This window comes from Faecalispora sporosphaeroides DSM 1294 (assembly GCA_000383295.1).
In the GTDB taxonomy this organism is placed as follows: Bacteria; Bacillota; Clostridia; order Oscillospirales; family Acutalibacteraceae; genus Faecalispora; species Faecalispora sporosphaeroides.
Window position 1 is genome coordinate 1 of the sequence record KB911074.1, and the last position, 57223, is coordinate 57223.

The window sequence follows — 57223 nt, forward strand, 5'->3', positions numbered from 1 at the left end:
AGCAACATCAATTCCAACGGCTGTGTTCATGAAAGACCTCCTGATGATTGCTTTGTACTCGGTTTCGCCGTTCTTTCATTGCCGATTCAATCTCCTTGGTTACGCGAACACACCCATTATCGGGCGGGACGACCTGCTCCAATCGAACGGCTGTCAATGAGAGGACGGCTGACAGACTCCCTTACGGACGTGGTTAGTCCTCGGTGAAAGTGGTCAGGCCGAACTTCTCTCATTGTACAGCCTTGGCAACAAAAACGAAACAGACACGGCTGGCTGCCGTGCCTGGTCCGTTATTACTATTGTAGGAGGCGAAAGAATTTTGGTAATCGGTTTTGTACCATTGATATTAAATCACCAAGCGAATATGATTTAAACGTAGAATAAATAGTCTCTCAAACAAATTTATGCAGTATGATTGGAGGTTCGTATGCCGGAAAAGGACACATTTGACTTTAAAAAAGAAGTAAAAGAACAGATTCGCAAGAATTTACGACCAGCCTTGTATGAGCAGGGATTTGTATTAAGCAAGCCCACAACGTATATACGGGAAAAAGACGGCTTATTGCAGCAGTTTTATTTTAAGGTGGAAAAAGGCCGCTTGCGTCCGTGGGCTTCTTATCGTCCTATCTTTGACGCAAGACCTATTGTCAATTTTGGTACAGATGCAATTTATCCGTCCTGCGATTTTCCAAATCCATACAGCGGCTACAAGTGGGTCTTTCTGGATGACTGGACCTGTGAGGATTCTAACCGCTTGAGAAAAAACTACATTGAAAAATTTCTGCCGGAATTTGAAAGGCTAAGGCTGGCCATTGTCAATGGAATCATCCCGGAATTCAACAAAATCAATTCATTGGATCAATTTATTACAATCTATCATGAGAATGGTCTTATCTTTCATCAGAAGGCAAAAAGCTATTGGGGATCCAGCGGCAGAAACCCCTATTTTAATTTTATTTTTAATGTGCATTCCAGCCGTGGTATGAAGCGAATGGCTTTGATTTTTGACGAAATGGAAAACTGGAGCTTGCCCAAGGGCGTGAAGGCGCTGCTTGAGGAAGTCACGAATAAAAAGCTTACGGATTTCGAAGCAGATGAAATCTTCGAGGCGTACTGCAACGAAATAAGGGTTGCAAATAAGCTATTAAAAATATAGATGTATGGAGAGATGTATTTGAAGAAACTTTTAACAGAAGTTCACGCTTCACTAAAAGTATTAGGCTATTTAAAAAAGAGAAAAAGTTTCTATCGTAACTATAATGGCTTTTATCATTTAATAAATTTTCAAAGTGGCGCGCATGGTAATTACTACTTTGTTAATATTGCGTTGCATCCTATTGGTTGCCCTAATTTAATTAGTGATCAGCTTATCCTTCATGAAAATCCCCCCGAATCATCTTGTGCTATTCGATGCAGAATTGATAAATTTATGAGCGAAAGTGAATTGGATGTATGTCGTAGTTTCAATTTGCCAGGGTTGCCGCTTGAAAATGGTGCTGTAAAAAAAATAGTTGTTGAATTGCTGCAAACTAAAGTGCAAGCATGGCTTTTAAGCTGGAGTTCTTATGAAAAATATATAAATGTGGAATGCCACCAAATATCCAGCCAACTCAACGTGTCGCCACTTGCCAAGGAAAAATATTTTGCTTTGATTCAGTGGTTTTGTAGCTATAAAAGCCGTCACTTAGATATTCAAAAATACTTAGAGAAATATTTGCAAATTACAATTGATGGTTTAGAATTTAAAAAAGTTGATACATATGTTCTGGCTAAATCGGACGTATGCAACAAATGAATCTTTGCGTTTATTTGGTAAAGTGAAAAGGGGACAATCATGAATACATATTACAAAGAATGGCTTGATTCCGGGGCAGCATGGATGAAAGTATATCGAAAGCAAGTATTGAGAAAAAACATATATTTTATATTACCCGCAGTTATCGTTCTTCTGGCTGCCATTGCTGCCGGGGCAACGGCGGTAAATGATGGCTCTGCCGAAGATATTGCAGGCTCTGCGTTTGCGGGGGTACTGATGGGTGGTGCGCTGTGTCTCGTGTTTCTGCTTTGCTTGCTGCCGGGACTCAGTCCGCAAAGAATGCGTCGAAATATCAATCGTGCCGTTAAGCTGCTGCAGATGAGCGAAACCGAGCAGGAACAGCTTGGGCGTGAAATGCTGGAGGCGCAGAAAAATCCTAACCGCGTGTTGGATTATCAGGTCATCGGCCCAAACTCCAAGAAGACACCAGCAAGATTTCTTCTTTCCAACGGCTATACCTGCCTGTGGGGCGGCTACCCTCTGGTCATTTTAGTGCGCCTTTCGGATGTTGCAGAAATCCGTGCCGAAAAGGAGCGTAAAACAGCGGTTACACATGGAGCAAAAACAAACACCTATCACAGCTTTCACCTGCATACCATCATCTTTTACTACAAGAACTCCAAACAAGATGGGGACAATGGCATGGGCTTCTTTGATGAAACGATTCGGGACAAGGTGTTCGAGATGCTTCAAAAACAGTGTGTTGGTGCAATTATTCCATTGAAACGAGATTCTGCTGACCAGTAATTGTTGTTGGCAGTATTTCGAACCCTGCCATACAAAATATATATCATAAAGAATAGGACATACAGACCGTCGAAAAAGTCGTACAACCGCAAAATGGCACCTCCATTTTACTTTCTGCGTTGGCTGCGCTTGCAAATTTCAGTCACATACCAAACGTATGCTCCTTTATTTGCGTCGCTTGCCGCCTTGACTTGCAGGATTTTCAACGGACTACCAGTTCTTTGATAAGCTCAGACATAATCAATTTGTATAAGGAGTTTTCATATGAAAAATAATCGAATTCTTTCCCCGGGCAGCGAGGATCCTGAAAACAGTTCCTCAGTGTTTTTTCTGAATCCTCAACTGATAGCCAGTGCCGCAGCCTCTGTAAGACAGCGGCAGGAGAATTTTCAGGCACTAACAGAGCGCGCGGAAGGCAATGATTTGCAGGCGCAGCATGAACTGGCTTTGTGCTATTATACCGGTGACGGTACAAATCAAAATTATGAAAGAGCTGCCCATTGGTTTTCCTGTGCTGCCAATATGGGGCATGTGATTGCGCAATACCATCTCGGAGTCTGCTATGAAAACGGTTTTGGAGTAGAGCAGGACGATGAAAAAGCGTTGGAGTGGTACCGTGAAGCGGCTCAACAGGAATTTCCGCCGGCTCAATGTGCCTGCGGTTGGTTTCTGGAATTGGGCAAAGGTGTAGAGGTGGATAAGCAACAGGCCAAGCAGTTCTACCGCTTATCTGCAGAACAAAGCTATGCTCCTGCTCAGTGCAACTTAGGCTTTTTCTATTATCATGGTATCGTTGTAGAAGAAAACGATACCCAAGCGTTCAATTGGTTTGCAAAAGCGGCGAATCAAGGATATCCCCGTGCTCAATTTTTATTGGGTGAATGCTATGAGAATGGTTACGGAGTGGAACAGGATATAGAAAAAGCAATCACGCTTTATCGAAGCGCCGCTACGAACGATTATGCTCCGGCGCAAAGTAGGCTTGGCTTATTGTACCTGCGAGGAGACGGAATCGAACAAAGCGATGCGGAGGCATTCCACTGGTTTTCCCGCGGCGCGGAGCAGGAGGAGGCTTCCGCGCAGTGCCTTTTAGGCGAGTGCTTTGAATTCGGCTACAGTGTGGAAAAGGATTTCAACAAAGCGCGTGAGCTGTACTGGCTGTCCGCCGGGCAAGGCTATTCTCCCGCCCAGTGTAATCTGGGCTACTTATATTATCGGGGGATTGGCGTAGAGGAAAACAACGAGGAGGCCGTGCGCTGGTTTTCAGCGGCGGCGGAACAGGGCAACGTTCGCGCACTGTTTCTGATGGGTGCATGCTATGAAAATGGCTTTGGTGTAGAGAAAAATACAAACAAAGCGGTTGACTGTTATGCAAAAGCCGCCCAGCATTCCTACCCCGATGCGCAGTATGCGTTAGGCGTTTGCCACGAGCTTGGCAACGGCGTGGAACAGGATACGGAAAAAGCTTGCGAATGCTACCGTTCTGCCGCCGAACACGGTCAGCCTGCCGCACAATGCAGGCTGGGCTTTTTCTATTATCATGGTATCGCTGTGGAGGAAAACAACGAAGAAGCGTTTCGATGGTTTTCTAAATCTGCAGAACAAGGCTATGCGCCCGCGCGGTTTCAGCTGGGGCAGTGCTATGAAAATGGTTGCGGCGTGAAGCGGGATTTTGAACAGGCGGGGCACTTTTACCGGCTTGCCGCCGATCAGAACGAGCTACGTGCGGTTACGGCACTGGGATACTGTTATGAATCCGGGCAGGGTGTTACTGAAGACAAGGCGCGTGCAATGGAACTTTATCAGCAGGCGGCCGAACAAGGCTATGCGCCGGCACAGTGCAATTTGGGCTTTTTTCACTACCACGGAATTGCCGTGGAGGAAAACAACAAGCAGGCGGTGAAGTGGTTTAAAAAGTCTGCGGAACAAGGGTACCCCCGCGCGCAGTATTTTTTGGGACAATGCTATGAATACGGCTATGGTATCAAACGAAGCTTAACAAAAGCTGTGGAGCAATATCAGCTTGCGGCAGAAAAGGGCGACGCCGCCGCGCAAACCGCGCTTGGCTTTTGCTATGAAACGGGTAGAGGCACAAAAGCGGACGGGGAAAAAGCGCGTCAGCAGTATCTGCTTGCGGTACGACAGAATTACGCTCCCGCACAATGCGCTTTGGGTGAACTTTATTTTCAGGCTGAGATTTACTATCAGGCCCTCGACCTTGAACGGGATGTTCGAGAGGCAGCGCGCTGGTTTGCCATGGCGGCAGAGCAGAAGCATGCCCGCGCCCAGTATTTTCTCGGGCAATGCTATGAGCAAGGCCTTGGTGTGGAGCAGGACCCCGAAAAAGCGGTAGAGTTGTATCGCAGCGCCGCCGATCAGGGCAGCGCTGCCGCGCAGACCGCCCTTGGCCTTTGCTATGAGATGGGCATTGGCGTGGAGGAGGATAAGGAAACCGCGGCGGGGTGGTATCGGCTTGCCGCAGAACAGGAACATGCCCCGGCGCAGTTTAATTTGGGCTTTTTCTATTATCATGGCATCGGCGTTCCGGAAAACAATGAAGAGGCGGTTCGTTGGTTTTCGGCGGCGGCGGAACAGAGCAACTCCCGCGCGGAGTATTTTCTCGGGGAATGCCACCGGTTCGGCTACGGTGTGAAAAAAGACCCCGGGCAGGCTTTCTCGCTTTACAAAAAAGCGGCGGGCAAAGGGCATCTGGGCGCACAGTATATGCTGGGCGTATGCCATCAGCATGGGATTGGCACCGCGCAGGACAAAGCCAAAGCCGTTGCGGCTTACCGCACTGGGGCGGACAGGGGCGACGCCGCATGCCAGTACGGTCTTGGCATGCTGTTTTGCAACGGTGAAGATGAAGAGGTGCGCTATGCAGTAAGCTGCTTGGAACAAGCGGCGAAGCAGGGACACCGTCTGGCGCAATACGAGCTGGCAAGCCTTTACTGGTACGGAAGAAGTGTGAAAAAAGACCGGCGCAGGGCGATGGAGCTGTACCGGCATTCGGCGGAGCAGGGCTACGGACTTTCCATGTGTGCGCTGGGAGAGGCCTATCTGGAAGAACAGGATTATGCGCAAGCGGTTTTGTGGCTGGAGAAGGCTGTTGAAAAGAAGGAACCCAAGGTTTACTATCTGTTGGGCAACTGTTATGAAAACGGGTATGGCGTGGAGCGGGATGTGCGCCGGGCCTGCGAGTTTTACAGTCTTGCCGGCAACGATGCGCAAGCCAGAAAAGCAATGCTTCGTCTGGCGGAAAGCGGGAACGCCTTTGCACAGCTGAAGCTGGGAATTTCTCTTTTCCACAGCGATGCGCAAGGCGAAGAAGAGGAGCAGGAAAACCGGCAAGCCGCTGTGTGGCTGCAAAAGGCGGCGGAGCAGGGAGATGCGGAAGCACAGTACCGGCTGGGCCGTCTGCATTACGAAACAGGCAGGGAGCCTGACAGTCTACAAACGGCGGTACAGTGGTTTGAAAAATCCGCCGAACAGAATTACTTAGATGGGCTTCGGAATCTGGCCTTTTGTTATGCATTTGGGGATGGAGTGAAAAGCAGCAAAAGCAAATCACAGGAGCTTTATCGCCGTGCATTCCCCATTTGCTTGGAACTGGCCGAACAAGGCAACTCGTCAGCAATTGCTTTGATGGCAAAATCTTATTGGCTGGGCCAAGGTGTAAAACGCGATTTCACCTTGGCTGCACACTGGTATCAAAAATCCGCCGAATTCGGTGATTTAGAGGCGATGTGCCGTCTGGGCGAGTTTTATGAAAGAGGGCAGGGCGTGCCTAAGGACGCTGCGGCGGCCGCAGAGTGGTACCGCAAAGCCTCCAATCACGGCAGTCCATACGGACTATACAAGCTTGCATTTTTCTACGAAAAGGGCTGCGGCGTTGAACAAGATATGGAAAAGGCCTATGCTCTCTATTGCACTGCTGCCGATTGGGGCAGCGGTGATGCGAGGGAAGCGCTGGGACGACGGTTCGGGCACAAGCCGCGGTGGAAGATACTGGCGGAGAAACAGGGAAAAGGTTCGCGTCTGTTGTCCGACGAGGAGGAGTACCGGGAGTACAGCCGCCGGCTGGAGCGCTACAACTGGGACGATGGCTTTGCCTTTCCCCAGTCGTTGCTGGATGATTCCGGCTGTGACCTTGCGCTTGCGCTGAAGATTTTCTATCTTGCGGACGGCTACGGTTATTTGCATCGGTTTTTGGGCCGGGAGCCGACCGGCTCCGAGCAATGGATGGTATTTATGAAAGACCTGTACACGAAAATTTCAGAGCACCATTTTCAGGACACAGAAACCCTCTTTCCTGGAAAAGTACATTCGTTTGCAATTCCCCTTTCTAAGGTTCAATGTTTCCGTTTGCGTAAGGCAGGTGTTCCTGCAGTGTTTCTGGAAGATTTATAACAGGCAGGAATTTTATGCATAGAGATATGCGATACCACTTTAAAGGCAGTAACGCCAAATGCAAGAATTTTTATGAATCGGAATATTTTTCGGCAGATGATTTTCTTTATTGCAGATGTGTTACGTTAATCAATGGCAGAGCTTATTATAATGCAGTATTGAATAAAAAGAAGAAACTTCGTAAGAATATGGCGTTTGAATCTTTGCTGTATGTTCCTGCGAAAGCATGGGCAAGAAAGCATAAAAAGGATCCCAGTCAGTATCCAGATTTTCCAGAGCCAAGCTTCGAAACCGGCAGCAATAGGGAGCTTTGGAAGGATTGATGAAAAAGAAAATCCCCGAGCACTTTTTATAATGCTTGGGGATTTTGGGATTATAAACTCTCAACCGGATTTGTCTGATCGGTATGATTTGCTTGCTTTCTGCAACTTCCTTATGAAGCCCAGCTTTAACTGGTTTTTTCTTCCTCCTCGCCGATTCGTGCAGGAAAAGAGAGGACGGCACACCGAATTCTCATTATACTTTAGGACAAGGAGAGAGAATGACATGGAATGGATCAACCGGTTAAACAAGACCATCCGTTATATGGAAGAGCATTTGACAGAGGAAATCGATTATGAGCAGCTCGCCCAAATCGCCTGCTGCTCGCCGTATCACTTTCAGAGGATGTTCGCCTACATGGCGGAGGTTCCGCTATCCGAATACATCCGCAGAAGACGAATGTCGCTGGCAGCGGTCGATCTGCAGGACAAGGAAGCAAAAATCATAGACATCGCGATGAAATACGGCTATACTTCCCCCACCGCGTTCAACCGGGCTTTTCAGAGCGTTCATGGAATCGCCCCTTCCCTGATCCGGGAGCGGGGCGCAGAGATCAAGTCATTCCCTCCGATCAGCTTTACCATCACGATCAAAGGAGTGGAAGAAATGAACTACCGAATTGAACAAAAAGAGGCGTTCCGCATTGTAGGGGTCTCACAGCCGCTGTACAGTGAAATTGAGAAAAACTTTGAGATCGTACCGCAGATGTGGCAAAAAGCCGCCACAGACGGCACAGTACAACGCCTGGCATCTATGATGGACAGCGAGCCAAAAGGCATCCTGGGGATCAGCGTATGCGGCTGCACAGACGAGTGGAGATATTGGATTGCGGTCGCAAGCACGCAGGCTGCCGGCGACACACTGGAGGAATACACCGTACCGTCGTTTACCTGGGCGATCTTTTCCGGCGCAGGGCAATGCCCGCAGGCGATCCAGGAGCTTGAACAGCGAATTATGACGGAGTGGCTCCCTACCTCGGGATATGAGTATGACAACGGGCCGGACATTGAAGTGTATTTCAACCCCGATCCGCAGAACGCTCAGTATGAGGTATGGATTCCCGTTGTGAAAAAATAAAGAACAGTGTCGCTTCCGTTGCTGAGACAAAATAGAGAGGCCAACCCGTTCGAGGTTGGCCTCTCTGTTTGCATGGTGCAGAAAGCAGCTCTTCTGCGCTTTCTCCTTACAGCTTATCCTCTCGCGCGGGTTCGCTTGATCCCCTCGCATTCAAATCCATCTTTCTCAATGAAAATGCAGCAATATTTGTTCGCTGGCAATATTACCCGCAACAACAGTCGCGTTAAAAACGGCGGAGAGAGATTTTTCCTTCAATTTCAGCAGCAGATCTCCCGCATGGTTTACAAAAAGGTGCTCCCGTTTCAAATCGTTCATAAAAACCAGTCCCTTTTACCGGATTTGTGAATGGAATCAAGACTGTTTCATCAAAGACGGCTCAAAGGCGGCAAGAGGGCTGGCATCCAGAATGTTCTGCACTTCTTCGTAGCCCTCAGGGAAAGCATAGTTGTACCGGGCGGGCAACGCAAAAACATATTTGGAGTTCTGGCCCAGCTCGGTGGGATTGACCGGCGCCGCTCCGATGGAGAATTCTCCGTTCTGAAGCTGGTTCCACTGCTCCGCCGTTAAAATCATGATCGGAATATCCTGCCGCGGAACCTCGCTGGTCCACCGCGGATCGCGGATGGTAATCTGCGGGCCCTGAAACACCCGCGCCTTACTGCCGGTATTTTGGATGTCGGTACCCTCCCACTCCCCCTTCAGGATGGTGTATCCCTCAAAATCCTGTGGAAGAGCAAAGGTAAAGCCATATTCGTCATTGGTGTAAACCAGCGCGTTCATCACTGTGGAAGACGCGCTCACCGAACTTGCGGCGGCAGACGACTCCGGAGCAAAAGAAATCCCCGCGGCGGCTCCCTCCTGAGAGTCAGCCGGTTCGCTCCCCGCCTGAGATGCCCCCGGGGCCAGCGGAAAACGCCCCTGCGTCACCCAAAAGTATGCGACCGTCCCCACGGCCAGAGCCAGCACGACGCAGATTAAAATCCAAAGACCACTCACTCTTGTTGATCTCTTCATATACCTGGCCGACATGGCGTCACTCCCTTTGCAATCATTTTTTGGTGCTGTATTCTCCACACTCCGGCAGTTTTAAAACAGAGACCATCCTGAAAGCACCGACGAAGTTTCTCCCCTTACCCTATCAGGCCGTCCCGTTATTGTCAACCATTTTGTAAAACTTTTCCTGGCCGACGCGAAGCGGATAATCGCCGCATATCAGAAAAAAGGGTGCCGCGGAAATCCACGGCACCCTTTTGATTGTGAAAAAACTTATTTCACTTCGACTTCCGCGCCAGCCTCGGCGAGCTTCGCTCTAATAGCCTCGGCGTCGTCCTTGGAAGCGCCTTCCTTGACAGCCTTGGGAGCGTTGTCTACAACTTCCTTCGCTTCTTTCAGGCCCAGGCCGGTGATCTCGCGAACAACCTTGATAACCTGAATCTTGTTGGCGCCGGCAGCCTTCAGCACAACGTCAAACTCGGTCTTCTCTTCTGCAGCAGGAGCAGCGGCAGCAGCGGGAGCAGCGGCAACAGCAACCGGAGCCGCAGCGGAAACGCCGAACTCCTCTTCCAGAGCCTTAACGAGCTCGGACAGCTCAAGAACGGTCAGAGCCTTAACATCTTCAATCAACTTAACAACTTTATCAGACATGATGAAACCTCCAAATCAAAATTTAAATAATTTTTCAAAATCAGGCGTTTGCAGCCTGCTTCTCGGCGATCGCGTTGAGCGCGACGACGAGGCCTTTCAGGGTTCCGTTCAGCACAGTGACAAAACCGGTGATGGGCGCATTCAAGCCGCCCAGAGCCTTCGCAACCAGAACCTCTTTCGAGGGCAGCTCCGCCAGCTCCTTGACCGCAGCAGCATCAACGGCGGCGCCGTCAACAAAACCCGCTTTGATCTCAAAAGTCTTGTTCTTCTCTGCAAACGCAGACAGAATCTTTGCACCGGATACATAGTTGTCGCTGCTGTAAGCAATTGCGGTGGTGCCTTCCAGTACATGATCCAGGCCCTCAATCCCTGCGTCTTTCAGCGCACGGGAGAGCAGGGTGTTCTTTACCACGCGGTAGGTATCGCCGGCCTCGCGCAAATCTTTTCTGAGCTTGGTGTCCTCCGCCACTGTGATGCCCTTATAGCTGACGATCACACCGACGCAAGCGGACTCGAGGCTTTCCTTCAGTTCAGCAACATACTGCTGCTTTTCCGCTAAAATCTTCTCACTTGGCAAATGTATTCACCTCCATCGATCCAAAGGAATCGTGCGTATTGTATCTGAATGATAAGGCAATGCTGCTTTGGCAGCACTTTCTAGCACAAACAAAAAAGCCTTTCCTGCAGGCGCAGGAAAGGCGTCACTTGACTAATCAGCAGACAAATAAAGTGAACGGCTCTTTCCTCGGCAGGCCGAAACCGAAGCACGGTTTCATTAAGCATACGCACCTGCTGTCTTTGGATAAAGAACAGCTTTACATATTATATCATTTTGGGGAAAGCTTGTCAAGAAAAAACCGTTCCGGCAGGCACGGCAGAAAATTACATTCCGCCAACCTTGCTGGGGTTGATTCTGACGCCGGGGCCCATGGTGGAAGCCACAACGCAGGATTTCACATACTGGCCCTTGGAAGCGGCGGGCTTTGCCTTTACAATGGCGCCGAGCAGAGCGGAGAAGTTCTCCTGCAGCTTTTCGGTACCGAAAGAAACCTTGCCGATGGGGCAGTGAATGATGTTGGTTTTATCAAGACGGTACTCAATCTTACCGGCCTTTGCCTCTTTTACCGCTTTCGCGATATCGGGGGTTACGGTGCCGGCCTTCGGGTTCGGCATCAGGCCGCGCGGGCCCAAAATCTTACCAAGGCGGCCAACCAGACCCATCATGTCGGGTGTGGTGATCAGCACGTCAAAATCCATCCAGTTTTCAGCCTGAATCTTCTGAACCATGTCCTCCGCGCCGACAAACTCAGCACCGGCCTCCTCGGCCAGCTTCTGGTTGTCTCCCTTGCAGATCGCCAGAACGCGAACCTGCTTGCCGGTGCCGTTCGGCAGAACGATCGCGCCGCGAACCTGCTGATCCGCATGACGGCCGTCTACGCCCAACTTGACATGGATTTCGACTGTTTCGTCAAACTTTGCGGTGCCGGTCTTTACGCACAGCTCCAGAGCTTCCTGGGGATCATACAGCTTTGCGCGGTCAATCAGTTTGGCGCCGTCTACATATTTCTTACCGTGTTTCATTGGTTTTCCTCCCTATTGAGTGGTAAAATCGGATTATTCCTCCCACCCGGGTGATCAATCTACGACTTCAATGCCCATGCTGCGAGCGGTTCCCGCTACCATGCTCATGGCAGACTCTACGCTGGAAGCATTCAGATCGGGCATCTTCTGTTCCGCAATCTTCTTGACCTGCTCACGGGTAATCTTTGCAACCTTGGTTTTGTTCGGAACGCCCGAACCACTCTCGATCCCGCAGGCCTTCTTGATGAGAATCGCGGCGGGCGGAGTTTTGGTAATGAACGAGAAAGAACGGTCTGCGTAAACCGTAATCACCACAGGGATGATCAGACCAACGTCGTTCTTTGTGCGCTCATTGAATTCCTTTGTAAATGCCATGATGTTGACACCATGCTGACCAAGAGCCGGGCCTACCGGGGGAGCCGGGGTCGCCTTGCCAGCGGGTATCTGGAGCTTAATAAAGCCCGTTACCTTTTGAGCCATTTGTTGCACCTCCAAAATTCGTGGTAGATGGCGGAACAGCAGCGATTGCGCCGTCCCTCCCACAGGGGCAAAGCCCCTCATAATGAGCGGGGATTCCGCTGATTATACCAATTGTTTACTCAGACACCAGCTCCGCCTGATCCAGTTCAAGCTCCACCGGGGTCTCACGTCCGAACATCGACACCGTAACACGAACACGGTTTTTGTCCAGATCCACTTCTTCGACTGTACCGACAAATCCTTCCAGAGGGCCGTCCACAATATGGACGGAGTCGCCCACCTGATACGATACCTCCACGGTTTTCTTCTCTACGCCCATGCGCGCCACTTCCTCATCGGTAAGCGGGATCGGCTTGGACGTAGGGCCTACAAAACCGGTACAGCCGCGGATATTGCGAACTACATACCAGGATTCATCGGTCAGGGCCATCTTCACCAAAACATAGCTGGGGTAAATCTTACGCTCCACTTCGCGTTTTTTCCCGTCCTTGATCTCTGTAACGACCTCGGTCGGAACGCGGATTTCCTGAATCAAATCCTGAAGCTGACGATTCTCCACCGTTTTTTCCAGGTTGGATGCCACTTTGTTCTCATACCCGGAATAGGTATGAATCACGTACCACCTGACGTCTTCCGGCATAGTTATTTCCTCCGCATACTCACTTCGCAATATTCATAAACAGTCCCAGCAGATTCATAAAAACGGTATCCAGGCCGAAAATGAACAGGCCGATAATCAGAATCATCGCCAGAACCACGCCGGTATTTTTAAACACCGACTTCGGGGTAGGCCAGACAATCTTCTTGAGTTCGTTCTTGCAGTCGCGGAAAAACTTTGCCGCGCCCTGGCCAAATCTGACGAGAGCGTTCGGTTTCTTCTCAGCCATCTGTTTTCTCCCTCCGACCTACTTCGTTTCCTTATGAACAGTATGCTTCCTGCAGAATCTGCAGTACTTGTTCATCTCAAGCCTGTCCGGGTCGTTCTTCTTGTTTTTCATTGTGTCATAGTTGCGCTGTTTGCACTCTGTGCAGGCTAATGTAACTTTTACTCTCATGACGGCACCTCCCGTTTCACGGAATATGATTGGATCCGTAAAGGACCACGGCCTCCCTCTAAAAGGGCGCAAAAAAATAACCCCTTATTGAGGTATTATACATTGTAACATAGATTCCTCCGGCGGTCAACTGTTTTTTTTTTCGCACGCCGAAAGAGGAGCGCGCCCGGCCGCCGGCAGGGCTCACCCGGTTTTAACGCTTACCTGCGATCCTCCAGCGTCTGGATCATTTCACCGTTGTACTTCGGCATCTTTTTCTTCTTTTCCGGCCGGACTTTTTTGCCCTTGAGCCCCTTTGCCTTGTCGTACACCTTGGAAAGATCCTCGCTGAAGTTTTTGCTTAGATTTTCGAGTGCCTGCCGGTCATTGATCCCGTTGAGCAGAACAATGGTAATGATTGAGCGAACATCCATATCGCCGTTCTTGTACATATCATTGAGAACATTGCACAGGCGCTTAAAGGGCTCGCTGTCCGGATAGGTTTTGGCAAGCTGCTCTACGCGGCCCACCACATGCTCGCGCGTAAAGGTGACGCCGCGCACCGTGCCGTAGGTTCCCTTTTCCTGTGCGAGCTCGCCGCGCAGCTCCGGAAAAATGCCGGCCAGTCGGTTGAAGAGGAACTGCGGGTCAATCGCCGCGTCCTCGTCCTTTTTCTTTTTCTTTTTCTGCTGGCGCACCAGCGCCTTGCGGTCGCTGCCGCCCAGTGTTTCCGCAAAATCCTGCGCAATGCTCGACGCGTAGGCCGCATTGTCGGCTTCGGGGTCAAACGCCCATGTGGAAAGCTTCTTCCACTGGTTGTCCGGCTTGCCGTCGGCTACCCCACAGGTGCGCAGATGAAACAGCCCTGCTTTGCGCTCATACAGCACGCTGTACGCCGCATCTTCACTGAGGTAGACCGCAGCTTGTCCCAGTTCCTCCCGCACGTCCTCCTTTCTTTCAAAGCCCTGCTCCAAAAGAACGGAACGCACCTTTTCGGCAATCAGGTCAAATGCATTTTGTTCCAACTGTCATCACTCCTGCTATTGTAATCAACCAAAGACGTCATATCGTGTTTAAAAGCCTGTTTTGTCTCTCTGCCTTCTGCGGGGAGGCCGGCATCCTGTCAGGTTTCTTTAGGAATGCTGGCGTTCCTCGGGACGCAGCCCGCGGATGGTTCTGTTTTGAAAATACATAGCTTAGTATACACTACTTTTCACAGATTGTCACTAGGGCATGCCTGTAAATTTCAACATTGGCGCCAAACGCCGTTTCACCCGAACGGATGGACGGCGCAGACCATCCGTGATAGAATGAGCGGGAAGAAAGCAGCCGATCGCGCGGCGCTGCATACGGTCTTTGCCGCGTCTCGCATTCCCAAAATTCTGAGCGGCGAATCTCTGGAGTGATCCGCTCCTGAAGCCCGCGAATTTCGCATTGCGCCCGCACCCCACTTGTGCTATGATATATATTTGAAATATTGTATCTTACCGCAGTGCATGAACCGCGCTTCCGCCGGCGTATCCTATTATCATACGCGCCGAATCGGAGCGCCACGCGATTTTGCAAGGATACGGAGGGAATATCATGTCAAAAACAACTGTCGCCATACTGTTCGGCGGCTGCTCTACCGAGCATGAGGTTTCGCGTGTTTCGGCGGCCTCTGTGATTCAAAATATCCCGCAGGACAAATACGACGTCGTTCCCGTCGGCATTACCAAAGAAGGCCGATGGCTGCTGTTCGCCGGAGACACCGCCGAGCTGCCCGACGGCAGCTGGGAGCAAAACCCCGCAAACCGCCCCGCTTTCATTTCGCCCGACCGCACGGTTCACGGCATTCTGGCCCAAACCGAAACCGGCTTTGAAACCATTCCCTTGGATGTGGTGTTCCCGGTGCTGCACGGCAAAAACGGCGAGGACGGCACTTTGCAGGGCCTGCTGCAAATGGCGGGCATTCCGTTCGTCGGCTGCTCGTCGCTCGTTTCCGCGGTATGCATGGATAAGGCGATCACCAACAGCCTGCTCGAAACCGCCGGAATCCCTCAGGCACATTACCTGTGGTTCTTCACCGACAACTACCTCACCGGCGCGGAGAAGATTCGGGGGAAGATCGAGGCGCGCCTCGGTTACCCTGTATTCGTAAAGCCCGCGAACTCCGGCTCCTCCGTCGGGGTCAGCAAGGTCACCCGCCCCGAGGACTTGGACGCCGCCATTCAGCGCGCGGCCCGCGAGGACATCAAGGTCGTTGTGGAAGAAGCCATCGACGGGCAGGAGGTCGAGTGCGCCGTTCTGGGCCTTTCGCGGCCCGAAGCTTCGATTGTGGGCGAGATTGCTTCCGGCGCGGAATTCTACGATTACGACGACAAATATAAAAACGGCGCGGCAAAGCTGTTCATCCCGGCTCACATTCCGGAGGAAACCGCCGAAGAGGTACGGGAAAACGCGATGCGGGCTTATCGCATGCTCGGCTGCAGCGGCCTTGCGCGCGTAGACTTCTTCATTCGGAAGAGCGACGGCGCCGTTTTGCTCAACGAGCTGAACACCCTGCCGGGCTTTACCAGCATCAGCATGTACCCGAAGCTCTGGGAGGCCTCCGGCCTTTCTTACCCAGATCTGCTCGACCGCCTGATTCAGCTGGCGTTTGAAAAAGTGTATTTCTAACCGCGGTGCTTCCGGTTTGCCGGAGGACACCGGAAGGAGAGGACGTTCCATGAGGGAAAATTATTGGATCAATATCGTCGGCCGGCAGAAGATTGACGACGACGTGGGCGAAGTGACGCTCACAACGCTCGGCTCTTACGTAACCAAGGGCGATACCCGCTTTATCGTCTATAAGGAATACGACCCGGACCGCAACAACGCGGCCACCACCTCCGTGCTGAAGGTAGACGGCGGCAATACCGTTACCCTGATGCGCGGCGGCGGAAACACCCGGCTGATCCTCGAAAAGGGAAAGCGCCACCAGTGCCAGTACGACACCGGCTTTGGCGCGCTGCTGGTTGGCGTATTCACCAGCGAAGTGGATTCCCGCCTGCACGACAAGGGCGGGGAGCTGGCCGTGAATTATACGCTGGACATCAATGCGGATTTGTCCAGCATCAATGAAATTCTGATAACCGTCAAGGAGGCAGAACAGAAAGATGTCGAAACTAGTACAGCAAGCCACTGATGAGCTGAGAGAAGCCATTCTGAGCGCCGTAGGGCGCGCGGTCGCTGCGGGGGAGCTGCCCGCAGAACCGATGCCCGCCTTTACGCTCGAAGTCCCGGCCGACCGCGCCCACGGGGACTGGTCCGCCAACGCCGCGCTGGTCTCAGCCCGCGCGTTTCGTCTGCCCCCGCGCAAAATCGCCGAGCGGATCACAAAGCAGCTGGTGCTCGACGGCACCTATTTCGACCGCTTTGAAATCGCCGGCCCGGGCTTTTTGAATTTCTTCTTCTCTTCCCGCTTTTATGTGGATGTGCTGAAGGACGTCATCGCGCTGGGCGGCGACTATGGCCGCAGCGATTACGGCAAGCACCGGCGCGTGATGGTGGAATTTGTTTCCGCCAACCCCACCGGTCCCATGCACATGGGCAACGCCCGCGGCGGCGCGCTCGGCGACTGCCTTGCCGCTGTTCTGGATAGGGCGGGCTTTGAGGTATGGCGCGAATTCTACGTCAACGACGCCGGCAATCAGATTGAAAAATTCGGTTCCTCTCTTTCCGCGCGCTACCAACAGCTGTTTTTGGGCGAGGACGCCGTGGAATTCCCGGAGGACGGCTACCAGGGCGAGGATATTAAGGATAACGCGAAAGCCTATGCGGACGCATTCGGCGACAGGCTGATGCCGTGCGACGAAGAAACCCGCCGCCGTGAGCTGGTGGAATACGTGCTGCCCCGCAACATTCAGAAGATGAAGGACGATCTCAAAAAATACCGGATCGAATACGATCAGTGGTTTTTGGAAAGCACGCTGCACAACAACGGCGAGCTTAAGGAAGCGCTCGACCTGCTGACCCGGCGCGGCGTAACCTATGAAAAGGACGGCGCGCTGTGGTATCGCGCCACCGATTTCGGTGCGGAAAAGGACGAGGTGCTCGTCCGCCAGAACGGAAACCCCACCTATTTTGCGGCGGATATCGCGTACCACCGCAACAAGATCGAAAAGCGCGGCTATGACCTGTGCATCGACGTATGGGGCGCCGACCACCACGGCCACGTGGCCCGTTTGAAGGGTGCTCTCGACGCCATCGGCCTTTCGGGCAATCAGCTCGACGTTGTGCTGATGCAGCTCGTCAGGCTCACCCGCGACGGCCAGGTGGTGCGCATGAGCAAGCGCACCGGCAAAGCGATTCAGCTGGCCGACCTGCTCGACGAGGTGCCTGTGGACGCGGCGCGCTTCCTCTTTAATATGCGCGAGCCGAATTCGCAGATGGAATTCGATCTCGATCTGGCCGTGCAGCAGGATTCCCAGAACCCCGTATACTATGTGCAGTACGCCAACGCCAGAATCTGCAGCATCCTGCGCAATCTGGAGGGCGACGGCATTGCCCCGCGCGCCTGCACCGACGGCGAGCTGGCCTTGCTGACCGCGCCCGAGGAGCTGGAGCTGATCCGGCATCTGTCGTCGTTCACCGACGAGATCGTGCAGGCGGCCAAGGACTACGACCCGGCGCGCATCAACCGCTATGTAATCGCACTGGCGACGCTGTTCCACAAATTTTACAACACCTGCCGTGTGCGCGGTGAGCAAGAAAGCCTGACGGCGGCGCGGCTGGCCCTGTGCACGGCGGTATCCACCGTGATTCGCAATGTGCTTTCCATGTTTAAGATTTCGGCGCCCGAATCGATGTAACACTGAAAAATCGTTATTTCTTATTAAATTTATTTTTTACGGGAAAGCGCCCCGACCAAACAGCAATTCGTTCCTCTGGGGAAGACAGAGGAGGCGAATCAGCAGGCGGGGAAACCGCTTTGCCGTAAAACTTTGGATCAATTTCAGGAGGATGTCATCATGAATGTTCCTTGGAGGCTGCCCTTCCTTTTGGGCGGCCCTGCCGCGGAAGATTTTCACGTTTCTTCCGCCGGCGACGATCTGAGCGCAGAGCAATGGCTGCTTCAGAACGGTGAGCTTCTGCGGAAAAAGCAGGAGGAGTGGCTCGCCGCCGGAATTGGCGGCCTGTGCGCCCCCACCGCCTTTTCTCACGCCTTTTCCCCCGACCACCGCGAGGCCCTGCGCGAGCAGGTGCGCCTGCTGAACGCGGGGCTTCTGGAGATCACCCGCGGGGCCGCGCAGCGTTTTGCGGTTCCCGTGGGCGCCAGAATCGGCAGCAGCGGGCTGTTTGTGCCCCCCCATGGTCAAGCGGACTTTGATGACATTTACAACGGTTACCGCGATCAGATCCGCGTGCTGGAGCAAAACGGCGCCGAGTTTGTGCTGATCGAGAACCAGTTCTCCATGGCAGACATGCGGGCGGCGGTACTCGCTTCGCGCACCTCCGATTTTCCGGTCTTTGTCACGCTTTCGGTGGATGAAAGCGGAAAAACGCTCACCGGCGGTTCGCTTTTGTCCGCTGTGATCACCCTGCAGGCCATGGGCGTGGAGGCGATCGGCCTCGGCGGTTTGATGTCTCCGCCCGAGATGCTCCCGCTGCTGAAGGAGGTAATGCCCCACGCATCGATTCCGCTGTGTGCCATTCCCTCTGCCGACGGGCTCTCGCCCGAGGAATTCGCGGAGCAGGCGTGTGCCCTGCTGCGCGCGGGGATTCCGGTGCTCGGGATCGGCGGCGACCAGACCCCCGCGCACTGGCGCGCGCTGCACAAGCGTGCGCAGGAGCCGTTTTCTTTTGAATCGGATTATGCCGACGCAGACTGCTATGCGGCAGCAACAGAGGCCGAAGCCTTTTTCCTCGGCAGCGACATCACCCTGAGCGAGCCGATCGAGTGCTCTCTCGCTCTGGAGGAGGATTTGATCGATCTGGACGACGAACAGGTGAACGCCGCGCTGATCGAGCTGAACACACTGGACGACGTAATGCTTCTCTCTCAGTTTGCCAGCGTCACCCGCCTGCCGCTGGCCGTGCACACAGACAGCCGCACGATTCTGGAGGCGGCCCTGCGCTATGTGCAGGGCCGGCTGATTGTAGACACGAACTGCCAGATCGACCTGGAGCTGATCGAGCGCACCGCCGCCAAATACGGCGCAATTGTATATTGACGGTAATGGTTCAAAAGGGGCCGCGAAGAAATTCTTCGCGGCCTCTTTCATTTAAAAAAGGATGAACTTGTTCTTTGCTTTCCCAGGCGAACCGTGCCGGGTTCGGCCGGTTCTGATCCGTCATCGAGGCTTTGGCGAAATCAGCCGATGAACTCCTGAGTCCAATAGCTGCCATCGGAAACATAGCCCACACCGATCTCGGTATAAGAGCTGTTCAGAATGTTGGCTTTGTGTCCGGGGGAATTCATCCAGCCCTCCATGACGGCTTCGGGAGTACGGTAGCCCATGGCGATGTTCTCGCCCGCGGTGCGGTAGGTGATCCCGAACTGCTTCATCATGTCAAACGGAGAACCGTAGGTGGGGCTGGTGTGCGAGAAGTAGTTTTTGTCGTGCATGTCCTGAGATTTGGCCCTTGCGACGTCAGACAGCTTCAGGTTCATGGTCAGGGGCTTCAGGCCAACCTTGGCACGCTCCTGATTGACCAGCTCGACAACGCGCTCCTCATAGGTCAGCGTGTCGGAGGGCTTTGCGGAGGAAGCCGCGCTGGAGCTCGGCTGGCTGGAGGAAGGTGTGCTGGAGGAGGGCTTGCTGGAGGCCGGAGCGCTCGAAGCAGGCTGGCTTGAAGCGGGCTGACTGCTGGTAGAAGGCTTGCTGCTGGAAGAAGAACCCGAGTTACCGCAGTTCTTCTGAGAAGTCAGGCTGTCGGGCACCGAAATACCGCAGCGCTCCAGCAGCTGGCGGAAGCAGTCGGGCACGTTGACCGTGCTGCCGGAATTGGCGGCTTTTGCGGCCTCTGCCCGCTTGGAGGAAACCTGATTCAAAACAGCGGTGAGATCCGGAATTGCGGAAGAGGTCGGGCAGGTGCCGGCGATCTGTGCCTTCACCGCGGTGTTGCTGCAATTGGAGGAACCGGACGATGCCTTGGCGGCAGTCTTAGCGGCTGCGGCGCTGACCGTGGTCTGCAGGCAGGATTTGCTCTTTTGGGCAGATGCAAGCGCCTGGCTGACCGCCTTTTCCACTGCGCCGGAAGGTGCGTTTGTATTCTTTGCAACCGTGCTGGTGGGGCAGGATTTTACCCCCGCCGAGCTTGGTACGGCTTGCTGCTGAAAAGCAACCGCAGATACCGTAGCGGTGGAACCAATTGCAACCGCTAATACGGCGACGTATAATTTACGTAGTCTCATACTATGTACCTCCTTGAAATGCTTGTAATAAGTTGTCATAATTGTAACACTTTTGTAACTCATTGCAAGCTGTAAATTCTGGAAGCTTTCTTTCCGCAATGGCACGATCCCAAAAACGGCTCTGAAAAAGCGGCGTCGTCCCGATCGATTTTAACCCTGATAAAACTGCCGGAACGCGCCCCGGAGCCGGAAAACGGGGCTTTGGCTTGTAAATAATGCTAAAAGCTGTATCTTCTGGCATTTCGCTTTTCTCGGCCGCCTGTTTCCGCTATAATGAAAGAATCAACCGTAGGAGGGACTTTCGTTCATGCAGGAACCTTATTTTATATTTGATCTGGATTCAACCGTCACTCAGGAAGAGCTGCTGCCGCTGTTGGCAAGGCAGATCGGAATGGAAGAAAAATCGACCGAGATTACCGAGCAGGCCAGACGCGGCCTTCTCCCCTTTGAAGAAAGCTTTCGGCTGCAGATTGAACTGCTTCGTCAAATCCCCGTGGAGGAAGCCCAAAAGACGGCTGGAGAGATCGCTTTGAACGACCGCCTGGCCGCCTGGATCCGCACCCACCGCGAACGCTGCTTTCTGGCGACGGAACACCCCGACGTATGGACGCCGACGCTGCTGCGGCGTCTTCAAATGGAGGGGCGCTGCTTTTCCTCCAAGACCATTACGCGAAACGGATACATAGATCGGATTTCGTATTATCTGAATAAAAAAGAGATTGTCGGCCATTTTCCCGCTCCTCTTGTGGCCGTCGGCGACGGCGCCAGCGACGCCGAAATGCTTCGTCTGGCCAGTGTCGGGATCGCCTATGGCGGGTCGAAGCCGATTGCGCCCGCCGCGCGCGACAACGCCGATTACTGCGTTTTTGACGAGCAGCAGCTCTGCGCTCTGCTCGATCATCTGGCCTGCCCGCAGCCGATTGCTTCCGCAGCGATCCCCACCTTTCTGCGGCCTTAAATTCAGTGCAGAGCAAAAGAATCATCAAAAAGCAGAGCCGTGTAGAAAATGCAATTCTACACGGCTTTGTTTTTATGATATAAACGAAAACTTCAAAATGAAACCGGTTGAAAGCGCAAGGGAAAGCGCTGCCAGCACAACCGGCGGTTTGCCGGCGTTCCTCATCCATCGGCGCCGGAACGGTGCGCCGCGGGGATCGCGGCTGAAAAGCCGGACGGTTTTTCAATGTATTGGAGATTCAACCCGCACCGATAAATTCTGGAATTTTCTCCCCAGGGATGATACCCCTGCGCAAGGTACTCGAACCCGTAACGCTCATAGTTGCCCACATGGCCGGTGCAAAGATATAAATACGGAAACCCCAAAAGCGCGGCTTCCGTTTTGATTTGCTCCATGAGCAGGGCGCCGTAGGAGTGGCCGCGGTGCTCTTTCTCAATGAATAAGGCGCATAGCCACGGGTACAGATCCATTCTGCTGATAAAATCGTTCGGGATCATGCCCGCACCGCCGACCAGCTCTTCTCCATCGCGCAGCAAATACCACTGCGGTAAGGGGGATTCCGAATGGAGACAATTTAAAATGCAGTCCTCATACACCATTTTGCTCTCTTCGCTCGCCCAATGCTTTTGAAAAAAAGCGATGGCCGTTTGCCAGCCTCAGGTTCTTTTCTGACTGAGACAATGGTCATTGCCTCTCCCCTTTCGCGCCCGGCAAAATCATTCGGAGGCCTGCTCCTGCCCGGCCTTTTCCTGCTGCTCCTGCAGCTGGCGGCGGATGGACTCGCGCTCGCGGGTCAGTTCATGCAAAAGCTCCCCGAACGCCCAGGTGCGGTTTGTTTCTGTCACCACCGCTTTCATCGCCTGATTCCGCGGATCGACCGAATGCAGGCGGTTAAGCACCTGATCCAGCCGGTTGGAGGTAAAGCCCGAAAACACCATTGCGCTGCGCTCGGGAACCTCTCCGTCATAGCTTTTCCCTTCCGGAGACGCAGACGCAAGCGCGCCGACGGTTTCGCCCAGCTGCTCCTGCGCCACATGCCGGCAGGGGATTCCCGCCCGGGAAAAGGCCTCCACCGCATTTTTTCCCAATTCCGTATCTTCCGCGAGACGGTACAGTAAGACCACCTCTTGTGCTACTCTCGCTTTCATCCTTCTCGTTTCGGCGCGGCAGGCGCGCCACTCCTTTCTGCGTGGTTTGATTTCGGCCCTTGCTTTCTCTTCTGCAAATGATAAGAAATTCGCAGCAAAAGCGCATCCGGTATTGCCCGCATCAATATCTTTGCGGCTTTCATCGTGCCGCCGGGAATGATCACCGGCTGGCGGGAAAACATCTGCTGAATCGCGGTCGCCGCCACGCGCTGGCTCGACATGCTGCGAACGCTGAAGCGCACATCCGCCACCTGGTCAAACTCCGTGTTCACCGGGCCGGGGCAGAGCGCCCCGATATACACACGGCTGCCCCGGCGGCGCAGCTCCTCTCCCACGGCTTGCGTCAGCCGCAGCACATACGCCTTGGAGGCGTAATAGGAGGAAAGCAGCGGGCCCGGCAGAAACGCCGCACTCGACGACACATTGAGGATATACCCCGAATCCCGCTCGAGGAAATCGCGCAAAAACAGCTTTGTCAGAATATGCACCGCGCGGACGTTGACGTCCAGCAGCTCCAGTTCCCGGTGCAGATCCGTTTCCGCAAAAGAGCCGAACAGGCCGAAGCCTGCGTTGTTGATCAGAATATCGATGTTCTCCCCTTTGGTCTGCTCGTACAGCTCAAAGCAGGCCTGCTCCTGTGCCAGATCGGCACAGATGATCTTCACCTGCGAGGGGAGCTGATGCCGCAGCACCTCCAGCCGCTCTCTGCGGCGGGCCACCAGAATCAAATCGTAGCCCCGGCGGCTCAGAATTCTGGCCATATCGCGGCCGATTCCCGAGCTGGCGCCGGTAATCAAGGCTTTCATCGCTTTTACTCCTTTCCAAGGCGGGCAAATCGAATCATTTCCATTCTATCCTAAGGCTTGGTTTTGCTTTTCAAAAAAGAGCGCCATAACCTCAGCCACCCAGCAGATCATGAGTCAGCCCTATCAAACGCGGCTCAAATGGCCGGAATCATAAAGCGGATGATCCTAAGTGCTTTCAGCTGCCCCAAGATTCACTCATCCCACAGAGGAATCCATCAAGAGGCCTCGTAGAAAAGCCGTTTTCGTTTTCAGCCATTCTGCAGTGCGCGTCAGCCCCGCCTGCTGAAGTTATTATATAGCATATTTTTCCTTACGCCAACCAATTTATTGAAAGAATACTTTAAAAAATTTTATTCTTTTCATTTTCTTTCTCCGCCTTTTGGATGGGCGAAAAAGGACCCGCTCCCATAAGGGTCAAAGCCACACGTTCAATCGGCAGTATACAGCAGCCCGAAAAAGGACATATTCCCGCCGCAGCTGCTCAGGCCGTTAAAGCCGAGCCTTTCGTCTGCAATAAGCCAATTGATTGTCCTCCGCTTCGCTCAGTGCCCAAACAAAAGCAAACGGAGAAACCTTCACGAAAAAAGAAGCCGGACTCCATTGGGAATCCGGCTTCTTGATAAATTGCAGCAAAAGAATCTGTTTAATCCTTTTTGAACGCGTGCTGAATTGCCTTGATGATTTCCACTGCTACCAGCGGTACAAAGGCCAGACCGATCACGATCGACCACGCCTGCGCATGCATAAAGTCAACGTTGAAAACACCGTTGAGGGACGGAACCAGCAGAACAACCAGCATCAAAGCCAAAGACGCCAGGAACGCGCCATTCATGTATTTGTTGCTGAAGAAACCAACCTTAAACAGAGAATGGCTGGAACGGATGTTGAACGCGTGGATCAGCTGAGAGATTGCCAGTACGGCAAACGCCATGCTCTCGCCCAGCACGATATCGATTCCCTGTGCGTTGGGGGCGATCGGGGTGATAACGCGGCTGCCGAGATAGTACGCAATCAGCGTGATCGTACCGATAATCAGGCCCTGAATAATTGCCATAACGCCTACGCCGTGGGCAAAAATGCTCTCGGACTTGGAACGCGGCTTACGGTTCATAACGTCGAACTCAACAGGCTCCATGCCCAGCGCAAGCGCAGGCAGGCTATCTGTTACAAGGTTGATCCACAGCAGCTGAACGGGCATCAGCGGGGATTCCTTCCACAGCAGCATCGCCACGAACACGGTCACAACCTCGCCGAGGTTGCACGACAGCAGGAAGTGAACCGCCTTGCGGATATTGTCATAAATACCGCGGCCCTCTTTAACAGCCGTAACGATCGTGGAGAAGTTATCGTCGGTCAGGGTCATGGCGGCAGCGCCCTTCGCCACGTCGGTACCGGTAATTCCCATCGCGCAGCCGATATCCGCCGCCTTCAGGGCGGGGGCGTCGTTTACGCCGTCACCGGTCATGGCGACAACCTGATCTTCATTCTGCCACGCCTTAACAATGCGGATCTTATCCGACGGAGTAACGCGGGCGTAGACCTTGTAGTTCTTGATGTTCTTCGACAGCTCTTCGTCGCTCATCGCCTGCAGCTGCGCGCCGGTGATGGCCTGATCGCCCTCGCGCAGGATGCCCAGATCCTTCGCAATGGCGGAAGCGGTCGCCACATGGTCGCCGGTGATCATGATGGTCTGGATGCCGGCCTCGTAGCATTCCGCGATGGAGGACTTTACTTCCTGTCTGGGCGGGTCGATCATACCGACCAGGCCGACGAGGGACAAATCCTTCTCAAGCTCGGCGGCGGTGTACTCGCGGGGCTCTTCATCGATCACCTTGCTGCCGATTGCCAGAACACGCAGCGCTTCCTGCGCCATCTGTTCGTTGGCCTGGGTGGCCTTCTCAATATCGCCGGAGGTGCAGCGGCCGAACAGAATGTCCGGAGCGCCCTTGACGATGACGATGATCTTGCCGTCCGTCTTTACGACGGTCGTCATCAGCTTGCGGTCGGAATCAAACGGAACCTCGCCGATTCTGGGCGCGGTGCTGTCCAGTTCCGCGCGGTGGATGTTGTTGCGCATGGCGCAGGCCACGATGGCCGTTTCGGTCGGGTCACCCAGGTGCTTCTCCGTGCCGTCCTCCTCAATGCGCACAATACCGTCCGTACACAGAGTGCCGAGGCGCAGCAGAGAAAGGGTTTCCTCCGAGAGCTCGCCGTCCAGCGGGACGACGCCCTGCTTTTCGGTATACGCCTTTACCAGAGTCATGCGGTTCTGGGTGAGGGTGCCTGTTTTATCGGAGCAAATAACCGAGGTGCAGCCCAGCGTCTCAACCGCGGGCAGCTGGCGGACAATCGCGTTTTTCTCAACCATGCGCTGCACGCCAAGAGCGAGCACGATGGTAACGATTGCCGGCAGACCTTCGGGGATTGCCGCAACGGCCAGAGAAACAGCCGTCATAAACATTTCAAGAATTCCGGTTACCGCGTCTTCGCCGTCCATCGGGCCGACTACGTCGACCAGGCCGACAACGAACACGATCGCGCAGATCACCAGAGTGAGAACGCCGAGGTATTTGCCAAGCTGCGCCAGCTTTTGCTGCAGCGGGGTCATGCCCTTCTCTTCTTCGTCCAGCAGGGCGGCGATTTTGCCCATTTCGGTTTCCATTCCGGTGCCGATGACGAGCGCCTTCGCCGTACCATAAGAAACCGCGCAGCCGGAATGTACCATATTAAAGCGGTCGCCCAGCGGAGCATCCTCTTTTATGTCGTCCGTCGCCGCCTTATCCGCGGGAACGGATTCGCCGGTAAGCGCCGCTTCGTCGCACTTGAGGCTGGAGCTGCGAATCAAACGGCAGTCAGCGGGAACGAAATCGCCCGCCTCCAGTTCGATCACATCGCCGGGAACCAGATGAGCAGAAGGAATGGACTGCATCTTACCATCACGGAGCACCTTCGCATTGGGGGCCGTCATGTTTTTCAGCGCTTCCAGAGCAGCTTCCGCCTTACTTTCCTGAACGACGCCCATCACGCCGTTGAGCACGACGATCAGCACGATAACGATAGGCTCGATCCACTCGGCCTCATGGCCGTTCATTGTGTTGTAAATACTCAAAACAACAGAGATGAGCGCCGCGATCATCAGGATGATAATCATAACATCCTTCATCTGATCCATAAAACGCTGGAAGAAAGTACGGGGCGGCTTTTCGTTGAGCTTATTTAGACCATATTTCTGCAGGCGGGAATCCGCTTCCGCAGTGGTCAGACCAAGCTTGAAGTCCGTTTTCAGGGTTTCCTGAACTTTTTCTAGAGCTTCAGCGTGCCAATTCATTCCTAGATGTCAACCTCCAATAATTTTGATTTTGACCGCAGTCAATCAGGTCAGCCGGTTCGTGCCTTCCCGGAAATTGCAGGACAGCATCACCCTTCCGTCAAAAAAGCGATCGTCTTTGTTTGAAAAATAACAGCGTTCTTCCCCCCGAAAAAAGCGTCATATCAAACAAAAAGACGGGAGCGCCAGGCAGCAATCCCGAAAAAAAATGTGGCTGGAGCCCATATTGCGCAGTCATTCCCCACAATATGAATCCAATTTCTGTTACAATATCTATTATCCCTCATTAGACATTATTTGTCCAGTGCTTTTTCAAAATTTTCATTCTAATTTTGAATTTTTTTCTGCTGCGTCCAGCATTTTTGAATATTTTTATCTTTTTTGGGCATAAAAAGACGCACCAGAAGCCCTGTTCCGGGGTTCTTCCGGCGCTTTTGTGAGGGAAACCGACACAAAAAAGGGATTTTCCCGCGCTACTTTGTTTAAAAAAAGACGCTGCAATGTTACTATTATAGTAGAGAAATTCCTTTCTGTCTAGAATTTTTATGCAAATATGAACCCGGCATGTGTGTTTTTTCTGCTCTTACATCCAAATCTCCCTCCAATCGACTGCTCCGCCGCCAAGGCCCGTCTCTCTTTTTTTGCCCGCTCCGTGATTCTGAAAGAGAAAAATGAACGGGAATCTGGAACTTCCCGGGAAGAAAATTTCAATTGCCACAGAATGCTGTTTTATTATCCACCCACATGCCGCAGGCGAAAGCAAAGCATTTGGCGGCCGCAAGAGCATAGAAGCCCCTTCTGACGGTATCGGCGGCTGAAATTTACATTTTCGTCAGCCTGTTCTCAGCCTGTTCCATGACTGATGGTATTTATGATATAATAACCTCACGCCGCAAACCAAAGCAAAGCTTCGGGCGGCTGAGAGAGCATGGAATCATTCAGTCCGAAGAAAAACAAAAATCTGGCGGACCGCTTTGAAAAAAGCCGGAAACAAGATGACATAGTGAAAGTACGATTTCTTTCAAAACAGCGTTTCTCCGACCTGAACCGGAAAACAAACACCGTTGATTGTTTCCCCACTCCACAACTGCCTTGTGCGGAAAGGAACCTGACTATGCGCCAATGGAACATTGGAATTCTAGGCACCGGCGGCATCGCTGAAAAAATGGCCCTGACCCTGAGCCGTATGCCGGAGGTCCGCCTGCTCGCAGCGGCGGCGCGGGACGAGGAACGGGCCCGCGCCTTTGCGCAGCGGCACGGCGCGCCGAGGGGCTACGGCTCTTACCTTGCTCTGGCCGAGGACCCGGATATCGACCTGATCTACATCGCCACTCCGAACAATTGTCACCGGGAACACGCTCTGCTTTGTCTGGAACACGGGAAGCACGTGCTGTGCGAAAAGCCCTTCACCGTCAACGAGGCCGAAGCCGCCGAGGTGTTCGCCAGGGCGGCGGAGAAAAAGCGCCTCGTCACCGAGGCGCTCTGGACGCGGTACATGCCGCTTTCCTTGCAGCTTGGCGAATTGCTCCGGGACGGCGCCATCGGCGAGCCGTTTTTAATGCAGGCCAGCATGAGCGCGCTGGCTCCCCTCCCCCGGCTGAAAGACCCCGCCCTCGGCGGCGGCGCGCTGCTCGACATCGGCGTATACCTTCTCACGATCGACGCGCTGGTATTCGGCACCGAGGTGGAACACGTTTCGACCAGCGTCATCCGCTCTGCCGACGGGGTCGACATTCAAAACTGCCTGTCGCTGATTCACCCCGGGCAGAAGCTCGCGGTACTCAGCGGCACCATGCTGGCCGTCAGCGACCGCAGAGCATATGTATACGGCAGCAAGGGCTTTCTGACCGTCGACAACCTGAACAACCCCGAGCAGATCGAGGTGTTTGACGAAAAGCGCCGCTCTGCTTCCATTTATCGCCGCCCCGAGCAGATCAGCGGCATGGAATATGAGGTGCGCTCATGCCTGAGTGCCATAGGGCACGGGCAGATGGAGTGCCCTGAAATGCCCCACGCGGAAACGCTCCGCGTTCTGCGCCTGATGGACTCCATCCGGGCCGACTGGGGAATTCGCTACCCCTGTGAGCGGTAAAGCCGATCCGCACCGTATTTTTTCATGCTGTTTTCCACTTTTTTCTTGACATCCCGCTGATGTGAGCGGTATAATAGCCGTATTCTAAATGCAAGTGAATTTCATTTGCGATTGATTTTAGCAGGAGGTACCTCATGAAAAGAAGGATGCTTGGGTTCGTAAGCGCAGCGCTTTGCGCAGCGCTGCTGGCCGGTTGTACCGGCGGAACGGGCTCTGTAAGCTCTGCGGTTGAAAGCGCACCCGGTGCGGAGGAAGGTCAAAAGCTTTCGGTCTACACCAGCTTTTACACCATGCAGGATTTCGCCGAAAAAATCGGCGGAGATAAAGTGACAGTGACAAATCTGGTTCCCCCGGGGACGGAGCCGCACGACTGGGAACCCCAGCCCAACGACATTGTCGGGCTGGAAAACGCGAATGTTTTTATTTATAACGGCGCAGGAATGGAGCACTGGGTCAGCAGTGTGCTGGATTCCCTGCAGAACGACAGGCTTGTTGCGGTAGAGGCTTCCTCCGGGATCTCTCTGCTCGAGGGGGCAGGCGAGCATGAGAATGGGGACAGCCACGCCGGCGAGAGCGCCGAAGAGGAGAAATCTTCCACCGATCCGCACGTGTGGCTCAGCCCGCTGAACGCAAAGAAAGAGATGGAGAACATCAAAAACGCGTTCGCGCAGGCCGACCCCGCCAACAAGGAAACCTACGAGGCGAATTACAGCAAATATGCGGCACAGGCCGATGCGCTGGACAGCAAGTTCCGCAAAATGACAGGCGGACTGAAAAGCAAGGAGCTGATCGTCGCGCACCAGGCCTTCGGCTACCTTTGCAGGGAGTACGGCCTGAATCAGGTTGCGATCGAGGGGCTCTCCGCCGATTCCGAGCCGGATGCCGCCAGAATGGCGGAAATCATCCGCTTCGCCAAAGAGCACAAGATCACCACCATATTCTTTGAAGAGCTGGTAAACCCGAAGGTGGCGGAAACCATCGCGAAAGCGACCGGCGCCAAAACCGCCGTGCTGGACCCCGTGGAGGGGCTCAGCGATGAAAACAAGGCCATGGGGCTGGAATATTTCTCGATTATGGAGAAAAACCTCGAAGCCATCCGCGAGGCGAACGGCGGCTGATTTACCGCCTGACCCGGCAGGAAGCCAACAGAAAAGAGCGAACAGAATGGAATCAATTCTTGAAGTCAATCATCTCAGCTTTGCCTACGGCTCGCAGCCAATTCTATCCGACGTCAGCTTTTCCTTGAAGCGCGGCGATTTCGCGGCGATCATCGGCGTAAACGGCGCGGGCAAGAGCACGCTGATGAAGCTGCTGTTAGCCGAGCTTTCTCCCCAGCAAGGGGAAATCAAGCTGTTCGGGCGGGAAATTTCACACTTCCGCGACTGGCCGAAGATCGGTTATGTGCCGCAGAACGGCGCGGCGGCCAGCGAGAATTTTCCCGCCACCGCGGAGGAAATTGTGCGCGCGAACCTGTATTCTCAAACCGGGTTTCTGCGCCTTGGCGGAAAGCGCCAGCGCGAGCAGGCCCGCCGGGCGCTGGAATCGGTGAATATGCTGCCGTACGCCAAACGGATGCTCAGCGAGCTTTCGGGCGGGCAGCAGCAGCGGGTGATGCTGGCCAGAGTGCTGGCGGCAAGCCCGCGGATGATGCTTTTGGATGAGCCGACCACCGGGGTAGACGCCCAGAGCGTGCAGTCGCTGTATGAGCTGCTGGGGCGCCTGAACCGCGAAACCGGCCTGACCATCATCATGATCACGCACGACATTGCCGGAGCGATGGATACCGTCAGCCGCGTTCTGTGCCTGGAGGACGGCTCTTTGGTCGAGCTGAATCACGCTCAGCTGCTGGACGAGATGAAGCATCGGCACAAGCACCCCATTTCCCCGAAGAAACCCGATCGAACGTACTCTGTTTAAGCGACAATTTTCCTCTTCTTCCCGCTCCGGCCGGACCTTATCCAGCCGGAGCGGGCATCCTGCGTTTTGCGACTTTCCCATTGAAAGGAATGGTTTTGGTGTCCATTTTGGACTATGAGTTTATGCGGCGGGCCTTTCTGGTCGGCATCCTGCTGGCGGCCACTGTCCCCTGCATCGGCATTGTTGTGGTGCTAAAGCGCCTTTCGATGATGGGCGACGCGCTGTCCCACACCAGCCTTGCGGGTGTCGCCGCCGGTCTGGTGCTGGGGATCAACCCGATTCTGGGCGCGGTTGCGGCGTGCATCGCCGCCGCGCTGAGCATTGAGGCCATCCGCAAAAAAATCCCCAAATACTCCGAGCTCTCCATCGCCATCATCCTGTCCGCCGGGGTCGGGCTGGCCGGTGTTTTATCGAGCTTTGTCAAGAGCGCCGCGAACTTCAACAGCTTTCTGTTCGGCAGCATCGTCGCCATCAGCGACTTTGAGCTGATCCTCGTCTGCTGCATCAGCGCGGCGGTGCTGGTGTGCTTTGTGGTGCTGTACCGGGAGCTGTTTTTGATCACTCTGGATGAGCGCACCGCCCGGCTGGCCGGCGTTCCGGTAAAAACCGTCAACTTTATTTTCACGATCCTGACCGCCGTTACCGTCTCGGTGGCGGCCCGCACCGTCGGCGCGCTGATCATCTCTTCCCTGATGGTGATCCCCGTCACCTGCGCAATGCAGATCGCCAGAAGCTACCGGCAGACGGTGCTTTGGTCGATCGTATTCGCGCTTTTGTTCACCGTTTCGGGCCTGTTTCTGTCGTACTATGCCCGGCTGCGGCCCGGCGCGACGATCGTTCTGATCGGCGTTGTCGTGCTGGTGGTCATTCTGCTCGCAAAAAGTCTGTTTGGAGCCAGGGGGCGCGCCGGCGCGTGACCCCACATAAGGAGAATCCAATGAAAACTGACATCTACATCATTTCCGGCTTTTTGGGCGCCGGAAAAACCACACTGATCGACCGTTTGCTGCGGGAGAGATTCGACCCGCGGGAAACCGTGGTGATTGAAAACGACTTTGGCGAGGTCAGCCTCGACACCTCGCTGATCCGCTCCGGCGGCTTTGCCGTGAAGGAGCTGAGCGCCGGGTGCATCTGCTGCAGTTTGAGCGGTGATTTTCAGGCGGCGATTCTGGAGGTGCTGCGGGAATTTTCCCCAAAGCAGATTCTCATTGAGCCCTCCGGCGTGGGGAAGCTTTCGGACATTGAAAGCGCCTGCCGCTCCCCAAAAATTGCGGATACGGCGCGGATACGGCGCAGGATCACCGTGGCGGACGTTGTGCGCTGCCGCATGTACTTAGACAATTTCGGGGAATTTTACGAGGATCAGATTCAGCACGCGGACGCGATTCTGCTCAGCCGCACCGAACAGAACCCCGATCAGGTCGAACGCGCCAAAACGCTTTTGACCGCTATGGCCCCCAAGGCGCAGCTTTTCGCCCAAGCCTGGGAATCCCTCGATCTCTCCGCTCTGCTGGGCGGCTCCGCCGCACCCGCGGCGGATTGCCACGAAGAGTGCTGCCGCCACAGGCATCCCCACGACGGGGAATGCGGCCACGACCATTCGGCCCAAGAGGCGTTTGATACCGTTACCCTTTCTCTCTCCCGCACGGTCACCCGGCAGGAGCTGGAGGCGGCGTTCCGGGCCGCCGAAGCAGACAGACCGGGCAGTATCCTGCGTGCCAAGGGCGTTGTCAGCACACCGAAGGGCCCTGCCATGGTACAGTACCTGCCCGGCGAACTGAATCTGACCCCGTGCAATTTGCAGCCCGGTTCCCTGTGCCTGATCGGCAGCGGCCTGCGCGAACAGGAGCTCAAAAGGATTTTCGGGAAGGAGTGATCGCGTGGCAATACCCGTTTATGTACTCACGGGCTTTCTGGAGTCCGGCAAAACGACCTTACTGAACCATCTGTTCCAGCAGGAACCCAAAATGCGCCGCCTGATCGTTCAGTTTGAGTCGGGGGTGGAGGAGATCTCGAACAAAACCGGCTGCGACGTGATGATCGTGCCCAAGCGCGTGCTGGAGGACTCCCCGGAAAAGGCCGCCATGAGCATCGGCCATTACGTAGCGGAAACCCCACCGGAGGAAATCTGGGTGGAATGGAACGGCGTAACGCCGCTTACGGAGCTGTACGCGCTGTTTTCGCATCCGGAGCTTTCCGGCTGCCGGATTCAACGAATGGTCCATCTGGCGGACGCGCAAACACTCGACCAGTTGTTGGGCCGAACCGGCTCCGCTTTGCCCGAACAGATTGCCGCGTGCGATTTTGCGGTGCTGCGGGGCGCTTTTACAGATGCCGAATTCCGCAAGGCGCGGCGGCTCCTGCGCGAGATAAACCCCGGTGTGCGCGTTGTGGACGACGAGTCCCGTGAAGAAATTCTGGCGCGGGCTACCCGCAGGAAAACAAACCCCGCCGCGGTGTTTGCCACATCGATTCTCGCCTTTGCAACGCTGTATCTTGTCGCGGAGGCGGCGTTTCATCTGTCGCAGACCCGTGTGAACACGGTGATCAACATCTTTCTCGGCATCATGCTGCAGGCCATCCCCTTTTTGCTGATCGGCGTGCTGATCTCCTCGGCGATTCAGGTGCTGATCCCACAGCGGGCCATTGAGCGGCTCTTCCCCAAAAATCTGGCGGGCGGAATGCTGGTCGCAATTCTGGCGGGCTTCTGCCTGCCGGTATGCGACTGCGCTTCCATCCCGATCTTCCGCAGTCTGGTGCGAAAGGGCGTACCGCTGCCCGCAGCAGTCACCTTTATGACCGCCACCCCGGTGATCAACCCCGTGGTGATGCTCTCAACCTATGCGGCCTTTAACGGAAACCTTTCGGTCATGCTGGGCCGGGTGGGCATGGGGATTCTCTCGGCGGTGCTGATCGGCTGCTGGTTCGCGCTGCGCCCCGGCAGGCTGCCCGCCCTTTCCGCCGGATACGACCGCATCATGTGTTCGTGCGGCTGCTACGGAGGGGCCGGGGACGCCTCCACCCCGGGAGAAAAGCTTTCGCTTTTGCTGCGGCATTCGCAGGCCGAGTTCTTCAGCGTGGCAAAGTACCTGACCGTGGGCGCGTTTCTCGCCGCGGTTTTCCAGGTGACGATGACGAATTCTCTGCTGCTGCAAACCCCTACGGATTTTGCCCTCTCTCTGCTGCTGATGATGGCGCTGGCGTTTTTGCTGTCGCTGTGCTCCTCCTCCGACGCCGTTGTCGCGAAGAGCTTTGCGTCCCGCTTCCCGCTGGCGCCGGTGATGGGCTTTCTCGTATTCGGCCCGATGATGGATATCAAGAACGTTCTGATGCTGTCCGGCGGATTTTCCCGCCGTTTCGTGGCAAAGCTGCTGTTTGTCTGCTTTGCCGTCTGCTTTGTGGTCGTGTACACCACCGCACGCTTTTTTGTAGGAGGCTGATTGGCTATGGAAAAAAGAACACCCAGCCCGCAGGCCCTGCTGGAGGCCGCCTGCTGCTTATCCTTTGCCGCCATGATTCTCTACCTGGCAGTCACCGGCGGCTACTTGCAGTATGTCACGCCCAAAACGCTGCCGTACCTGTACTTTACCGTTGGAGTGATGGCGATATGGGGCATATTCGGCCTGCTGCGCCGCACCCGCTCCGTACAAAGAATGCGCACGGCGCATTGCCTGACCCTCGCCATTCCGATTCTGCTCCTGCTGCTTCCGCACAGCGCGGTGACATCCTCTTCGCTTTCCTCCGGCTACGTGGGGGCGACCAATCCCGGAACCACCACCCAGCAGGCACAGCAGCTTCCAAGCCAGTCTGAGCCCGCCTACGGCTCCTTGACGGGGCTGGACGAAGCGAACAAAACCATCACGGTGAGCGACAGCGAATTTTACCTGTGGATTTCCGCCCTGTACGAGAATCCACAGAAATACGACGGCTATCACATTCGCATGACCGGTTATGTCTTCCGCGATTCCACGCAGATGAAGGACAACGAATTTGTTCCGGCCCGACTGATGATGACCTGCTGTGTCGCAGATTTGACGCCGGTAGGCCTGCTGTGCCAATACGACAAAACCGGCGAGCTGAAAGCCGACAGCTGGGTCACGGCGGAGGGCACCCTCCACTATGAGGATTACCAGGGCTCGCCGGAGCCGCAGATCACCGTTACCGCAATTACGCCGGCGAAAGAGGTCGTGGGGTATTTGTACCCCGTGTAAGCGGCGGGCGAACCGGTTTGATGGTTATTGCACAAATAAAAAGGGGCTGTCGCAAAACTTTGGTTTTGCGACAGCCCCTTTTTTTGATCGGGATAAATTGTATTTTGAGGGAATGGTTCAGCCAACAATGATTCGGGCCTCCGGCATTACACAGCCCGGCTTGCCCACATGGCGGGCAGAAACGGAAAGCCCGAACGACACCAGCCCGACACGGCCGATGAACATCGCCACGGAAAGCGCGATCAGAGAGGGGTCGTCCAAAAGCGGCGTCAGGCTGGGACTGATCCCGATGGTACTGCACGCCGCAACGGCCTCCTGCAAGGCGACCATCGCGCCGACATGCTTTTCGGAATTGCACAGAAGCACCACGCCGGCCGTAACCAGCACCGTCACCACGTTCCCGATAAAAATCGTCAGCGCGCGGTACACCGCCGTGTGGCTGATCAAATGGCGGCAGACGACCGTTTTCTCGCGCCCGCGCAGCACACTGATCACCGTAGCGCCAAGCACAACCAGAGTGGTGGTACGAATACCGCCGCCGGTGGAGCAGGGCGCGGTTCCGATAAAGCTCAGCACCAGCGAGATCAGCGTGGTCACGTCCCGCTGCTGTGTCACATCCACCGCCGTAAAGCCGGCGGTGCGCACGGTGTTCGACTGAAACCACGCGGTAATGATCTTATCTCCCCAGTTCATGCCGCGCAGTGTGTTGTCATATTCCAAAGACAAAAAGGCCAGCATGCCAAAGGCGAGCAGAACCAGCTCGCTGATAAGAACCACCGCGGAGTGAAAGCTCAGCGGCGAGGGCTTTTGCCCCCTGACGCGGCGATAGATTTTGTTGTAGTACACATCGTTGATCACCACAAAGCCGAGGCCACCCACTAGCATGAGCAAATAGGTCGGAATCATCACAAGAGGGTCGCCCGCGTACGGCACAAGACTGCCGTACGGCTTCAGAAACCCCATGATATCAAACCCGGCGTTGCAGTAGGCCGAAACGGCATGAAATATCGAGAGCCAAATTCCGTAAGGCCCGAACTGCGGCACAAAGCGCAGGGCCATCAAAAGAACGCCCGCGCCCTCCGCCACAAACGTGACGGTGAGAATCATGCGCAGCAGCTGGGAAATATTCAGGTTTTCTCCCTGCAGGTTTTCACGCGCGGCAAGAGAAAGCTCGCGCAGCCCCAGCTTCTGCCGGAACAGAAGCGTAAAGCCCGTGGTAAGGGTGATAATTCCGAGGCCGCCAAGCTGAATCAGCAGCAAGATCACCACCTGGCCGAACGCACTCCAGTGCACCCAGGTATCAAACTTGCTCAGGCCCGTAACGCACACCGCAGACACGGAAGTGAACAGGGCATCCGGCAGACGCGTGCCCTGCCCGCTACGGGAACAAATGGGCAGCGCTAACACCAGCCCGCCGATCAAAATCAGGATCAAAAAGCTGATCACTACAAAGCGAACCGGCGGAGTGGTTCTCATTTTTTTGCTTAGAACTGTGCCAAGGCCCATGGATTCCCTTACTCCCTCAAAGATTCAATCAGTATCCCGTCTGGCCAAACAGCTTTTGCGCCGTTCCGGATTTTTCAAGGATCGCCGCCAGTGGCAGCCCCAGTACCGCAAGCACGACCAGCTCGCCCGCGCCAACGGAGACCCCCGCCGCGAAAAACCCGGCTATCGTAAAGCCGGACGGCAAAAAGAAGGCCAGCTCCGCACCGATAACCAGCGCATTGCACACAATGGGCGGCAAAGCGGACAAAACCGGAAGGCCGTGCAGGCGGAAGCGGCGCAGCTGATAAGAAACGACCGCTGCCAGCAAGGTGGCGCCGGTGCCACACACAATGTCCACCACGCCGTACGGGCTGCCCAGATTTGAAAGCAGGCACCCGATCGCAAGGCCGGGAATCGCCGCCGGCGTGAATGCCGGCAGAATCGTGAGCGCTTCGGACAGCCGGAACTGAACCGGCCCGTAGGCAAGCCCCATGGCCGACGACAGGAACGTCAGCACCACGTAAAGGGCGGCGGTCATAGCGCCCTGCACTAAAAATGCGGTGCGCCGGGATACAGATGTTTTCATTTTTCATTCCTCCGTAGTTTTATTTTAAGTCAGGATCTTGCGACTGACTATGCCCTTTGGGCACGGAATATAGAATACTCCTTTTCTTCAAAAAATGCAATTCACTTTTCCCATTTTTATACTCGGCTAACAGCGCTTTAAAATTGCTGCAAAATGTGCAGCGCCGAAAACCGCAGAGCGGCCGTCGCCGCAAATAAAAAAGCAGGCGCGTGTTATACCGGCCGAAATCCGCCGGTAAAAGTCTCCGCGGGCACACGGCAGTACGGCGAGCGAATTGGGTAGGAGCCCCTTTCGGGCTGCGATGCTTCGGGGACTCAGGCGGTACGGCCCCTTCAGTGAATCCGCTCGCCGAGAATATGGAGCAGCTTCTTCTGGCTTTTATTTTCGCACACCGCCACCACCTGGTCGCCCGCGTGGAGCACCGAGCGGCCATTGGGGATGATCATCTGCCCGCCGCGCATCACGGAAATGATCAGCGTATTTTCCGGCAGAGAAACGTCCATCAGGCGCACGCCGTGCAAAGAGGTATCGGGCGGCAGCACCATGCTGCAAATGCCCGCGCGGCCCTTATTCAGGGTAGCCAGCAGATGCATTTCGGCCAGGTCGACCTCCTGCTCGATCATATTGGTGATGATCTCTGTGCTGGACACGGCAATATCCGGCCCCATGGTGCGCAAAACCTCCAGATTGCGGGGATTGTTCGCGCGCACAATCACCTTTTTGGCGCCAAACTCCATTTTGGCGAGCTGGGCCGCCACCAGATTATCCTGGTCGCTGCCGGTCACCGCGATAAACGCGTCGGCATCCTTTGTGGAGGCATTTTCCAGAATGGAGAGCTCGGTGCCGTCGCCGCAGGTCACCTCAACGCCCAGATCATTCGCGATCTTGACGCACTTGGCGTATTCCTTTTCGATCAGGTGCACCTGATATTTGCGGTCGAGCATATTGCGGGCCACGTTGTATCCCAGCTTGCCGCCCCCCATGATGACTATCTTCATTGTATTTCTCCCTTTATACCGGTCTTTCCTTTCGTGTATCGAACCAATCCCCCGCAGTGCCGGGGGAAAGAACTCCGTTTCGCTTTAAAGCATCGATTCCGTATCAGTCGCTGACATGCGCCTGCATCAGCTTTTCGCCCGCGCGCAGCAGAATATCGTTGCGGTGGTCGTACAGTTCGGATTCAAAGTTGGAATGAATCACGCCGAACGGCACCCAGCCGTCTTCCATCGGAATGGCGGAAATGCTTTTTCCAACATACTGTTCGTCCACTTCTTTCACGCGGAAGGTGACCGAAGCCGTTTCAAACGTCATCTGCACCGGCTCCCAGGGCGAGGTGAGCACCGTGTTCATGGCGTCCGCCGCAAGATTGGTCGGGCAGACGGTGCGCAGCCCAAACCGGTGGAACACGCTTTCCCGCCGGGGGTCTGAAATCCGGGCCACCACGTTTTCTACCCCAAAAAAATTCTTGACGATCTGCGCGACCGTTATATTCAGATTGTCGTCCGGGGTGACGACCGCAACCGCGTCGCAGTTTTCGACCCCAGCCGCCTGCAGCACACTCTGATCCATGGGCATGCCTGTCACCTTGACGCCGCTGAAGGTTTCGGACAGGCGCAGCAGGTTTTCCTCCTGCCCGTCCACCACGGCTACGTCGTGGCCCTCCCGGTCAAGCTGTTCGGCCAGCGCGGAGCCAAGGCGCCCGCAGCCCACCACCAAAATATTCAATGACTTTCCCTCCGGTTCTTTGAATGACCAAAACAAATAACCGCCCCGAGGCAGCCCGCAAAACCGCGCGGCGCCCGGGGCTTTCCGCCTGATAACAGCACCATCATATCATCTTTGCCGTGTTCTGTCCAGCGTCTGTTCCGTTTTGTTTTTTTTGCGGATAAGACGGGGCATTCCCGACGCGGAATAATTGCATTTTTCCCTTTCTTATTGTAATATATATGGTATGATTTGGTCTAAGTTTGGCGAACACAGAAGAAGCGGAGGTCTTTTTTCATGCAAGAAGAAAACCAGGCGGGTCTGCCGGCCACGGATACCGGAGAGAAAATCCCGCCGGAAAACTATGTGTTTGCGCTGGATATCGGCACCCGCAGCGTGATCGGCATTGTGGGGCTGCCCCGGGGCGAGCGGCTTGAGGTTTGCGCCGTGGAAATTGCGGAGCACGAAAAGCGCGCGATGATTGACGGGCAGATTGAAGACATTGAGCAGGTGAGCCGCGTGGCCGGGCTGGTCAAAAACCGGCTGGAGGCTCGGGTGGGGTACCCGTTGAAACGGGTCTGCGTGGCGGCGGCCGGCCGCGCCCTGCGCACCTGCGAGGTGCATTTTGAGCTGGAGCTGCAAAGCCCGCAGGTAATCACCCCCGAAATCCTGTGCCGGCTCGAGGCGGGGGCGGTGCAGCAGGCGGAGCAGGAGTTTTCGCCCTCTTTGGAGGAGGACAGCCGCTCCGTGTTTTATCTGGTGGGGTATTCCGTGTCGCGCTACCTGCTGGACAACTACCCCCTGGCAAGCCTGCTCGACCACCGCGGCCAGCAGCTCGCGGCGGACGTGATCGCCACGTTCCTGCCGCGCGAGGTGGTGGACAGCCTGTACTCCGCCATGCAGAAGTGCGGTCTTGAGGTTGCTAGCCTGACGCTGGAGCCGATCGCCGCCATGAACGCGGCGATTCCGCAGAGCCTTCGTCTTTTAAACCTCGCTCTGGTCGACATTGGCGCGGGTACCTCGGATATTGCCGTGTCAAAGGACGGCGGCGTGGTGGGCTACACCATGGCCACCATCGCGGGAGACGAGGTTACCGAAGCTCTGATGCGCGAATACCTGGTGGATTTCCCCACAGCGGAGAAAATCAAGATGAAGCTGGGGCAGGAGGAGGACGTTTCGTTTCAGGACATTCTGGGGTTGGAGCAGCAGATTTCGGCGGCGGAGCTGAAAGAAAAGATTACTCCCGTACTGCGGCGCCTGGCGGAAGAAATCAGCGGGCAGATTCTGAAAGCGAACGGCGCAGCGCCCAGCGCCGTGTTTCTGGTGGGCGGCGGCAGCAAGCTGCCGGGGCTGTGCGCCTGTGTGGCGGAGCTTTTGGAGCTCCCCCCTACCCGCGTCGCGCTGGGCGGGCGAAATTTTTCCACTTACCTGACCAAGGCCGACCCGTCGCTGACTACCCCCGAATTCGCTACGCCGCTGGGAATCGCCGTTTCCTCCGCGCTGAACCTGATCAGCGACAGCTTTACGATTCTGCTCAACGGCGCGAGGGCCAAGCTGTTCCGCAGCAACAGCCTTTCGGTGCTGGATGTTCTGCTCATGAACGGCTGGCGGCACGACCAGATGATGGGGCGCTCCGGCAAAAGCCTGGTATTCGAGCTCGACGGAGAAAACAAAGTGATCTACGGGGGACACCCCACACTGGCCAAAATTCAGCTCAACGGAAGGGATGCGTCTCTCTCCGACACAGTGCGGGCGGGCGATTCCATTCTTTTTGAGCCGGCGCAGAACGGCAGGGACGCCGCGCTGACGCTGGGCGATGTGATCGACCTGCACTCCCCCGGAACGGTTTTTCTGGGCGGCCAAGAGGTTGCCCTCGGCCTGCGCGCCGTGATCAACGGCCAGCCCGGCACGCCGGAGCAGGCCATCCACGCCCGCGACCGGGTGCGCACCCGGCCCGTCAGCACGCTGGAGCAGCTGTTATCCTTTGCCGGTGTGCCGGAGGGAACGCCTTTTCTGGTGAACGGCGACGCGGTTCCCCCGCACACGCTGCTGCGGCCCGGCGACCGGGTGGAGCCCGTGAACTGGGAGAAATCCGAAGCGCCGTTCCCGGAAAAAGGAAAAGCTCCGCACGAGGATCTGCGGGCCGCTCCTGCCGAACCGGCGCAGCCGAAGGCAGCCGCCATGCAGCCGGATCTTTCGGATCTGCTCGCGCAGGAGGCGGCGGGCCTTGCACGGGAAGAAGGCCCGAAACCACAGACACCGGGCACCGCCGTGCTGTTCCCGGAGCCGCAGAGCGGCCTTTTTGCCGCACAGGCTGCGGAACAAGCCTCTGCCACGCAGCAGGAACAGGCACCTCAGCTCCCTACGCCGCCCGTCTTTGTGATTTTAAATGGGCGAGCCGTCCGGCTGGATGGGAAAACGGATCGTTCCCCCTACTGCCTGATTGATACGCTGAATCTGGTGGATGTCGACCTCACCACGCCGCAGGGAGCGATCGTCCTGCGCGTCAATGGGCACGAAGCCAGCTACCTGGAGCCGCTCAAGGACGGAGACGAGGTGGAAATCTACTGGGACGGCCAAATCAGGAAGCCCTGAACTCGTTGCTTCCCGCCGCATGCTGCTGCGGCGGGAATTTTTGCGTCGATTTTTTTGATTCTCCCATACACCAGACACAGGAGCGCCCCATACCTTTTAAAGAAGCTCTCATTTTTCGCGTTTCGGCACACCTATCGTTTTTCTCTATGAGCTCTTATGATTTTTTATATTTCACTAAAAGCACTCTTCTATTGTAGTCCCCGGCGAATTCCGCTATAATAACCTCACGCCGCAAGCCGAAGCGGAGTTTTGGGCGACTGAGAGAGCATTGAATCATCCGCTTAGCGGTCTCGGAAACAAGCCAGATTCAGAACGTTTGTATCTGATTGGATGATATAATCACCTCACGCCGCAAGCCGAAACGGAGCTTTCTTATTGAACAGTTCAGGCAGTTTTTGGGGACTGCATCGTTATTTATCTTTAATCTGAATCAAATGCCAAAGGCCATGCAGAACGGCCAAAAGGAGCGAAATTCATGGATGACTTACTGCTGCAAATAATCGTTGTGTGCACCTGCACGTTTCTGGGGGGATTTGTTGATTCCATCTCCGGCGGCGGCGGGCTGATCACACTGCCCGCATATCTGGCCATCGGCCTGTCCCCTCACCTCGCGATGGGAACAAACAAACTTTCTTCCACCGCCGGCACACTCGTGGCGACCCTCCGTTACCTGCGGGGCGGAAAAATCCACCTGCGCACGGCGGGGATTGCGGGCGCAATGGCGCTGGTCGGCGCGGCGCTGGGGGCGCGGCTGAACATGGTGCTAAACGAAGAATATCTGCGCTACCTGCTGCTTGGCGTTCTGCCTGTCATCGCCTTTATTACCTTGAAAAAGAAGAAAAATCGGGGAGAAGCAGACGAACACGCTTTTCTCAAGCCGTCGCTGCTGACGGTGCTTTCTTTGGGCATCGGCTTTGTCATCGGCACCTACGACGGATTTTTCGGCCCCGGCACCGGCACGTTCCTGATCTTTCTGTTCACCGGACTCACCCGCTTTGATTCCACCACAGCCTCCGGGAACGCGAAGGTGGTCAACCTGATGTCCAACATTTCTTCGCTGCTCACCTTTGCGCTGGCCGGCAAGGTCATGTTTGTTCTGGGCCTGCCGGGCGCGGTGTTCGGTATTCTGGGCAACTACATCGGCTCCGGATTGGCTCTGCGCTACAACACAAAGGTCATTCGGCCCATGCTGATCGTTTCTTTGATTCTTCTGTTCTGCAAGGTGGCATACGACATTGTTCTGCCTGCATAATTCGACAAAGTAAGATTAATTGTATCCATACAGTTTAATTTTCTGCAAAATATACTAATTGTATGGTCCAAGATGTCTTTTTAAGACTTTACAGAGCTCGCAAAACATACGCTACTGCCGGATGGCGAAAGAAAGCAGTGCAAGTTGCGTCTTTTCTGAAAATACAGCCGCAGATTTCTCTGCTTTTCGTCCTTTCTCCGCAAAACCGGGTAATCTATTTACCGATTGGATCATTATTTAGTCAATATACATATTGTATTCTACTTCTTTCATAACCGGCAAATTCCGTCCTTCTATCTTTCTGTTTTCCTGTTGTGCTTGTATTCTTCGGACAATTTCGACCGAATACAGGCAGAATCCCGTTCCCAAAAGCAGGTGTTTTTTACGCTTCCCGTGCCGGAGCCACTCCGGTATGGTTCGTTGAATTTCGGTATAAGCTTTCAAAAAAGCAGTGAAATTTATTACAGGAGGGAAAAACATGTCAAAAAAATACCATTTGTATCAGGTTGATGCCTTCACCGAACAGCAGTTTCGGGGGAATCCCGCCGGTGTAGTGCTGGGCGCGGATGGTCTGACAGAGATTCAAATGCAGGAGATTGCAAGGGAACTGAACAATTCGGAAACAGCCTTCGTTTTTTCTTCCGATTCCCCGGAGTATGACGTAGAGGTGCGCTTTTTCACACCGGTACGCGAGGTGCCCATGTGCGGCCACGCCACGGTGGCGGCCCACTATGTGCGCGCGCTGGAGCAGAACCTGCCCTCCGGCAGAATCATGCAGAAAATCGGCGCGGGAATCCTGCCCGTGGATATTGTGCGGGAGAACGATTCCATCCGCATTACGATGACACAAGGGCTTTTCCGCCTGGGGCACCCGTTTGACGAGGCGCAAAAGCAGGAGCTTTGTACCGCGCTGCGCCTTTCGCCCGACCAGCTGCGCGAGGGCTGGCCGATTCAGGAGGTTTCTACCGGGTTCGGCAAAATCATGGTTCCGATTCTGAGCGAGGAGGTTCTCGACAATCTGGAGCCGGATTGGGACGCGCTCTGCCGCCTGAGCGAAAAAATAGGCTGCAACGGCTACTATGTATTCGCACCGGCCCCGCAAAATGCCGACTACCTGTTCTGCGGCAGAATGTTCGCACCCATCAGCGGCGTGCGCGAGGATCCCGTTACAGGCAACGCGAACGGGCCGCTGGGCGGGTACCTGGCCCACTACGGGTTTCTGCAGCCGGTGGACGGGCGGCTGCGCTTTTCCGCTTTGCAGGGCAAGGCGATGGACCGCGCCGGAATCATTGCGGTAGAGGTCGGCCTGCAAAACAAAGAACCGGTGGAAATCCGGATTTCGGGAAGCGCCGTGATCGTGTTCCGCGCACAGCTCGAGCTGTAATGAGCAATCCTCAAGAGGGAATCTGCCGCCGGCAGATTCCCTCTTTTGCTGATCCGATAGATTTTAGAAGCCGAAACCGGCAGAAAGCGGAAAAACAGGCCGTTTCCCACTGAAAAGCATTTCCGCTTTACAGCGAAAAGGCATTTGACTTTGCTCCCCTCGCCGGGATTTTGCGATTCGGCCCGGCAAAAATGCCGCGGCGCTTTCCCGAGAAAAGGGATTCCCTTTACAGCAAAAAAACTCCCTGCTTGAGCAAAAGAGCATACTCCTCTTGAAAGCAGGGTAAAAAAATGCCTTCGGAACCAGCCGAAGGCGTTTTCATCAATAGTATCAATCGTATTTATTGCGGTAGTATTTATCATTGAGCAGCCGCTTTTTCTTCGTCGGAAACGGATGGCGGCGATAGCGCTTGCGGCCCGGCCCACCCGGAGGCGGCCTGCGAAGAGTGCTGAGCAATACGATCACGACGATCAGAATTCCAAGGCCGATCAATGCCCAGGAGAGAACGCCCCACCAGTTCATGGTTTTCGGCGTTTGTACCTCCACGCCCGAGCCGATCAAATTCTCCACCTCGCTGACTGAGCCGACCGGCGGCAGAGAAATGCCGGAAGAGGGAACCTCCGAAACGCCCCAGAACTCCCCCGCCTCGCTGCTGGAGATTTCAGAAGAAGAGGCCCGCGACGGCGGCACAACCTTTTTCTTTGTCGGTTTGGAGGAAGCGCTGCGGGACGACGACGCCTTGGAGGACACCGGAGTGGAAGACGAGCTCGCCGGTTTGCTTGCGGCGGAAGACGATACCTGCGGCGGCGCGCTGCTGACCGGCGCCGAAGAGCTTTGCTGCCCCGGCGTGCTGACCGGCGCGGAGGCCGTGTCGCCCGGGTTTGTTTGAGACTGGCCCTGCACGGCCGGTTCGGCCGAGGTTGCCAGAACCGGTGTGCAAATGAGGGAAAAGCCCAGTACCAGTGTCAGCATAGACACCATTACCCGTTTTCTTCTGAACATGTGCGATTCCTCCATCGATTATTCCTGCACTGGTTCCACATTTCAAAGCCTGCTGTCTTTCTCACACAAACAAGTATAACAAAAAACGTCGTAAAAAGCAATCTTTGAACCTATTTGTAAGCTTTTTGTAACGGAATCTGCTCCAGGAGCTTTCGGCCTTCCTCCACAGCCGTTACCGCCACGTTTTCCGCGTTCTGAACCCACTGGTCCAACGCGGTAATATCCCATTCTCCGCCCGCTCCCATAATATGGATGCTCAGGCTGGTTTTTTCCTCGCTCACCAATATCCGAATCAGCGGCTGGCTCTGCCCAAAGCCGACCCGCGCGCTCTGGTAATCCACGGTGATCATTCCGCACACCAGCATGATCAGGCAGAGTGTTGTAAAAAACGACGCCCAAAAGCAGCGCCTTTCTTTCACGTCCTTCACGATTGCGTCTCCTTTTGCTTTGAAATATCACTTGAAAAGGCACCCTTTCTCCCCCGCCCAGCACGAGGAAGAAAGGACCGGCCATACACGAAAACAAAGGGTTACTTCAGCGCCAAAAGCGTTTTTGCAAGGGCCGCGCCGAACAGCTCGCCGGAATAAACCGCTTCGTCCAGCGTGTTGACCTCGGTGCCGACTTCGACCAGCAAAGACCCTTTCGTCATATTCAGATTGTATTGGCGCGGGCAGAAATTGAGGGGGCGCGCCAACCCGGGGTACAAATCCGACAGCTGCTTCTGAATCCGCACGCCCAGGCGGAGGTTATACTCCCAGTTCGGGAACCCGAGGGTGCCGTCGTCGTCACAGCCCGATAAAATCATGATCTGCGCCGCCTTCTTCCCGTTGATCACCGCCGTGGGCTTATACCGCGTTCCGTTCGAGGCCGTCATGGAATCGCGGTGAATATCTAAAGTGACCTGAATGCCGGGGTACTGCTTCAAGTACTTTGCCATGGTCTGCTTCGAGCGGTTATAGGAGCCGTTGTACGCCGGGGAATCGTGAATGGTCGTGTCGTGCACCACGCCGATTCCCACCGCCTTGAGCTGCGCCGCGATCGCGTTGCCCACCATCACCACGCTGCGGGTGGTGTCTGTGCTTCTGCTTTCGGAACCGGCCGGAACCGAAGCGGCCTCCTGCAACAGATAGGCCTCCGTCGTGTGCGTGTGGTAAATCAGCACCTGCGGCTTGCTGTCTGCTTGTATTTTGACCGCAGGTGGCTTTTCCAATTCCGCTTTGATGTCAATTTTGTGATTTTGATTGGTATTTTTTACAAAGATATTCTGATACTGCACGCCGGAGTTTTGAATTGCCAGCTCCTGAATCGGCGCGCCGGAGCCGCTGGCCGCAGGCGCCTGGCTTGGTGCCGGCGGGGCCTGCGAGCTGCCTGCCTGCGCCGAAGAGGAAGAAGGAGTGCTTTGAACCTCCGCCGGGTCGCGCACCGCTTTGGAGGATTCCTCCGGCTGGTTGTGCTCCGTTTCGGGATTTTCATCGATGTCCTCTTCCGTAAGGCCTGTACGCAAAAGCTCCGCCGCTCCGTCGGGCATAATAAATCCGGCGGCGGCCAGCGCCGCTGCTTCCCTTTGGGCCAGCACCTGCGGCCCAAGGCGCGCGGCAAAACAGGCGACGGAAACAACGGCGACCGCCAAAGCCGCCGCGCTGCGCAGCGGCGAGTTTCCGCCTCTCTTTTTGTTTTTATAATTGATAATTTTCATATGCTTCTCCCCAAACAGACTGCTACCTATTGGTATGCGTCAACGCTTGGGGATATACCTTCCGCTTACGGTGCGGTCAGCATGGTCAGATCCTCTACAGAAAGGCTGGGATTCAGCGCGCGGTTGATTCCCATGGCCAGCATTTGGGCCGCTCTGGATACCAGCAGATCGATCTCTCTGGGCGTGACCACCATGCGCGCGCCGCGCGGCGCCAGGCGCTCCTCGCTCCGCTCCGTGCGGGTGCGGTCGCCCCCAAACAAATCGAGCGCCAGCGTCTCCACATCCACCACGGTAGGAACGCCGATGCCGATCACCGGCACGCCCATCGTGTGCTGGTCGATGCGCGGGCGCAGGTTGCCCACTCCCTCGCCGGGGGAAATGCCGGTGTCGCTCAGCTGCACGGTGCAGCCAAGCCTGGCCAGGCTGCGCGCGGCCAGAGCGTCGATCACCACAACGGCGCACGGGTTCAGCTGCCTGCAAATACCCTGCAAAAACTCCACCGTTTCAAGGCCGGTGTCGCCCAGAACGCCGGGAGTGATCACCGCCGCGCCGCGCAGGCCGGTCAGCCCCGTCACCCGCGCAAGCTCGCCCTTGATATGTCGTGTGGCAAGCACCCGTGCCGTCGTTTGCGGGCCGAGCGCGTCCGGCGTAATCTGCCGGTTGCCGAGCCCCGCCACCAGCACAAGTCCCTCCTGCGGCAGCAGCGCCGCAATTTCCTTTCGCAAAAGCTCCTGGCACTCGTCCTCCAGATCTACTGTGTCTGAAATCGGGGGCATTTCGAGCGTGACATAATTCCCCATTTCTTTATTGAGCTGCTTTGCTCCCTCCGGCCCCTCTACGCGGATGCGCGTGATTTTGCAGCTGCCGTGCTGTTCCTCGGTCTGCGAAATATCGGGGAACGGATGCGTAATCGTTTCGGTGGCTTCAATCGCCAAATCCGTGCGAAAAATCATTGCATTTTCTCCTCTCTTGTGATATACTTACTGAGTTATTAAGGCCTTGCGAAAAGGTAGAAAAAATTCTTGCATTTTTTCTTTTTTTGTGCTAAGATTTTTGTTATATGACAGATGCGACAAAGGAGGTGTGACTATGCCGAATATTAAATCAGCCAAGAAGCGCGTTAAGGTAATCGCTACCAAAACTCTTCAGAACAAAGCGATCAATTCTGCTTTGAAAACAGAGATTAAGAAGGCCAACCTTGCTCTTGAGGCTCAGGCTGAGGACAAGGCGGAGGCTGTTCGTATTGCGATAAAGAAGATTGACCAAGCTGCTGCTAAGGGAATCCTTCACAAAAAAACCGCCGCCAGAAGGAAGTCTGCCCTTGCCCGCAAGCTGAACACAACCAGTGCGTCCTGATCCGGTTGTTTTCAAAATCTTTGTATTGAAAAGCAGAGCGTTGTGCTCTGCTTTTTTTACTTTTGCAATACCGCTTGGTTGCAGCTTTTCGCGTTCGTCCGCTTCCCTTGGCGCCTGAATTCTTTCCAGACGGTGAAAAAGGGTTGATTCATTTCACCTGCGGCGGGGATGAGCGTGGTATTTTTTACTTTTTCATCACAAACCGCATGTGAATTGACTTTTGCATCATTTTTGGGTATCATAAAGACAAACAGATGAATGGAATGAACACTGGGAAGCTTAATTTGTTTTTGGAGGCGTTTTGTAATGAGGAAAAACAATACGTTGGCACTGATCCTTGGAATTGTTTCCGCTGCCGTTGCGGTAGCCGCTATCGTCACGACCACGCTTCTGTTCCTTGAAAAGAAGAAAAAGGATGAAGAAGAGCTGGAGCATTATTTGGATTACTCCATCCAGTAAGTGAAAGCAAAAAAACCGGGCAGGGTAACAGGAGCTTTTGTTCCCGTTCCTGCCCGTTTTGTTTTGTTACGACTTATCACCCGGCTTTGCAATGAGCGCCGCAAGGTAGCCGAAGAATACCGCCGCCGCGATCCCCGCCGCGCTGGAGGTAACGCCGCCCATCAGCGCGCCGAGCAGGCCATGCTCGCGCACCGCTTCTTGCGTCCCCTTGGCCATGGTGTAGCCAAAGCCGGACAGCGGCACCGTGGCCCCGGCTCCGGCAAACTGCACCAGCGGCTCATACAGGCCGACCGCCGTTAAAACGACGCCGAGCGTGACAAACATCACCAAAATCCGGGCAGGGGTCAGCTTTGTTCTGTCGATCAGTATCTGACCGACCACGCAGATCAGACCGCCTACCACAAAAGCCTTGATATATTCCATGGATTCAGATCCTTTCCGTTTTTTCAAGGTCTATTGTTTCCGCCTCGCCCTGCAATTATGTATCGCAGAGCGGACGAACCGGCGCTCTGCCCAAACCGGCGGTTTTGCCGCCCGTTCTGCGCGGAGCAGCCGGCGCGTTTCTCCCGCGGTATTCTGGCACAGCAACATTCACCGTAAGGAGTGATTCCACTGAAAAAAATGATTTTCTTTGACATAGACGGAACCCTGCTCGCCTCCGGCAAAGAGGGGTATTTTGTGCCGGACGGCACGCTGCAGGCCATCCGCCTGGCAAGGCAAAACGGGCATGGAGTGGCCATCTGCTCCGGCCGTCAGGAGCCGTTCATCCAAAAGATGTTCGGGGACTTTTTTACAAGCTACATTGCGATGAACGGTACGCACGTAGTATATGAGGGGAAAACCATTCTGCAAAAATTCTTTTCCCCCGAGCGTGTGCTCGAAATCATGGAACATTTTGATTCGTTCGGCGTTTCCTATAACTTTGTCGGCATGCGCCACGGCTGGGGCCGCAATTTAACCCCTGAAATGACCGCACTTTTGAACCGGGTTTACAATCTGGGGGATTACATCGTCACCAACTGGGAACCGGAGCAGGTGCAGGCCGGCGCGGTAGACTGCATCTTTGCCGACCGGGGCCACTACGAGAGATGCCGCCCTGCGTTCACCGGTTCGATGGTGCTGAATCTGCACCCGGGCGGCCACTCGGGCGATTTGTCCTTCCCGAATCAGGACAAGGCCGAGGCCATCCGCTTTTTCTGCCGGCACGCCGGAATCGACCTGAAAGACACCGTGGCCTTCGGCGACGGAACGAACGACGTGACCATGCTGAAAGCCGTGGGGGTGGGCGTGGCCATGGAAAACGGCGTGCCCGAAGCCAAAGCTGCCGCGGATTATGTCACGGATTCCATGCTCTGCGGCGGAATTGAAAAGGGCCTGCGGCATTTGGGCCTGATCTGACCAGGAACGCGCTGCGCGAATCAAACGATTTTGCGGCCGCGCGGCTTTTGAGATGCCCGGGGAAGGAACACGCTTTCAAAGCAAACGCATCACAACAGGCGATGAGACGGGTGCGCCGTCTGCGCCGAGGGGGAAACAATATGCCAACCGCACTTTTGCTTGTGTTTGAAGTCGTCGGCACGGTGGCTTTCGCGATTTCGGGTGCTATTATCGCTATGCAGCACAAGCTGGATTATTTCGGAATTTTTCTGCTGGCCGTCACCACTTCCATCGGCGGCGGCGTTTTGCGAGACGTCATTCTGGGGGTGTCTCCCCCCGTGGGACTGGTGAACCCCATGTATCTGATCGTCGCGTCGATCACCACGTTCCTTCTGCTGGCGCTTGGCCGCTTCCGCCGGTTTGTGAACGGCGGAAGCCCCGTCTACACGTGGAGCTACTATATTTCCGACGCCCTGGGCCTTGGGGTGTTCACCGTAATCGGTGTGGACGCCGCGATTTCCGCCGGGTATGAAAAGCAAGGCTTTCTGTGCATCTTTGTCGCCATGCTCACCGGCGTGGGCGGCGGCATGATCCGCGACATTCTGGTACAGCGGATTCCCGTGATTCTGCGGCGCGAAATTTACGCTCTGGCCTCTGTGGCGGGCGCGCTGCTGTATTACCTGGCCCGCATGTACATTCCGCATTCCATTGCCGTGCTGCTCAGCGTAGTCCTCACCGTGAGCATCCGGATGCTCAGCCTGTACTTCAATATACACGTTCCCTCCATTGCGTCACAGGAGGATCAGGAGAAACCGAACCCATCCGAATAACATAAAAAGCGCCCCGAACCGGTTCGTATTCCCGGTTCGGGGCGCTTTGTTCTGCAGGCTGTTATTTGCTTTGCAGGCGAACCTCAAGGCCGACACTGCCGATTTCGGTGTTGATCTTCGTGTTGGAATCCACCGGATAAGCGCATACGCTCTCTTCGCTTTCCACCACCTTGGGCGGCAAAATGTCGCAGACGACATTCCTTTCTGACAGGGCGATCATCGCCTTGCCGCTGATGATATTGGAGATCTCACCGATTGCGGAGGTGACAAAGTCGTCCACCTCACTCACTTCCATTCCGCCGGTCATGATGCGCACCATTTCGAGCATCGTTTCTTTCGGGAACGTGTACAGGATATCGCCCGTCAAATCGCCGATAACGCCGATGGAAATGGTCAGGTTGCCGCAGGCGTCCTCCCCGGGGGCAACGGCGCTCTCCGAGACCTTCTGCAGGTCGAGCATCAGCTCGAACACCTCGCGGGTTGCTTCAAAAAAGGAAAGGTGCAGTGTGTTATTCATGGGTCTCCTGCTCCTTTCTCCTGGCAAAATCCGCAATCTTCTGGTCCTCAGAGGCCACGTGGTTGATCAGCCAGGCCAGCAGGCGCCCCGCGAACTGCTGCATCAGCTGCTCCTGATTGCCGCTCTCCTCATATTGGCGGGAAACGCTCACCACATAGGCCACCATTTCCTGGTGCAGCTTTCTGTGCGACGGCAGCTCGGGATACCCCAGCTCGCGCTGCAGGTTTTCCTCATCGTGAAAATGCGTAACCACATAATCCTTCATAAAATCCAGGGTCCGGTTGACCTGTTCGGTCTTCTGCTCCCATGGAATGGGCTTTCTGACCGTCTCAACAAAATCGGTTACACGCCGAAACAGCTCCTGATGCTGCTCGTCGATCAGCGGAACCCCAAGCATATATTTTTCTTTCCAGAGCATGGTAACTCCCCTTTCACTCAACGCATTCGCGGTAATTCGACATTTTCCGCAGTATTCACCAGTATGATACCATATTATTCCTCCAAAAGGAATCCCCGCGCAGGACGCCCAAACAAGAAAAATGTTTTCGGCATTCCGGGCGGGGAAGAATTCATGCGGGAATTTTTTTCGACGCAGTCTGAGCGGCCAGATTGGGAACGATCTTCTGCGGGGGCTTCTGTTCCTCTTTTTTCTGCGCGGGCGCTTTCGCCGTGGGGTCCGGCAGAATCAGGGGCTTGTGCAAATCGCACGCATCGTTCCACTGCTGAACGGAAACAGAGGCCGCAGTCATGTACCATTTTTTCTGCGGCAGACGGTACGAAATCATCATGCGCAGCGTGTCGCCGTCCGCATACACGGTGCTGCGGTACAGCCACGTGTTATGCAGGATGACCGGGTTGTCGCTGGGGTAGAACGGCACGCCCTTTGTAAAGTGGATGCCATCGGTGGATTTGGACAAGAACAGCGCAAAGGAATACTCCTTCTGCCGAATGCCGGTCTGGAGCAAATAGTAGACGCTCTGGTAGTGAATGATATCCTGATGCCACGGCAGGTAGCCCTCCGGCAGCTCGATGGAGCATGGCTGCGGGTCGCTCCAGGCCGTCCCGTTGGCGCTTTCCGCGTGCATCAGCCGCTTTTGAGCCGTGGTGTACCAAAATTGATACCTGTTATCCTCATAGTTGACGGCAAGGCTGATCAGGCCCTTGTTCGATTTCTGCATCAGCTGCGGCACAGACCAATTCAGCCCGTCCTGACTGATGGTGCGGTAATAATAGTCCGTGCCGGAGTCCGTATGCCTCGTCTTTGGGTTGCCCTTATTGTAGCGGTACCACATCTCCATTTTATTTCCGCACATCACAAGGTGGGAATCGGAATAGTGCGCGCCGATCTTCACGTCGGAGGGTACCCCCGTAATCGGGTTTTTCAGGCCGACGGGCGTCACCCACGTTTTCCCGTCATTTGAGGTGACAATGCAGGGATTTTCAAAGTCGTCATTTCCAAAAGGGTACGGTGTGACGGACATCCAGTATTGATACCCGTTCCAGCGCTTGGGGAAATACAGAATTTTGGGATGCGTGACCTGATTGTATCCGTCATATGTAGGAACAGCGGCGAGACTGTAGATTTTTTGAAGATTCAGGAAGGACGAGCTGAAGCTCCCACGGTCTACCAGCGGCTTTTTTGCAGGCTTTGCGGCAAAGCGCCTTCCCGTGCCCTGATCGGCCGGCTTCACCGCAGTCTGCGGGGCCTCCTGCGCATTGGAAACCTCGGTGACTCCCACCGATTCTGGGTTCGGAGCACAGCCTGCCGTCATTGACACAAACGTGCAAAATGCGACAAGCGCTGTGGCCAAACAGCGGCGAATATTCGTCATATCTGAACACCATCTTTCCGGCAGCAGTAAATCAGATTGTGTAATATGACGATATATTACGGGAATCAAAGCGAAAAGTCAATGAGAATAACGGAACTGTAATCATTCTGGCAATTCGCGGGTTAAGGCATGGAAAACGATGGAGTTAACACATTTTATTCTGTAAAACAATTTGGTTTCTATGCCAATCAAAGCCTTTCAAAAGGTTTGATCCTTGCTAGATTTTTATTAAAAAAATATTTTTGCGATATTCGCGATAGAAATCTGCTTATTACAAAAATAAATGATAATTCATTTTATCCCGTTCTTTGCTGTTCCGATTTCTTATTTTGACCCAGGAAACAAACAGGGTGTGTACCCTGAAAGCAAACGCTTTTGAATCTAGTCGACTCTCTCTCCTATGGCAAGTTCTTTTCCCTCATCGTTTTGAATGATGATTTGTGAGATTCCTTCCAGGCTTTTCTCTTCACGGCAAAGAAGAATCGCATAAAATTTCAGACGATATATTTTTCCTGTATCCATTTCAATGTTTTCCACACGCACAGCGATTGAAGTGCGGGTTGGCTGGCCATTTTCTACCTTTTCTTTGTCATCTACATAAGCATTCCAGTCATGGTCGCCATCAAAAAGATCATGTCCATCTACAGTTCCAACTTTGCCAAAGGTCGCTCTGCCTTCCAAAAAGTTCAACCCCGACTGAATTTGTCGATCGATCCTTTCTGTTTGCTGCGTTTTCGTGCATAGCATTGCTTTTAGGCCATCCGCATCTCTTTCATCAAAACACTTTACGACGTCGATCGATAAATCCAGACCCTCATCATAGTGTAAAGGCCATCGATAGCCTATCTTGAATTCTGTGCCGTCGCCACTGGTGATTGTGATTTGAGAAATGCCTTCCCTATCTTTATCGTCATCACAAACAATATAAGCGTTCATGTCAATTTCATAAGTCGCGCCCTCATCCGTCTTGATCTCTTGAATACGCCACGACCTTTCCAGAAATGTTGTTTTTCCGCCGTCGATGGATTCTTCTTCATAGCCCGATAAATCCTCTTGGTTAAAGGAAACGACTCTGCCCTTAAAAAAATCAAAGGCCGAAAGGATCTGTTTATCAATGTCTGTCAGCCCCTGTGTTTTTAAGCACAACAAAGCTTTCAGGCCTTGCGCATCGTTTTCGCTCAGGCAGTTCAGAATATCTTTTGACATTTGCAAATTGGATTGCTTTTCTTTCATGGCTTTTGAATCCAAGAGCTTCAACCGTTCTGATATGAATGGAGAGGCGGCGGCACAACCCGGTAACGTCACCGCGATCATAACGCAGGTCATCATCACACATACAACTTTTAAAAATCTCACTGTCCATCTCCTAATTGAAAACCTAAAACCCTTATGTTAAAAAACAGGTTGGACTTATTGATTATGTGCGCAGGAAATTTGATTTTAAATCAGCATAGAGGAATCGATTTACAATATTCATCCGCAAAAAGCAGGGGATCGGCATCATTTACCAAGACGCAATCCCCTGTTTTTTATAGAAATATTTTATTGATTCCCAATAAGGTCATTTGACCGGCTCTTATTTCGCAGCCGCTCTCTTTTCCTTTACCGCGGCCTGCGCAGCGGCCAGGCGGGCGATCGGAACACGGAAGGGCGAGCAGGAAACATAGTCGAGGCCGGTGCGGTGGCAGAATTCCACAGACGTGGGATCGCCGCCGTGCTCGCCGCAAATGCCCACATGCAGGTGTGCATTGGCACCGCGGCCCTTCTCAGTGGCCATTTCAACGAGCTTGCCAACACCCTTCTGGTCGATATGCGCAAAGGGATCGGACTCGTAAATCTTATTCTCGTAGTAGTAATCGAGGAACTTGCCGGCGTCGTCACGGCTGAAGCCGAAGGTCATCTGGGTCAGGTCGTTGGTACCGAAGCTGAAGAAGTCCGCTTCCGTCGCGATCTCGTCCGCAGTCAGAGCGGCACGGGGGATCTCGATCATGGTACCGACCTCATACTTCATCGAAATGCCGGACTCCGCGATGAGCTTATCCGCGGTGGAGGTAACGACATCCTTGACGAACTTGAGCTCCTTGACCTCGCCGACGAGCGGGATCATGATCTCGGGAACGATGCTGATGTTCTTCTTGCGGGAAATATTGATTGCCGCGGTGATCACAGCGGTGGTCTGCATTTCGGCGATTTCCGGATAGGAAACCGTCAGGCGGCAGCCGCGGTGACCCATCATCGGGTTAAACTCGTGCAGGCTCGCGATAACCTCTTTGAGCTCTTCAACGGTCAGGCCAAGCTCCTCGGAAATCTCTTTGATATCCTCTTCCTTGGTGGGCAGGAACTCGTGCAGAGGCGGGTCGATAAAGCGGATGACGACCGGCAGCTCTTCCATCACGTCGTAAATGCCCTCAAAGTCGCTCTGCTGGTAGGGCAGAAGCTTTGCCAGCGCCTTGCGGCGGGCGTCCGTCGTTTTGGCGACGATCATCTCGCGCATCGCCTTGATGCGGTCGCCCTCAAAGAACATGTGCTCGGTGCGGCACAGGCCGATGCCCTGCGCGCCGAACGCCTTGCCCTGCGCCGCGTCGCGGGGGGTATCCGCATTGGTGTAAACCTTCAGGCGGCGCACCTGATCCGCCCAAGTCATATACTTGTCAAAGTCGCCGGAAATCGAAGCCTCCACGGTGGGCAGAGCCTGGCCGTAGATGCTGCCGGTGCTGCCGTCGATGGAGATATAATCGCCCTCGCGAACGGTCTGGCCGCCCAGGGTAAAGTATTTCTCTTCTTCATGCATGGAAATTTCGCCGCAGCCGGATACGCAGCAGGTTCCCATGCCGCGCGCAACAACCGCCGCGTGAGAGGTCATGCCGCCGCGAACGGTGAGAATGCCCTGTGCAACCGCCATGCCTTCAATGTCCTCCGGGGAGGTTTCCAGACGGACGAGAATGACCTTCTCGCCCTTGTCGCTCCATGCCTTGGCGTCCTCAGCGCTGAATACAACGCGTCCGCATGCCGCTCCGGGGGAAGCCGCCAGGCCCTTGCCGATCGCCTGAGCCTTCTTCAGCTCGGTGGGGTCAAACTGGGGATGCAGCAGGGAATCGAGCTGCTTGGGCTCTACGCGCAGAACAGCCTCTTCGGTGCTGATCTTGCCTTCCTCCACCAGATCCACGGCAATCTTCAAAGCGGCAGCCGCGGTACGCTTGCCGTTTCTGGTCTGAAGCATATACAGCTTGCCGTTTTCAATGGTGAACTCCATGTCCTGCATGTCGGTGTAGTGGTCTTCCAGACGCTGAGCAGTCTCTGCGAACTGAGTGTACACGTCGGGCATAATGCTGTTCAAATGGTCGATTGGCTCGGGAGTACGGATACCGGCCACAACGTCTTCTCCCTGCGCATTGATGAGGTACTCACCAAACAGCTTCTTTTCGCCGGTAGCAGGGTTACGGGTAAACGCAACGCCTGTGCCGGAGGTGTTGCCCATGTTGCCGAACACCATGGACTGCACATTGACCGCGGTGCCCCAGTCATAGGGGATTTCGTTGATGCGGCGGTACACGTTCGCACGGGGGTTGTCCCAGGAGCGGAACACGGCCTTCACGGCTTCCATCAGCTGTACGCGGGGCTCGGTGGGGAAATCGGTTCCCTTTCTCTCGCGGTACAAGGCCTTAAAGCGCACGACCAGGTCCTTCATATCCTCGGTGTCGAGCTCGGTGTCCTGCTTCACGCCGCGCTCTTTCTTCTTCGCGTCGATCACGCGCTCGAAGTCGCTTTTGGGAATCTCCATCACAACGTCAGAGAACATCTGGATGAATCGGCGGTAGGAGTCGTAAGCAAAGCGGGGGTTGTTGGTCAGTGCGGCCAGGCCCTCCACCACGGTATCATTCAGACCCAAGTTGAGAATGGTATCCATCATGCCGGGCATGGAAGCGCGGGCGCCGGAACGCACGGAAACCAGCAGCGGGTTTTTGGCGTCGCCGAATTTTTTGCCGCAGATCTCTTCCATCTTGGCCAAATAATCAGAAATCTGCCCCTGAATTTCCTCATTGATCTGTCTGCCGTCGTTATAATACTGGGTGCAGGCTTCCGTAGTAATGGTAAACCCCTGCGGTACGGGCATTCCCAGTACCGTCATTTCCGCCAGGTTAGCGCCTTTGCCGCCCAGCAGGTTTCTCATGCTGCCGTTTCCTTCCGAAAACAGGTACA

Annotated in this window: 57 protein-coding genes and 1 other annotated feature (1 of these 58 cut by a window edge); of the genes, 28 read left to right on the forward strand and 29 right to left on the reverse strand. The window is 54.8% G+C overall.

Annotation, left to right across the window (positions count from 1 at the left end; genetic code table 11):
• The first annotated feature begins 427 nt into the window (after positions 1-427).
• The 7 genes from G340_RS0113690 (at position 428) to G340_RS18275 (ending at position 8716) form a co-directional block, all read left to right on the forward strand.
• Complete coding sequence (locus G340_RS0113690) at positions 428-1156, forward strand: hypothetical protein (RefSeq protein ID WP_020074218.1); 729 nt, start codon at positions 428-430, stop codon at positions 1154-1156.
• 18 nt (positions 1157-1174) lie between these two features.
• Complete coding sequence (locus tag G340_RS0113695; RefSeq protein ID WP_020074219.1) at positions 1175-1795, forward strand: DUF4304 domain-containing protein; 621 nt, start codon at positions 1175-1177, stop codon at positions 1793-1795.
• A 39-nt stretch (positions 1796-1834) separates the two neighbouring features.
• Positions 1835-2563 (forward strand): hypothetical protein, encoded by a 729-nt coding sequence (locus G340_RS0113700; protein ID WP_020074220.1) that lies wholly within the window; start codon positions 1835-1837, stop codon positions 2561-2563.
• Between the two features lie 264 nt (positions 2564-2827).
• Positions 2828-6973: a DUF4274 domain-containing protein gene (locus G340_RS18070; RefSeq protein ID WP_020074221.1), complete on the forward strand. Its 4146-nt coding sequence runs from the start codon at positions 2828-2830 to the stop codon at positions 6971-6973.
• 14 nt (positions 6974-6987) lie between these two features.
• On the forward strand, positions 6988-7296 hold the full coding sequence (locus tag G340_RS16895; protein ID WP_020074222.1) for a DUF4240 domain-containing protein: 309 nt from the start codon (positions 6988-6990) through the stop codon (positions 7294-7296).
• A 223-nt stretch (positions 7297-7519) separates the two neighbouring features.
• A complete protein-coding gene (locus G340_RS0113715) occupies positions 7520-8371 on the forward strand; it encodes an AraC family transcriptional regulator (RefSeq protein WP_020074223.1) in 852 nt (283 codons plus the stop codon).
• An 18-nt stretch (positions 8372-8389) separates the two neighbouring features.
• Positions 8390-8716: a hypothetical protein gene (locus G340_RS18275; protein ID WP_177309672.1), complete on the forward strand. Its 327-nt coding sequence runs from the start codon at positions 8390-8392 to the stop codon at positions 8714-8716.
• Positions 8717-8722: 6 nt separating this feature from the next.
• Here G340_RS18275 and G340_RS0113725 read toward each other — a convergent pair whose 3' ends face one another.
• The 9 genes from G340_RS0113725 to G340_RS0113775 form a co-directional block, all read right to left on the reverse strand.
• Complete coding sequence (locus tag G340_RS0113725) at positions 8723-9367, reverse strand: hypothetical protein (RefSeq protein WP_020074225.1); 645 nt, start codon at positions 9365-9367, stop codon at positions 8723-8725.
• 270 nt (positions 9368-9637) lie between these two features.
• Positions 9638-10015 carry a 50S ribosomal protein L7/L12 gene (gene rplL, locus G340_RS0113735; protein ID WP_020074227.1) on the reverse strand — a complete coding sequence of 126 codons (378 nt, stop codon included), beginning with the start codon at positions 10013-10015 and terminating at the stop codon, positions 9638-9640.
• 40 nt (positions 10016-10055) lie between these two features.
• Complete coding sequence (gene rplJ, locus G340_RS0113740) at positions 10056-10592, reverse strand: 50S ribosomal protein L10 (RefSeq protein WP_020074228.1); 537 nt, start codon at positions 10590-10592, stop codon at positions 10056-10058.
• Between the two features lie 82 nt (positions 10593-10674).
• Positions 10675-10835, reverse strand: a sequence feature (ribosomal protein L10 leader region).
• 62 nt (positions 10836-10897) lie between these two features.
• Positions 10898-11596 carry a 50S ribosomal protein L1 gene (gene rplA, locus G340_RS0113745; RefSeq protein ID WP_020074229.1) on the reverse strand — a complete coding sequence of 233 codons (699 nt, stop codon included), beginning with the start codon at positions 11594-11596 and terminating at the stop codon, positions 10898-10900.
• Between the two features lie 54 nt (positions 11597-11650).
• Positions 11651-12076, reverse strand: a complete 426-nt coding sequence (gene rplK, locus G340_RS0113750) for a 50S ribosomal protein L11 (protein ID WP_009060576.1) — start codon at positions 12074-12076, stop codon at positions 11651-11653.
• Between the two features lie 115 nt (positions 12077-12191).
• On the reverse strand, positions 12192-12716 hold the full coding sequence (gene nusG / locus G340_RS0113755; protein WP_020074230.1) for a transcription termination/antitermination protein NusG: 525 nt from the start codon (positions 12714-12716) through the stop codon (positions 12192-12194).
• Between the two features lie 19 nt (positions 12717-12735).
• Positions 12736-12963 carry a preprotein translocase subunit SecE gene (gene secE, locus G340_RS0113760; RefSeq protein ID WP_020074231.1) on the reverse strand — a complete coding sequence of 76 codons (228 nt, stop codon included), beginning with the start codon at positions 12961-12963 and terminating at the stop codon, positions 12736-12738.
• 18 nt (positions 12964-12981) lie between these two features.
• Entirely contained in the window at positions 12982-13131 is a 150-nt protein-coding gene (gene rpmG / locus G340_RS0113765; protein ID WP_020074232.1) for a 50S ribosomal protein L33, read from the reverse strand.
• A 200-nt stretch (positions 13132-13331) separates the two neighbouring features.
• Entirely contained in the window at positions 13332-14135 is an 804-nt protein-coding gene (locus G340_RS0113775) for a DUF7674 family protein (RefSeq protein ID WP_020074234.1), read from the reverse strand.
• A 559-nt stretch (positions 14136-14694) separates the two neighbouring features.
• Here G340_RS0113775 and G340_RS0113785 point away from each other — a divergent pair.
• The 4 genes from G340_RS0113785 to G340_RS0113800 all read left to right on the forward strand — a co-directional run bounded on the left by G340_RS0113785 (position 14695) and on the right by G340_RS0113800 (position 19304).
• Positions 14695-15768, forward strand: coding sequence for a D-alanine--D-alanine ligase family protein (locus G340_RS0113785; RefSeq protein ID WP_020074236.1), 1074 nt, complete (start codon positions 14695-14697; stop codon positions 15766-15768).
• 49 nt (positions 15769-15817) lie between these two features.
• On the forward strand, positions 15818-16276 hold the full coding sequence (locus tag G340_RS0113790; RefSeq protein WP_020074237.1) for a DUF1934 domain-containing protein: 459 nt from the start codon (positions 15818-15820) through the stop codon (positions 16274-16276).
• Positions 16248-17942 carry an arginine--tRNA ligase gene (argS, locus tag G340_RS0113795; protein WP_020074238.1) on the forward strand — a complete coding sequence of 565 codons (1695 nt, stop codon included), beginning with the start codon at positions 16248-16250 and terminating at the stop codon, positions 17940-17942. The genes G340_RS0113790 and argS overlap by 29 nt, the downstream gene beginning before the upstream one ends.
• 159 nt (positions 17943-18101) lie before the next feature.
• Positions 18102-19304, forward strand: a complete 1203-nt coding sequence (locus tag G340_RS0113800) for a homocysteine S-methyltransferase family protein (RefSeq protein ID WP_020074239.1) — start codon at positions 18102-18104, stop codon at positions 19302-19304.
• A 140-nt stretch (positions 19305-19444) separates the two neighbouring features.
• Here the strand turns inward: G340_RS0113800 and G340_RS0113810 are convergent, their stop codons facing one another.
• Together G340_RS0113810 and G340_RS18080 are read right to left on the reverse strand one after the other, a co-directional pair.
• Positions 19445-20488, reverse strand: a complete 1044-nt coding sequence (locus tag G340_RS0113810) for a CAP domain-containing protein (RefSeq protein WP_020074241.1) — start codon at positions 20486-20488, stop codon at positions 19445-19447.
• 1 nt (position 20489) lies between these two features.
• Positions 20490-20729: a hypothetical protein gene (locus G340_RS18080; protein WP_154653225.1), complete on the reverse strand. Its 240-nt coding sequence runs from the start codon at positions 20727-20729 to the stop codon at positions 20490-20492.
• A gap of 66 nt (positions 20730-20795) precedes the next feature.
• Here G340_RS18080 and G340_RS0113815 point away from each other — a divergent pair, with 66 nt between their 5' ends.
• Positions 20796-21446, forward strand: a complete 651-nt coding sequence (locus G340_RS0113815; protein WP_020074242.1) for an HAD family hydrolase — start codon at positions 20796-20798, stop codon at positions 21444-21446.
• Positions 21447-21607: 161 nt separating this feature from the next.
• Here the strand turns inward: G340_RS0113815 and G340_RS17145 are convergent, their stop codons facing one another.
• The 4 genes from G340_RS17145 to G340_RS0113835 form a co-directional block, all read right to left on the reverse strand.
• Positions 21608-22045: a GNAT family N-acetyltransferase gene (locus G340_RS17145; protein WP_020074243.1), complete on the reverse strand. Its 438-nt coding sequence runs from the start codon at positions 22043-22045 to the stop codon at positions 21608-21610.
• A 117-nt stretch (positions 22046-22162) separates the two neighbouring features.
• On the reverse strand, positions 22163-22594 hold the full coding sequence (locus G340_RS0113825) for a DUF3783 domain-containing protein (protein ID WP_020074244.1): 432 nt from the start codon (positions 22592-22594) through the stop codon (positions 22163-22165).
• On the reverse strand, positions 22591-23400 hold the full coding sequence (locus G340_RS0113830; protein ID WP_020074245.1) for an SDR family NAD(P)-dependent oxidoreductase: 810 nt from the start codon (positions 23398-23400) through the stop codon (positions 22591-22593). The genes G340_RS0113825 and G340_RS0113830 overlap by 4 nt, the downstream gene beginning before the upstream one ends.
• A 643-nt stretch (positions 23401-24043) precedes the next feature.
• The gene (locus G340_RS0113835; protein WP_020074246.1) at positions 24044-26728 is read right to left on the reverse strand and encodes a calcium-translocating P-type ATPase, PMCA-type; all 2685 of its coding nucleotides are present in this window, start codon (positions 26726-26728) and stop codon (positions 24044-24046) included.
• Between the two features lie 671 nt (positions 26729-27399).
• On the opposite strand from G340_RS0113835, the gene G340_RS18085 reads away from it, so the two are divergent.
• The 8 genes from G340_RS18085 to G340_RS0113880 all read left to right on the forward strand — a co-directional run bounded on the left by G340_RS18085 (position 27400) and on the right by G340_RS0113880 (position 34948).
• Entirely contained in the window at positions 27400-27546 is a 147-nt protein-coding gene (locus tag G340_RS18085) for a hypothetical protein (protein ID WP_154653226.1), read from the forward strand.
• Positions 27547-27842: 296 nt separating this feature from the next.
• Positions 27843-28820, forward strand: coding sequence for a Gfo/Idh/MocA family protein (locus G340_RS0113850; protein WP_020074249.1), 978 nt, complete (start codon positions 27843-27845; stop codon positions 28818-28820).
• A gap of 134 nt (positions 28821-28954) precedes the next feature.
• Positions 28955-29938, forward strand: coding sequence for a metal ABC transporter substrate-binding protein (locus G340_RS0113855; RefSeq protein ID WP_020074250.1), 984 nt, complete (start codon positions 28955-28957; stop codon positions 29936-29938).
• Positions 29939-29984: 46 nt separating this feature from the next.
• Positions 29985-30737 carry a metal ABC transporter ATP-binding protein gene (locus G340_RS0113860; RefSeq protein WP_020074251.1) on the forward strand — a complete coding sequence of 251 codons (753 nt, stop codon included), beginning with the start codon at positions 29985-29987 and terminating at the stop codon, positions 30735-30737.
• 89 nt (positions 30738-30826) lie between these two features.
• On the forward strand, positions 30827-31654 hold the full coding sequence (locus G340_RS0113865; RefSeq protein ID WP_033402314.1) for a metal ABC transporter permease: 828 nt from the start codon (positions 30827-30829) through the stop codon (positions 31652-31654).
• Between the two features lie 20 nt (positions 31655-31674).
• Positions 31675-32613: a CobW family GTP-binding protein gene (locus G340_RS0113870; protein ID WP_020074253.1), complete on the forward strand. Its 939-nt coding sequence runs from the start codon at positions 31675-31677 to the stop codon at positions 32611-32613.
• Between the two features lie 4 nt (positions 32614-32617).
• A complete protein-coding gene (locus G340_RS0113875; RefSeq protein WP_020074254.1) occupies positions 32618-34177 on the forward strand; it encodes a permease in 1560 nt (519 codons plus the stop codon).
• Positions 34178-34183: 6 nt separating this feature from the next.
• Positions 34184-34948: a TIGR03943 family putative permease subunit gene (locus tag G340_RS0113880; protein ID WP_020074255.1), complete on the forward strand. Its 765-nt coding sequence runs from the start codon at positions 34184-34186 to the stop codon at positions 34946-34948.
• Between the two features lie 117 nt (positions 34949-35065).
• Here the strand turns inward: G340_RS0113880 and G340_RS0113885 are convergent, their stop codons facing one another.
• From G340_RS0113885 to G340_RS0113900, 4 genes are all read right to left on the reverse strand, one after another.
• Entirely contained in the window at positions 35066-36454 is a 1389-nt protein-coding gene (locus G340_RS0113885) for a TrkH family potassium uptake protein (protein ID WP_020074256.1), read from the reverse strand.
• 28 nt (positions 36455-36482) lie between these two features.
• Positions 36483-37019, reverse strand: a complete 537-nt coding sequence (locus G340_RS0113890) for a QueT transporter family protein (protein WP_020074257.1) — start codon at positions 37017-37019, stop codon at positions 36483-36485.
• A gap of 332 nt (positions 37020-37351) precedes the next feature.
• Positions 37352-38017, reverse strand: a complete 666-nt coding sequence (locus tag G340_RS0113895) for a potassium channel family protein (RefSeq protein ID WP_020074258.1) — start codon at positions 38015-38017, stop codon at positions 37352-37354.
• 103 nt (positions 38018-38120) lie between these two features.
• Complete coding sequence (locus G340_RS0113900; RefSeq protein WP_020074259.1) at positions 38121-38744, reverse strand: potassium channel family protein; 624 nt, start codon at positions 38742-38744, stop codon at positions 38121-38123.
• Between the two features lie 276 nt (positions 38745-39020).
• On the opposite strand from G340_RS0113900, the gene G340_RS0113905 reads away from it, so the two are divergent.
• The 3 genes from G340_RS0113905 (at position 39021) to G340_RS0113920 (ending at position 43954) form a co-directional block, all read left to right on the forward strand.
• Positions 39021-41318 (forward strand): cell division FtsA domain-containing protein, encoded by a 2298-nt coding sequence (locus G340_RS0113905; RefSeq protein WP_020074260.1) that lies wholly within the window; start codon positions 39021-39023, stop codon positions 41316-41318.
• Between the two features lie 475 nt (positions 41319-41793).
• Positions 41794-42570 carry a sulfite exporter TauE/SafE family protein gene (locus G340_RS0113910; protein ID WP_020074261.1) on the forward strand — a complete coding sequence of 259 codons (777 nt, stop codon included), beginning with the start codon at positions 41794-41796 and terminating at the stop codon, positions 42568-42570.
• A gap of 478 nt (positions 42571-43048) precedes the next feature.
• Complete coding sequence (locus G340_RS0113920) at positions 43049-43954, forward strand: PhzF family isomerase (RefSeq protein ID WP_020074263.1); 906 nt, start codon at positions 43049-43051, stop codon at positions 43952-43954.
• Between the two features lie 330 nt (positions 43955-44284).
• On the opposite strand, the gene G340_RS18090 is transcribed toward G340_RS0113920, so the two are convergent.
• The 4 genes from G340_RS18090 to gpr all read right to left on the reverse strand — a co-directional run bounded on the left by G340_RS18090 (position 44285) and on the right by gpr (position 47605).
• Entirely contained in the window at positions 44285-44956 is a 672-nt protein-coding gene (locus G340_RS18090; RefSeq protein WP_033402311.1) for a hypothetical protein, read from the reverse strand.
• A gap of 110 nt (positions 44957-45066) precedes the next feature.
• Positions 45067-45384, reverse strand: a complete 318-nt coding sequence (locus G340_RS0113935) for a hypothetical protein (RefSeq protein ID WP_020074266.1) — start codon at positions 45382-45384, stop codon at positions 45067-45069.
• A gap of 101 nt (positions 45385-45485) precedes the next feature.
• The gene (gene spoIIP, locus G340_RS0113940) at positions 45486-46652 is read right to left on the reverse strand and encodes a stage II sporulation protein P (protein WP_020074267.1); all 1167 of its coding nucleotides are present in this window, start codon (positions 46650-46652) and stop codon (positions 45486-45488) included.
• Positions 46653-46717: 65 nt separating this feature from the next.
• Positions 46718-47605, reverse strand: coding sequence for a GPR endopeptidase (gpr, locus tag G340_RS0113945; protein WP_020074268.1), 888 nt, complete (start codon positions 47603-47605; stop codon positions 46718-46720).
• A gap of 136 nt (positions 47606-47741) precedes the next feature.
• Between gpr and rpsT the strand changes: the two genes are divergently transcribed.
• A complete protein-coding gene (gene rpsT, locus G340_RS0113950) occupies positions 47742-48008 on the forward strand; it encodes a 30S ribosomal protein S20 (protein WP_020074269.1) in 267 nt (88 codons plus the stop codon).
• Positions 48009-48314: 306 nt separating this feature from the next.
• A complete protein-coding gene (locus G340_RS18280; RefSeq protein WP_009060536.1) occupies positions 48315-48467 on the forward strand; it encodes a hypothetical protein in 153 nt (50 codons plus the stop codon).
• Positions 48468-48533: 66 nt separating this feature from the next.
• On the opposite strand, the gene spoVAE is transcribed toward G340_RS18280, so the two are convergent.
• Positions 48534-48890, reverse strand: coding sequence for a stage V sporulation protein AE (gene spoVAE / locus G340_RS0113960; protein WP_020074270.1), 357 nt, complete (start codon positions 48888-48890; stop codon positions 48534-48536).
• Between the two features lie 180 nt (positions 48891-49070).
• Here spoVAE and G340_RS0113965 point away from each other — a divergent pair, with 180 nt between their 5' ends.
• Together G340_RS0113965 and G340_RS0113970 are read left to right on the forward strand one after the other, a co-directional pair.
• Positions 49071-49865: an HAD family hydrolase gene (locus G340_RS0113965; RefSeq protein WP_027104016.1), complete on the forward strand. Its 795-nt coding sequence runs from the start codon at positions 49071-49073 to the stop codon at positions 49863-49865.
• A 140-nt stretch (positions 49866-50005) separates the two neighbouring features.
• Positions 50006-50674 carry a trimeric intracellular cation channel family protein gene (locus G340_RS0113970; protein ID WP_020074272.1) on the forward strand — a complete coding sequence of 223 codons (669 nt, stop codon included), beginning with the start codon at positions 50006-50008 and terminating at the stop codon, positions 50672-50674.
• A gap of 61 nt (positions 50675-50735) precedes the next feature.
• On the opposite strand, the gene G340_RS0113975 is transcribed toward G340_RS0113970, so the two are convergent.
• The 3 genes from G340_RS0113975 to G340_RS0113985 all read right to left on the reverse strand — a co-directional run bounded on the left by G340_RS0113975 (position 50736) and on the right by G340_RS0113985 (position 53023).
• Positions 50736-51191 (reverse strand): chemotaxis protein CheX, encoded by a 456-nt coding sequence (locus G340_RS0113975; RefSeq protein ID WP_020074273.1) that lies wholly within the window; start codon positions 51189-51191, stop codon positions 50736-50738.
• Positions 51184-51609: a bacteriohemerythrin gene (locus tag G340_RS0113980; protein ID WP_020074274.1), complete on the reverse strand. Its 426-nt coding sequence runs from the start codon at positions 51607-51609 to the stop codon at positions 51184-51186. The genes G340_RS0113975 and G340_RS0113980 overlap by 8 nt, the downstream gene beginning before the upstream one ends.
• A 151-nt stretch (positions 51610-51760) precedes the next feature.
• Positions 51761-53023 carry a hypothetical protein gene (locus G340_RS0113985; protein WP_020074275.1) on the reverse strand — a complete coding sequence of 421 codons (1263 nt, stop codon included), beginning with the start codon at positions 53021-53023 and terminating at the stop codon, positions 51761-51763.
• A gap of 129 nt (positions 53024-53152) precedes the next feature.
• Here G340_RS0113985 and G340_RS18095 point away from each other — a divergent pair, with 129 nt between their 5' ends.
• The gene (locus tag G340_RS18095) at positions 53153-53356 is read left to right on the forward strand and encodes a hypothetical protein (protein WP_154653227.1); all 204 of its coding nucleotides are present in this window, start codon (positions 53153-53155) and stop codon (positions 53354-53356) included.
• Between the two features lie 48 nt (positions 53357-53404).
• Here the strand turns inward: G340_RS18095 and G340_RS0113990 are convergent, their stop codons facing one another.
• Positions 53405-54379, reverse strand: a complete 975-nt coding sequence (locus G340_RS0113990; protein ID WP_154653228.1) for a DUF5104 domain-containing protein — start codon at positions 54377-54379, stop codon at positions 53405-53407.
• Positions 54380-54599: 220 nt separating this feature from the next.
• Positions 54600-57223 carry the 3' portion of a pyruvate, phosphate dikinase gene (gene ppdK / locus G340_RS0113995; protein ID WP_020074277.1) on the reverse strand. Its footprint extends 16 nt past the window's final position, so 2624 of the gene's 2640 nt are visible here — the last part of the coding sequence; its start codon lies beyond the right edge, outside the window; it ends in the stop codon at positions 54600-54602.

Excerpts from the sequence above, each read along its gene's own strand:
- G340_RS0113970 (WP_020074272.1), top strand. The coding sequence starts at position 50,006 with ATGCCAACCGCACTTTTGCTTGTGTTTGAAGTCGTCGGCACGGTGGCT.
- G340_RS0113810 (WP_020074241.1), bottom strand. The coding sequence starts at position 20,488 with ATGAGACTACGTAAATTATACGTCGCCGTATTAGCGGTTGCAATTGGT.
- G340_RS0113825 (WP_020074244.1), bottom strand. The coding sequence starts at position 22,594 with ATGAAAGCGAGAGTAGCACAAGAGGTGGTCTTACTGTACCGTCTCGCG.
- gpr (WP_020074268.1), bottom strand. The coding sequence starts at position 47,605 with ATGATTTTTCGCACGGATTTGGCGATTGAAGCCACCGAAACGATTACG.
- G340_RS0113785 (WP_020074236.1), top strand. The coding sequence starts at position 14,695 with ATGTCAAAAACAACTGTCGCCATACTGTTCGGCGGCTGCTCTACCGAG.
- G340_RS0113885 (WP_020074256.1), bottom strand. The coding sequence starts at position 36,454 with ATGGGCCTTGGCACAGTTCTAAGCAAAAAAATGAGAACCACTCCGCCG.
- G340_RS0113895 (WP_020074258.1), bottom strand. The coding sequence starts at position 38,017 with ATGAAGATAGTCATCATGGGGGGCGGCAAGCTGGGATACAACGTGGCC.
- G340_RS0113890 (WP_020074257.1), bottom strand. The coding sequence starts at position 37,019 with ATGAAAACATCTGTATCCCGGCGCACCGCATTTTTAGTGCAGGGCGCT.
- G340_RS0113920 (WP_020074263.1), top strand. The coding sequence starts at position 43,049 with ATGTCAAAAAAATACCATTTGTATCAGGTTGATGCCTTCACCGAACAG.
- G340_RS0113985 (WP_020074275.1), bottom strand. The coding sequence starts at position 53,023 with ATGACGAATATTCGCCGCTGTTTGGCCACAGCGCTTGTCGCATTTTGC.
- G340_RS16895 (WP_020074222.1), top strand. The coding sequence starts at position 6,988 with ATGCATAGAGATATGCGATACCACTTTAAAGGCAGTAACGCCAAATGC.
- rpsT (WP_020074269.1), top strand. The coding sequence starts at position 47,742 with ATGCCGAATATTAAATCAGCCAAGAAGCGCGTTAAGGTAATCGCTACC.
- G340_RS0113815 (WP_020074242.1), top strand. The coding sequence starts at position 20,796 with ATGCAGGAACCTTATTTTATATTTGATCTGGATTCAACCGTCACTCAG.
- rpmG (WP_020074232.1), bottom strand. The coding sequence starts at position 13,131 with ATGAGAGTAAAAGTTACATTAGCCTGCACAGAGTGCAAACAGCGCAAC.
- G340_RS18090 (WP_033402311.1), bottom strand. The coding sequence starts at position 44,956 with ATGTTCAGAAGAAAACGGGTAATGGTGTCTATGCTGACACTGGTACTG.
- rplK (WP_009060576.1), bottom strand. The coding sequence starts at position 12,076 with ATGGCTCAAAAGGTAACGGGCTTTATTAAGCTCCAGATACCCGCTGGC.
- G340_RS0113905 (WP_020074260.1), top strand. The coding sequence starts at position 39,021 with ATGCAAGAAGAAAACCAGGCGGGTCTGCCGGCCACGGATACCGGAGAG.
- G340_RS0113870 (WP_020074253.1), top strand. The coding sequence starts at position 31,675 with ATGAAAACTGACATCTACATCATTTCCGGCTTTTTGGGCGCCGGAAAA.
- rplL (WP_020074227.1), bottom strand. The coding sequence starts at position 10,015 with ATGTCTGATAAAGTTGTTAAGTTGATTGAAGATGTTAAGGCTCTGACC.
- G340_RS0113830 (WP_020074245.1), bottom strand. The coding sequence starts at position 23,400 with ATGAAAGCCTTGATTACCGGCGCCAGCTCGGGAATCGGCCGCGATATG.
- G340_RS0113980 (WP_020074274.1), bottom strand. The coding sequence starts at position 51,609 with ATGCTCTGGAAAGAAAAATATATGCTTGGGGTTCCGCTGATCGACGAG.
- rplA (WP_020074229.1), bottom strand. The coding sequence starts at position 11,596 with ATGAAACACGGTAAGAAATATGTAGACGGCGCCAAACTGATTGACCGC.
- G340_RS18070 (WP_020074221.1), top strand. The coding sequence starts at position 2,828 with ATGAAAAATAATCGAATTCTTTCCCCGGGCAGCGAGGATCCTGAAAAC.
- G340_RS18095 (WP_154653227.1), top strand. The coding sequence starts at position 53,153 with ATGGAAAACGATGGAGTTAACACATTTTATTCTGTAAAACAATTTGGT.
- secE (WP_020074231.1), bottom strand. The coding sequence starts at position 12,963 with ATGGCTGAGAAGAAACCGAACGCTCTCGTCAGATTTGGCCAGGGCGCG.
- G340_RS18080 (WP_154653225.1), bottom strand. The coding sequence starts at position 20,729 with ATGCCAGAAGATACAGCTTTTAGCATTATTTACAAGCCAAAGCCCCGT.
- nusG (WP_020074230.1), bottom strand. The coding sequence starts at position 12,716 with ATGCCGGAAGACGTCAGGTGGTACGTGATTCATACCTATTCCGGGTAT.
- G340_RS0113910 (WP_020074261.1), top strand. The coding sequence starts at position 41,794 with ATGGATGACTTACTGCTGCAAATAATCGTTGTGTGCACCTGCACGTTT.
- G340_RS0113880 (WP_020074255.1), top strand. The coding sequence starts at position 34,184 with ATGGAAAAAAGAACACCCAGCCCGCAGGCCCTGCTGGAGGCCGCCTGC.
- G340_RS0113850 (WP_020074249.1), top strand. The coding sequence starts at position 27,843 with ATGCGCCAATGGAACATTGGAATTCTAGGCACCGGCGGCATCGCTGAA.
- G340_RS18280 (WP_009060536.1), top strand. The coding sequence starts at position 48,315 with ATGAGGAAAAACAATACGTTGGCACTGATCCTTGGAATTGTTTCCGCT.
- G340_RS0113715 (WP_020074223.1), top strand. The coding sequence starts at position 7,520 with ATGGAATGGATCAACCGGTTAAACAAGACCATCCGTTATATGGAAGAG.
- G340_RS0113855 (WP_020074250.1), top strand. The coding sequence starts at position 28,955 with ATGAAAAGAAGGATGCTTGGGTTCGTAAGCGCAGCGCTTTGCGCAGCG.
- G340_RS17145 (WP_020074243.1), bottom strand. The coding sequence starts at position 22,045 with ATGGTGTATGAGGACTGCATTTTAAATTGTCTCCATTCGGAATCCCCC.
- spoVAE (WP_020074270.1), bottom strand. The coding sequence starts at position 48,890 with ATGGAATATATCAAGGCTTTTGTGGTAGGCGGTCTGATCTGCGTGGTC.
- G340_RS0113700 (WP_020074220.1), top strand. The coding sequence starts at position 1,835 with ATGAATACATATTACAAAGAATGGCTTGATTCCGGGGCAGCATGGATG.
- G340_RS18085 (WP_154653226.1), top strand. The coding sequence starts at position 27,400 with ATGAACGGGAATCTGGAACTTCCCGGGAAGAAAATTTCAATTGCCACA.
- G340_RS0113800 (WP_020074239.1), top strand. The coding sequence starts at position 18,102 with ATGAATGTTCCTTGGAGGCTGCCCTTCCTTTTGGGCGGCCCTGCCGCG.
- G340_RS0113865 (WP_033402314.1), top strand. The coding sequence starts at position 30,827 with ATGGTTTTGGTGTCCATTTTGGACTATGAGTTTATGCGGCGGGCCTTT.
- G340_RS0113690 (WP_020074218.1), top strand. The coding sequence starts at position 428 with ATGCCGGAAAAGGACACATTTGACTTTAAAAAAGAAGTAAAAGAACAG.
- spoIIP (WP_020074267.1), bottom strand. The coding sequence starts at position 46,652 with ATGAAAATTATCAATTATAAAAACAAAAAGAGAGGCGGAAACTCGCCG.
- G340_RS0113860 (WP_020074251.1), top strand. The coding sequence starts at position 29,985 with ATGGAATCAATTCTTGAAGTCAATCATCTCAGCTTTGCCTACGGCTCG.
- argS (WP_020074238.1), top strand. The coding sequence starts at position 16,248 with ATGTCGAAACTAGTACAGCAAGCCACTGATGAGCTGAGAGAAGCCATT.
- G340_RS0113790 (WP_020074237.1), top strand. The coding sequence starts at position 15,818 with ATGAGGGAAAATTATTGGATCAATATCGTCGGCCGGCAGAAGATTGAC.
- G340_RS0113975 (WP_020074273.1), bottom strand. The coding sequence starts at position 51,191 with ATGAATAACACACTGCACCTTTCCTTTTTTGAAGCAACCCGCGAGGTG.
- G340_RS0113835 (WP_020074246.1), bottom strand. The coding sequence starts at position 26,728 with ATGAATTGGCACGCTGAAGCTCTAGAAAAAGTTCAGGAAACCCTGAAA.